Origin of the sequence: Roseibium sp. HPY-6, from assembly GCF_040530035.1 — a bacterium.
In the GTDB taxonomy this organism is placed as follows: Bacteria; Pseudomonadota; Alphaproteobacteria; order Rhizobiales; family Stappiaceae; genus Roseibium.
The window spans coordinates 1,024,253-1,081,923 of record NZ_JBEWCD010000001.1; the positions used below are offsets into that span (position 1 = coordinate 1,024,253).

Consider the following 57,671-nt stretch of genomic DNA (forward strand, 5'->3'; position numbering starts at 1 on the left):
GGCAGGGATCCAGCATTCACCGCCGCCTGCGTCTCCAATCACTGCAGGGAGGACTGGGTTCCGGTCTTGCCGCTAAGCGCAAACCGGGATGACAAGCAAAGCACGCATGCGCGAGAGAATCTCACTGTTGTCATCCCTGCGCAGGCAGGGATCCAGTAACCGCCGCCGACTGCGGACCCTATCGCCGCAGGGAGGACTGGGTCCCGGTCTTGCCGCTCCGCGCCAAACTGGGATGACAAGCAAACCCGCACACGCCCGGAAAGCCTAACTGTTGTCATCCCTGCGCAGGCAGGGATCCAGTATTCACCGACGCCTGCGGACCCTGTCACCACATGGACTGCTGGATCCTAGTCACTCCGCTCTGCAGCAGACCGGTTGGACAACACGGACTAGGTAAGCTTGGGAAAAAGGTCGTCCCAGTTGGGATTGCGCTCTTCGATCATTCGGGTTTTCCAGGCCCGCTTCCACCGCTTGATTTGCTTCTCGCGCTTGATCGCCTGTTCAATGTCTTCGTGAACTTCGTAGTAGACCAGAAGGCCCACTTTGTATTTTGCCGTAAAAGCGCAGCCGAGGCCTACCTTGTGCAGACTGACGCGGCCCAACAAATCGTTGGTCACGCCGACATAAAGCGTTCCACCCAATTTGCTTGCAAGGATGTAGACATAATATTGCTGATCCAAGTGCACAATGAACTTCCACAACTCTGAAATGAAAAAAGCACATTACCCCAACTTGCCATCCCAGCGAAATCAGAGAACCGGCAATCGCAAGTGCCCACGGACCCTATCACTTCAGAGAGTACTGGATCCCGGTCTTGACGCTAAACGTCAAACCGGGATGACAAACGCTTTGTTTGTGCGTGGGAATTCCCCAACTTGTCATCCCTGCGAAGGCAGGGATCCAGTAACCGCCGGCGCCTGCGGCCCCGGCCACCACCGGGAGTACTGGATCCCGGCCTTGACGCTGCGCGCCAAGCCGGGATGACAAGCAAACCCGCACGCGCGCGGGAAAAATTTCTCTGTTGTCATCCCTGCGGAGTCAGGGATCCAGTGATCGCCGCCGACTGCGGACCCTTTGACCGCAGGGGTTGCTGGTTCCCGGTCAGTTCGCTACGCGCCAAACCGGGAGGGCAAGGCGCACCGGCGGGGGTTTGCGTCTGGGGAGCCACTCAATCCCTCAGAAAGCAAAAATCCCGGTCTGCCAATGCATGGCAAACCGGGATTTTCGGAGGGTGTTTCAGATGAAACCGGAACCGGCTTATGCAGCTTCCTCGTCCCGCACTTCCTCAAGGAAAGTGTTGACGGCCTCGGAGAGGTGGGATGCGACCTGGCCGAGTTGTTCGGCAGAGACGCTCAGCGTTTCCGATTTCTGGCGCGTCTGATCGATGGACCCGGAAACGCCGGCGACATTGGTCGCGGCGGCCGTCGCACCGTCGGACGCGAAGGTAATGCTCTGCGTGATCTCGCTGGTGGCCGCGTTTTGCTCGTCCACCGAAACCGCGATCGTCTCACTGACGGAGCGAACCTCTTCAATCTTCTCAACGATCGAGCGGATCGCCGCGACCGATTTCTGCGTCGAAGACTGAACACCGGAGATCTGGCTTGCGATCTCGTCGGTTGCTTTTGCCGTCTGCGTGGATAACTCCTTCACCTCAGCCGCAACAACCGCAAAGCCCTTGCCCGCCTCGCCGGCACGTGCAGCCTCGATGGTGGCGTTCAAAGCGAGCAGATTTGTCTGTTCTGCAATTGCCCGGATGATCTCGACCACTTCTCCGATCTTGTCAGCCGTTTCCGCCAGGAGCGAAATGTCCTTGTCGGCTGAGACGGCCGTCTCGGCGGCGGTGGAGGAAATCTCGGTCGCAGTTGCTGCCTGCCGCGAAATCTCCCCGATCGAAGCTGACAGCTCCGCAGCCGCGGAAGCAACCGTTTGAACGTTGGTCGTTGCTTCTTCCGTTGCAGAGTTGGCTGCCCGCGCGCTTTCGTCCGCGTGAAGGGCGATCGTCACCATTTCATTGGCGTTGCTGCTGACGCCTTCGGTTTCGGCGGCCAACTGGGTCTGGATTGCAGTGACCGAGGTCTCAAAATGCCCAATTGCGTTTTCCAGCTGGGCACGGCGCTGGCGGCGCAGAACGCGGCCGGCTTCAGCCTCTTCTTCCAGTTCGTTCTGGCGGATAAGGTTGTTGCGGAAGACTTCAGATGCGCGGGCGATATCGCCAATTTCGTCCGGACGATCCGTGTCTGTGATTTCGACGTCCAGATTGCCATCCGCAAGCAGGGCGATTGAATCACGTTGACGGCTCAGCGTCTTGCTTATTGCAAACACCTGATGAATGGCCAGTGCCAGTGCCAATCCGGTCAGGGCAACAGCGACAACGGTAAGCCAGAAAATCTCAGAATTGAGCCGCACGGAATCAGCGTCGGCGGCCGCTTCTGCCCGGTGGATCAGCTCATCGGACAGGCCTTTCATGAGGTTGAGCCGCTTGGTCGCCATTGCGAACCAGACCGAGCCTTCAAGACCCTGGGAATCTTTTGTTTCGGGCAAAGCGTGGATCAGTTCCCTCCAGGCCAGAGCCTGGTCCACATCTGCTCCCTTGACCATCTCCTTCATCATTGCCTTGTGTTCAGGAAGCGCAACGGACTCAAATTCCTTCATGAAGGCCGCCTCACCGCCGTAGTGAGTCATCACCGACTTGAATGTCTTGAGGTTCACATTTCCGGTGAGATTGAATTCGTTGAGCAGCGCTGCTCCGGTCGCTCGTTCAAGGCCACCGGATTCCATGGCCTCGACGATCGTCAGATAAGGCAGCAACTCCGATGTGATTTCCTGCGAAGGGCTGGACTCCGTCGTGACGCCGATCACGTGGATCAGCTCATGCACTTCCTTGGTGTATCCCTTGATGACGTCCCCAACGGTGAACTGCTTGGCGTCAACCGCCTTACGGAAGTCCCCGGTCTTGTGGACCTCCTCAGCAACGTGCTGAAGATCGGCCAACATTTCCTCGTCGTTGAGATCAAGGTCGGCGAGATGGTCGTCGAAAGTCTTCAGTGCGGCATCCGATTTCGGGCGTTGCGCATCCAGCTTCGCCCTGATCGCCGGATCATAGTCCGATTTTATCAGGCTCACGCTCATGCCGCGTTCTTTTTGCAGCTCGTGAATGAGATTGCCGCTGTCTTCGGCGATGCGTGTCATAGGCCGCATATAGTCGTGATGCGACAATTCAACCGACTTTTCATAAACACTAAAAGTCGCGAAACCGACCACCGCAAGCATCGGCACACCAGCGAGCGCAGCGATCTGAAGCTTGATGCGCTTCATGTTGTTGTCCCCTCCAGAACGGAAAACCTTCCTGAAACTGTGACGGGGACGCATTACTTGTTACTTAACGTCAAACACCTACTTTGCAAAATACGACGCCGAAATCACAAAATGTCAAACGGTTCAATTTCAGGTGGTATAACTAATTTGTGTATTACTGTCATTTTTTACAATGTCAGTTATGCGTTCGGACAAATACTGAGACTTCCAGCTTGGTCACGCAGCCCTTAAATGGCATCAAAAACCAAATGAGGTGAGACCTGGATGAAAGCGCTCTCAATCCTGTAACTCAAGCCCCAACCAGATCAAACCAGCCATCTTCCGAAATCACCTCGATCTCAAGGTCCTGTGCCTTCTTCAGCTTCGACCCGGCGCCAGGGCCTGCCACGACGAGATCCGTCTTTTTCGACACGGAACCGGAAACCTTGGCGCCAAGACGTTCGGCCATTGCCTTCGCCTCGTCACGCGTCATACGCTCCAGCGACCCGGTAAAGACGACGGTTTTGCCGGCAACCGGAGATCCTGACGCATCCACTTTTTCCGCATCCTGAGGCGAAACTGCCCCCAAAAGCGCATCAAGCTGATCGCGATTGTGTGTTTCAGCAAAAAACTCGACAAGCGCCTCGGCAACAATGTGCCCGATCCCGTCAATGTCGTTCAGGTCCGTCCAGGCTTCTCCAGTTTCGTCATGAGCCGCTTGCATCGCGTCATAAAAGACAGACCAGGATCCGTAAGCCCTGGCCAGGAGCTTCGCGTTCCCCTCACCGACGTGTCGAATGCCAAGCGCAAAGATGAACCGATGGAGTTCAACCGACCGGCGCTGATTGATCGCATCAAACAGGTTTCTCGCAGACTGATCGCCCCACCCTTCACGATTGCGCAGTTTGGTCAGCGAGCGCGCGTCCCGTTCCTCCAGCGTGAAGATGTCGGCAGGAGCCATAACCAGGCCATCCTTATAAAAGGCGTCGACCTGCTTGTCGCCAAAGCCTTCGATATCGAAGGCATTACGGGAGACGAAGTGCTTGAGCTTTTCCGTTGCCTGCGCAGGGCAGATCAGACCGCCTGTGCAGCGCCTGACGGCATCGACACGGCCCGTTTTTTCGTTCTTCTCCCGAACGGCATGACTGCCGCAGGCCGGACAGACGGTCGGAAAGTCGAACGGTTTAGCATCGGCGGGGCGCTTGTCCAGATCGATGTCGACGATCTGCGGAATGACGTCGCCGGCGCGTTGGATTTTCACGGTGTCTCCGACCCTGAGATCCTTGCCGTCGCGGATTGGCTCACCGTCTTGTCCGATGCCCTTGATGTAATCTTCATTGTGCAGCGTTGCATTGGAAACCACCACGCCGCCGACCGTGATCGGTTCCAGCTTTGCAACCGGTGTCAGGGCGCCGGTGCGGCCGACTTGAATCTCGATATCGTTCAGAACCGTGTAGGCTTGTTCTGCCGGGAACTTGTGCGCAATAGCCCACCGCGGCGATCGCGACACAAAGCCGAGACGCTCCTGCAAATCAAGCCGGTCGACCTTGTAGACCACGCCGTCGATGTCGTAGTCGAGCCGGGCCCGATCCTCTTCTATGCCGTGATAGACGCCAAGGAGTTCCTCCACGGTTTCGCAGCGCTTCATCAGGGGATTGATCCTGAAACCCCAGGCCTCAAACAATTCGACCATCCCGGACTGGGTCTCTGAAGGCACCGCGCTCATCTCACCCCAGGCATACGCAAAGAACCTGAGCGGACGCGATGCGGTGATCTCGGACTTGAGCTGCCTTAAGGACCCTGCGGCGGCATTGCGCGGATTGGCAAAAACCTTGCCGCCATTTGCCTCCATGCGTTTGTTCAGATCCTCAAAGTCCTTGTGCGCCATATAGACTTCGCCGCGCACCTCGACAACTTCTGGAACCTCACCGATGAGCCTTTCCGGGATGTCCTTGATTGTTCTGGCATTGGCGGTGACATTCTCGCCGGTGGTCCCGTCACCCCGGGTCGCAGCGTAAACCAGTTCGCCTTGCTCATAGCGCAGGGAGAGTGACAGACCGTCGATCTTCGGCTCGGCCGTAACGGCAAGCGCTCCCATCAGCGGGTCGAACTTCAGGAACCGGCGCACGCGCCCAACAAAGTCCTGCACGTCTTCGTCATTGAAGGCATTGTCGAGCGACAGCATTGGAACGGTGTGCGCGATCTTGCCGAAACCGCTCGCTGGCGCCGCTCCCACCTGAACCGAAGGCCCATCCGCCAGTACCAAATCCGGAAAACGGCCCTCGATGGCGGAATTCCTTTTGCGCAGGGCGTCATAGACCGCGTCCGAAATCGTTGGTGCGTCTTCCTGGTGATACCGTCTGTCGTGCTCCGCAATCTCCCCGGCAAGACGGCTGAGCTCCGCCTGTGCCTGATCGGCAGACAGATCATCAACAGCGATATCCTTGATCTCCAAGCTCTCGCCCGTAGTCCCGTTCATGGCCGCCCCTATTCTGCTGCCGTCAGAAGCTTGCGGGCGGCGGCCCGCGCCTCTTCGGTAATCACGCTCCCCGCAAGCATGCGGGCAATTTCCTCGCTGCGATGATCCTCGTCGATCCTCTGGACGCGGGTTGCAACGCGATCAGGCTTGGCCGCTTCCTTGGCGATCAGGAAGTGCCCTTCCGCCCGAGCAGCCACCTGCGGTGCATGGGTTACGGTCAGAACCTGGACACTGTCTGCAAGCCGGGCCAAACGGACACCGATCGCTTCGGCGACGGCGCCCCCAACGCCGGTGTCGATTTCATCGAAGACCAGCGTCGGTGCAGAGCCCTTGTCCGCAAGGGACACCTTCAGTGCCAGCAAGAACCGGGACAGTTCGCCTCCCGAGGCAACCTTCATCATAGGACCCGGACGCGTGCCGGGATTCGTCTGGACATGAAACTCGAGCTGATCAATGCCGGAACGGCTGCGTTGTTCCGGATCGCTCGCCAGTTCGACAAGAAAACGCGCGCGTTCCAGTTTCAGATCCGGCAGCTCGACTTCGACTGCCTTTTCAAGCGCACGTGCCGCCTTGGAACGTTTGTCGGAAAGGGTCGCTGCCTTCCGGTCATAGTCAACCCGCGCCTTTGCAGCCGCCTCGGCAAGCGCTGCCAGCTTGTCTTCTCCCGCATCAAGATCGGCAAGGTCGGAGGCCATGCGTGCGCATAGCGCATTCAGCTCGTCCACTGGGACTGAGTATTTGCGGGACGCCGCTCTAAGCGCAAAGAGCCTCTCTTCAACACTTTCCAGCTCGCGCGGATCAAACTCGGTTTCACGCAGGGCGTTTTCAAGACCACTGCGGGTTTCTTCCAACTGGTCGAGCGCTTCTGCGAGCGTTCTCACGGGCTGCGCAAGCAGTTGAGGCACCTGATCCGCTTTTCGTTCCAGACGGCGCAGCAGGCTGGCTAGCTCTGGAATGGGAGACGCCGAACCGTTGAGCGTCTCGAAAGCCTCGTTGAGATCACCGGCAATTTTCTCGACTTGCATCATGTCTGTTCGCCGGGCGGCCAAACGGTCTTCTTCCTCCGGCTCGGGCTTGAGGTCAGACAGCTCTTTGACGGATGATCTCAGATAGTCTGCTTCCTGACGGGCGGTCTGAATCCGCTTTTCATGATCGATTACGGCCTTTTCCGCCGATCTGAACGCATTGTATGCAGCCGCGGTCTTCTCCGCCTGGCCCGTCAGTCCGCCAAAAACATCAATCAAAGCGCGGTGGCTGTCCGGATCGACAAGCGCCCGGTCATCATGCTGGCCATGGATCTCGACCAGCAGTCCACCTGCCTGGCGCAATAAACCAGCGCTTACCGGTTGGTCATTGACAAAGGCTCGCGTGCGGCCATCGGCTGTCTGGATCCGCCGAAGAATGACATCGCCGTCATCATCGACATCGTTTTCCTGAAGGAAGGATCGCACCGGATGATTAGCGGCAACATCGAAGACCGCCGTGACTTGCCCCTGCGCCTCGCCATGCCGGACAAGATCCGCGTCGCCGCGCGCCCCCAGAGCAAGCGAAAGCGAGTCGAGGAGGATCGACTTGCCGGCACCGGTTTCGCCGGTCAGAACCGACATGCCAGAGGAAAAATCCAGATCGAGACGGTCAATGAGTACGATGTCACGAATAGACAGCGTGACCAGCATGAAGGCGAGCTCCTCGGACTTTGTTGCGGCTCATCATATAGAAGAGCCGAGTCGTCTTTCCAGAACCCGTTAGATACTCCTGAATGCGCGGCTAATCCAGCTGCCAGAATCTTCGGAAGGCTCGTATCCGCCCTTGTTCAGAAGCGAATAGGCATCCTTGTACCATTGCGTGTCCGGATAATTGTGTCCAAGGACAGCAGCAGCGGTTTGAGATTCATTGACCACGCCAAGCGCGTAATAGGCTTCCGTCAACCGGAAAAGCGCCTCTTCAACGTGCCGGGTGGTCTGAAATTCAATGACGACGGCACGGAAGCGATTGATCGCGGCAACATAGTTCCGGCGCTTGAGGTAATAGCGGCCGACCTGCATTTCCTTGCCGGCAAGCTGATCTTCCACGATGCGCAGTTTCTCTTCAGCATCGGGAGCATACTCAGATTCCGGGAACCGCTGGATAAGTTCAGTGAACGCGCCGGCCGCTTTGCGTGTAACCGCCTGGTCACGCGTGATATCGGGCATCTGGCGATAATAGCTCTGACCGGCGAGATAGAGCATGTAAGCTGAATCTTCGTCACCGGGATAGAGCGTTACGAAGCGCCGGGCTGCCGTTACGGTTTCCGGGTATTTGCCGCGCGAATAGTTGAGGTATGCCAGGTTGACCAGCGACTTCTTGGAATATTCAGAATAGGGATAGAGCTTGTCGATCTCTTCGAACTTGGTCGTGGAGTCGCGCAGCTTGCCCTCGGCGCGGAGCGCGAGACCTTCATTGAAAAGAACTTCCGGCGGCGTGTCATTCAGCGCCAACTCATCAAGATCTTCCTTGCCGCTGCAGGCAGCAAGAAGCAGAGGGGCCGCAACGGCCGCTAACTTCAAAATGAATTTCATGCGAAAGGTCCCGCTCACATCAGAACCAGCTACAATTCCGTTCACACCTTTACTCCCGGACCGTCCCCGGTCCATGCGGCCGTACAGGTTTTCCCGGCCTATCTATTCTTTGACAGGAGTGTTTAACGGAAGTCCCCTGTCCCCGTCACGTCTTAACCGGCCATGTGACGGTTTTTTAGAGCATTTTTATGGCAACGTACCTAAATTGCAGCGAAATCCGAAGAAAACACTGTTCACCGGACACAAACGTCTGGAAATCGGCTCAGGAGACGTCCGGGCCAAAAGCGGCGGCGGCGGCAAGTCCGCCTTTGCTGACCTGACCGACCTGCCTGAAGGCCGGAGCTTCGACAATATCGAATGCATCCGGATCTTCAAACAGCTTGACAAGCACCGCGTGGTTCATCTTGTGACCGCCCTTATAGGACCGGTACATGCCCATGATCTGCAGACCTGCCAGGGCAAGATCGCCAACCGCGTCAAGTGCTTTGTGCCGTGCAAACTCGTCCGGCCAACGGGTACCTTCAGGGTTCAGAACCTTGTCCTCGGAAATGGCGACCGAATTGTCCAGGGAGGACCCGAGGGCAAATCCCATCTTCCAGAGCTGCTCAACATCCTTGACGTTGCCGAACGTGCGGGCCCGCGACAAGTCATTGCGGAAAACATCCGGTGTCATTTCCGACACGAACTGTTGCCGGCCGATCACCGGCGTGTCGAAATCGATGGTGATGTCGAACTTCGTACCCTCATGCGGGTGCAATTCGCACCACGCGCTGCCATTGTCTACGCGAACTGTTTTATTGATCTTGAGATAGCGGCGACCGCGGTCGAGCTTCTTCAGGCCGACCTGTTCGATTGCCTCGACAAAAACGGCGCTGCTGCCGTCCATTATCGGCATTTCCGGACCGTCGATTTCAACGATCACATTGTCGACACCCATGCCGAACAGGGCTGCCATGAGATGTTCGACTGTCGAAATTCCGTCTTTGGAGGGATCGCCAAGGACCGTGCAAAGTGCCGTTGCCGACACCTTGTCCCAAAGCGCGGGCACCTCGGCAGCGCTGTCCTGGTCTGTGCGTGTGAACACGACACCGACGCCTGCATCTGCAGGGACCAGCGTGATCGACGCGGGTTTTCCCGAGTGAACGCCGATCCCGGTCAGCGTTACCTGCTCGGCAAGCGTCGTCTGTCGGTCAACATGTGTGGTCATAAAACCCAGCCCTTCCGGTTTGCGACCGAAAAGCCCTTAATTTGCCCCAATGCACATACGGACTTTTAACGATCACCAGTTGGTCGCGAAGATAGTCGTGTTCCTCAGTAGAGCGAAATAAAGCTTTATTACGGTTTGTAACGATCCACAGGCGCGCAAATTATTGAATTAAAAGAGGAAATTATTACGTTAGGGAAGCAGCCCGAAACTTGCGCTCCGGGCTGCCGCGATCCGGGAAGAAGATCGCAAAACGAATCAGTTGGCCTGACGGCGCAGGAACGCCGGGATCTCCAACTGCTCGTCATCTGCGGTACTGACCGGCTTGGGCGCAGCTCGGCCGGTATCGTCCAGATTGCCTGTCGCGCCTGACGAAGATGCCCTCGGTTGCGGCGTACGTGGTGCTGGAGCCGGCTGCAGCTGCGGTGCCTTGCGGGCGACCGGAGCCTCGACTTCCTGCTCCTCTTCGTCTTCACGACGGCCAAGACCGCTGGCGAGCCTGCGCAGCAAGCCCATCGGACGGCGATCTTCATCCCCATACTCGTCAACTGCATTGTGCGCAGGCGCTGGAGCGGGAGACGGAGCCGGCTTCTGAGCAACGGGCTGCGGCTGCGCCGGGGCCTGCTGTGCAAGGATTTCACGCTGAGCGATCGGCGGGAAGTCCTCTACGCGCGGCATGCGCGGTGCCGGGCTGTGCTCTTCAGCCACCGGGGGGATGTAAGGCTGACTGACCGGAGCCTCTTCCACGACAGGCGCCGGTGCATCTTCTTCCAGATCCATCATCGGTGTTTTTTCCGCCAGCGGTGTGCTGGCCGGTTTGACCCGTTTGATCTCGACGTCAGGATCGCTTGCAACGGCGACCGGTGCCGGCTCAGGAATGGCAAGTTCCTTTTCCAGGTTGGCAACTGCTTGCGCAGCAGCACTCGCAGCACCCGGTTTTGAGGCGGCCGGAGCCGACTTTTGCGTTGCGATTTCCGCCGGGCGGGACATCACAGGAGCTTCAGTTTTCAGAGACTGTTCTGCCGGTGAGGGAAACGGAGCCGCTTCAAAGCCCGCCTCCTTGTCGATGCCGGTCGCCACGACCGAGACCCGGATGATGCCATCGAGCGTTTCATCGAAGGTCGCGCCCAGGATGATGTTGGCATCGGAATCAACTTCCTCGCGGATCCGGGTTGCTGCCTCGTCCACTTCGAACAACGTGAGATCGTTGCCGCCGGTGATCGAAATCAACAGTCCCTTGGCACCCTTCATGGAGGATTCGTCAAGCAGCGGATTGGCAATCGCCGCTTCAGCAGCCTGCTGCGCGCGTTTCTCGCCGCTTGCCTCTCCCGTTCCCATCATGGCCTTGCCCATACCGCGCATAACGGAGCGGACGTCGGCAAAGTCGAGATTGATGAGGCCTTCCTTGACCATCAGGTCGGTGATGCAGGCAACACCGGAATAAAGCACCTGGTCGGCCATGGCGAAGGCATCTGCAAACGTCGTCTGCGCATTTGCAATCCGGAACAGGTTCTGGTTCGGGATCACGATAAGCGTGTCGACATTGCGTTGCAGCTCGTCGATGCCGGAGTCGGCAATGCGCATCCGCCGCGCACCTTCGAACTGGAACGGCTTGGTGACAACACCGACGGTCAGAATGCCCTGTTCGCGCGCCGCGCGGGCAATCACAGGCGCAGCACCTGTGCCGGTACCACCGCCCATGCCGGCGGTGATGAACACCATGTGCGATCCGGACAGGTGATCGTTGATTTCGTCGATCACTTCCTCGGCTGCGGCTGAACCGACTTCCGGCTGTGAGCCGGCGCCAAGACCCTCCGTCACGGCAACGCCCATCTGGACGAGCCGGTCGGAATGGTTCATGGCCAGTGCCTGGGCATCCGTATTGGCGCAAACAAAGTCGCACCCCTGGAGGCCTGCTGTGATCATGTTATTGACGGCATTTCCGCCCGCACCGCCGACGCCGAAGACCGTAATGCGCGGTTTCAGCTCCTGAATGTCGGGCATCTTCAGGTTAATGGTCATATTATCCTCGCGACCCATTGGATCCCCCGATACGGGAGATCCGTCTTCTTCCCAAACTTCAACTGCCGCTCCCGGCAGCTCCAATTCCTGGTTGTCGTCTTCTTGGCTCATGTCGTCAGAAGCTTTCCCTGATCCACTGGCCCACACGGGCCAGGTAACCAGATTGTCCGCCCCACCCCACTCGACGGTTCTTGTGTTCGAACTGTTCGATTTGAGCGACTTGCGGATAAATCAAGAGGCCAACAGCAGCGGCAAAGGCCGGTCCTTTGGCAGCCTCGGGAAGACCGGCGACGCCTAGAGGCCGGCCAAGACGGACGTTGCGGCCCAGAATGTGACGCGCAACCTCTCCAAGACCCGTAAGCTGACTGGCGCCCCCTGTCAGAACGATCTGCTTGCCGACCCGGCCTGCAAAGCCGGATTCGGTCAGGCGATCTCTCACGAGTTCAAGGATTTCTTCCACGCGCGGACGAATGACACGTGTCAGCGCCGAGCGAGGGATTTGATTTGGCAGATCGCTGTCGCTTTCAAGCGGCGGGACCGTCAGCAGGTCGCGATCATCAGAGCTCGACGCCAGCGGCGAGCCGTAAAGTGTTTTCAAACGCTCCGCATCTTGCAAACGCGTTGCAAATGCGCGGGCAATATCGGTGGTCACATGGTTGCCACCGACCGCAATTGCATCGAGGTGAACCATATGGCCGTCAACGAACACGGAAAGTGTGGTCGTTCCGCCGCCCATATCGATGCAGGCGACACCGAGTTCAGCCTCATCGTCAACAATGGTGGAGAGGCCGCTCGCAAAGGGCGTCGCGACCATTGTTTCCACATGCAGATGACCGCGGTTGATGCAGAGTTCCAGATTGCGCACCGGCGGAACTTCCGCGGTTACCACCTGCATGTCGACACCCAGCTTGTGCCCCATCATGCCGCGCGGATCGCGGATCCCGCGGCTGCCATCAAGCGAATAGGAGATCGGCAAGGCGTGCGTTACAGCACGTCCATCGGTTACCGAGTGGCTCGAACCAGCTGACAAAACCCTCTGAATGTCCGCTTCGGACACGCTGTCGCCGGCAAGCGGCACGCCGGCGCTGTAAACTTCACTCTGCAAGCGGCCGCAGCTGATGTTTGCAATCAGGGATTCGACTGTGACACCGGCCATGCGTTCCGCGCTGTCGACCGCAAGCCGGATCGCCTGCTCCGCCGCGTCCATATCGACGACGACACCGGACTTGATCCCGCGTGAGCGCTGGTATCCGTAGCCAAGCACCTCGACTTTGTGGGACCGGCTCGACAGGACGGCGTTGTCCTCATGCGGCACAAGTTTCGCGATCAGGCAGCAGATCTTTGTCGACCCGACATCAAGGACCGACATGATCACGGACCGCCGGGTTGGCAGGGGCCGCATTCTCGGCAAATAGAGATTTTTGTCGGAACGGCTCAAGTGTCCTGCTCCGTGTTGCCGGAGCGGTTGCGTCCGCCGGTCATGATCTTGCGCTGCTCGGCCGCTTCGTCAGAAAGGCGCACCGTGACCCGGTCCGCCAGGCGCATGTCGATGGCTACGATATCGCGCGACAGCAATCCGCTGTCTTCATCCATTCCGACAAGGTCGGCAAGTGCAGCTTCGATATTCTGTTCCGGCAAGCGGATCGATATCCCGTTTTCCAGTTGTAGGTCCCAGCGCCGGTCGCTGATCAGAAACGCGGCCCGCACCCGCGGGCGCAGTTCCGGCACACTTTCAAGCGCGGTATTGATCTCGACGGCCCGGCGCTGCGCACCGTGATTGACCACAAGCAGCAGATTGGCGTAGCGCCCGTCGACATCGTCGGTGATTACGTCACCAGCTTCGTTAACGATTGAGACCAGCTCCCCACGCTGCCAGAGCGCATAGGGGATTTTCTCCTCGATCTTGATCTGCAAGGTGCTCGGATAGAGCTTCATCACGGACGCAGCTTTGACCCAGGCCATCGCGTTGAGCCGCTCGCGCGCGCCAACAGCATCAAAAAGCGCAAGCGATGTCCCCTCGTGGATTTCCAAAGCTTCGAGGATCTGAAATTCGTTGATCTCGCGTTGCCCGGAAAGCTTCACAGCTTCAATGCCGAACCCCGCAGCAGACAGCAGGGCATCGGAGACAATCCGGCCATGACCGCCTATGACTATTCCATAACCAATTGTTAAGGTTAAGAAACCAAGCGCAGCAGCAGAACCGGTCCACCGCGGCAGGTCGGCAAGCCGCCCGGCCGACCGCCATACGGGCTGCCGGTGCAAACGCGACACACCCCGTCCGCGCGGGGCCAGTTCAGCCTCCAGCGGGGTCATCACGTCCCTTTTCCATTTGCGACCTAGCGACAGCAACTCGCGTCCTCAACCATCCAACTGACCAGATCCTTGAAACTCATCCCCTTATGGGCCGCCATTTCCGGCACAAGAGAGGTGGGCGTCATGCCTGGTTGCGTGTTCACTTCAAGGCAAATCAGTTCTCCGGTCCCGTCTTCGCGTTCATCGAATCGGAAATCGGCCCGGGAAACACCTCGGCATCCCAAAGCCTGATGCGCCTTAACCGCTAGTGTCTCTATGGTTTGGTAAACAATCGGTGAAATTTTTGCAGGAAGAATGTGTTTTGAACCGCCTTCAACATATTTTGCATCATAATCGTAGAAGCTGTGGCCCATCGGCACGATGTCGATCACCCCGAGCGCCTTGTCATCCATGACAGCGCAGGTGAGCTCCCGGCCGTCGATAAACTTTTCGCACATCAAGACATCGGGATAAGGCCAGTCTGCCCTGCTCAGCTCTTGCGGCGGAAACTCTTGATCTTCCTTGACAATCAGGACACCGAAGCTCGACCCTTCATTGATCGGTTTCAGAACATACGGCGGCTCCATGGGGTGCTCGCGCTGGATGTTATGGCGATTCACAATAATGTCATGGGTGACCGGGATTCCGGCTGCCTGCATCACTGCCTTGGCCTTGATCTTGTGCATCGCAAGGCTTGAAGCCATCACTCCGGAGTGGGTGTAGGGAATATTAAGAAATTCTAAAATTCCCTGTACGCAGCCGTCTTCGCCGAAGGGGCCATGCAAGGCATTGAAGGCGACATCCGGCTTCAGTTTTTGAAGAACGGCGGAAATGTTCCGGTCCACATCCACCCGGGTGACCTTATAGCCGGCCTCTTCAAGGGCATCCGCGCATTCGCGGCCGCTTGTCAGGCTGACGGGACGCTCGTTGACCCAACCGCCCATGAGGACGGCAACGTGTTTCTTGGCCATTTACGCGGCCTCCCCTTCCTGTCCCAGAAACGGCTCAACCGTTCCGGTCTCGCCGAAACGCCCAAGCCGTTTGATTTCCCATTCCAGACGAATACCGCTGTGCTTCAGAACACGCGCACGCACCGTTTCCCCGAGCAGCTCCAAATCGTGACCCGTTGCCGATCCGGTGTTGATCATAAAGTTGCAGTGCATTTCGGACATCTGGGCGCCGCCGACGGTCAGGCCCCTGCATCCCGCCGCATCGACTTCCCTCCAGGCAGAGCTGCCGGGTGGGTTCTTGAAGGTCGAACCTCCGGTCTTTTCCCGGATTGGCTGAGCCTTTTCCCTGTGTGCGACAACATCTGCCATTTCCTGCCGAATTGACGCTTCGTCCTGCCGGATGCCTTCAAAAACAGCTCCGGTAAAAATCAGATCACGCGAGGCCGACGAGTGACGGTACGCGTATCCCATGTCGCTGTTGCTCAGAAAATGTCTCTCGCCATGCCGGTCCAGGGCTGTCAGCTCGACCATGCGCTCGCGGGTTTCCGTTCCGTGCGCCCCCGCGTTCATACGCAAGGCGCCACCCAAGCCTCCGGGAATGCCGGTGTAGAAGGCAAAACCGCCTAGCCCTGCCTTCGCCGCCGCTTCGGCGAGCCGCTTGTCCGGAACCGCGGCACCGGCCTTGAGGCGGTTTTCACCAACTTGTTCTATAGCACCAAAACCTTTTGCGCTGAGACGGATGACAACCCCTTCCAGCCCACCATCGCGAACCAGGAGGTTGGAACCAAGTCCGACTGGCAGGATGGGAACATGAGCAGGCAGTTTCCTCAGAAAGGCCGCAAGATCGTCCTCGTCGGCCGGCTGGAACAGCAGCTGCGCCGGTCCACCGGTTCGAAACCAGGTCACCGCTGACAAGGGCTGATTGGCGGTCAGCTTGCCGCGAGTTCCTTCTAAGAGGTCCGGATATTCAGCGAGAAGGTCGGGATAAATCATGACTTCCCGCCTTCACAGCGCTTCAAGCTGTTTTGGCAGGGCATAGGCCCACTGCGTGATGTTGCCGGCACCAAGACAAATGACGAAATCACCCGGCTGCGCGATGTCCTTGATCAGGCCCGGCAGTTCTTCCGGACTGTCTATGGACAGAACTTGCCGGTGGCCTCGGGTTTTCATACCCGAAACCAGATCGGTGTGGCTTGCACCCTCGATGGGTTGTTCACCGGCTGCGTAAACCGGAGCGATAATGACCGTGTCGGCATCGTTGAAACAGTTGGAAAAGTCATCGAAAAGACTGTGAAGACGCGTATACCTATGAGGCTGCATGATTGCGATGACATTGCCTTGCGTCGACTCGCGCGCGGCGTGAAGGACCGCCTTGATTTCCACCGGATGATGGCCGTAGTCGTCGAATATCTGCACACCGTCTACAGTCCCGGTGTGCGTGAAGCGGCGCTTTACGCCTCCGAACGCGGAAATGCCTTTTTTCACGTCTTCCGGTCCGACACCCAGCTGCGAGGCAATGGCAATCGCGGCCGTGGCATTGGAAACATTGTGCAGCCCGGGCATGGGCAAAACCAGATCTTTCAGTTCCACGACTTCTTCTGTACGCCGGTCGCGAATGGCAACCGAAAACGTGGACGTGCCGCCATCCATGGAGACATCGGTGAAGCGAACGTCGGCCTGCGGGTTGGTGCCGTAGGTCACAACGCGCCGGTCCTCGATCGTCCCGACCATGGTCTGAACCTCGGGATGATCGAGACACATGACAGCGAATCCATAAAACGGAACGTTTTCGACAAATTGCCGGAAGGCTGCCTTGACGCCATCAAAGTCACCGTAGTGATCGAGATGCTCCGGATCGATATTCGTAACGATGGCAATGTCCGCCGGAAGCTTGACGAAGGTCCCGTCGCTTTCATCCGCCTCTACGACCATCCAGTCCCCGCCGCCCATGCGGGCATTGGTTCCGTAGGCATTGATTATGCCGCCGTTGATGACAGTCGGATCGAGGTTGCCGGCATCAAGCAAGGCAGCGACCATGGATGTGGTTGTTGTCTTCCCGTGCGTTCCGCCGACAGCAATCGCCTGCTTGAATCGCATCAGCTCGGCCAGCATCTCGGCCCTGCGCACGACAGGGATTAGTTTTTCCCGTGCAGCAACGAGTTCAGGATTATCCTTCTTGATAGCAGACGACACGACGAGAACTTCCGCCTCGCCCAGGTTTTCCGGCGCATGACCGACAGCAACCGGGATACCATGTGACCGGAGACGTTGAACGTTGGCATTTTCAGCCATGTCCGATCCCTGGACCTGATAGCCAAGGGTCTTCAGCACTTCTGCAATGCCGCTCATGCCGATACCCCCAATTCCGACGAAATGGACCGGTCCTATGTCCTGCGGCATTTTCATGGCCGTTCTCCTTGTTGTGCAGCGACCTTTTCAACCAGGTCGGCGAGACGTTTGACCGCGTCCGGCTTAGCGACGCTGCGTGCGTTTTCGGCAGCCGTAACCAGCTGCTCCGGCGCGTTCATGAGGCGAATGAGTTCTTCTGCAAGCCTCTGCGGATCGAGCTCTGACTGCCGGATCGGCCAGGCTCCGCCCGCCGCTTCCAAGACCTTTGCATTGGCGGCCTGATCCTGATCGATAGCGCCAGGCAGAGGAACGAGAATCGACGGGCGGCCAAGAACGCTGAGTTCACTGACCGACGATGCGCCCGAACGGCAGAGGACAAGATGAGACGCAGCGATGCGCTGCGGCATGTCCTGAAAGAACGGTGCGCACTCGGCGTCAACATCAAGGCTCTCATAGACCTTTTGAACGCGCTCAATGTCTTCCGGCCTGCACTGCTGAACGATCTTCAGCCGGCTCCGTACGTCCGCAGGCAAATGTTCAACCGCAGGCGGAACAAGATCGGAGAAGAATCGTGCACCCTGCGACCCGCCGAATACCAGCAACGTAAACGCGCCACCTTCGAGCGGTGCAGAATAAGCTTGCCCTGCGGCTTCCAGAACGGCGTCGCGGACAGGGTTGCCGGTTTCCACCACCTTGGCAGAAAGCTCTGCCGGAAAATTGCCAACCGGAACGCTGGTTGCAATGGCATTGACACCCTTTGCCAGCAACTTGTTGGCCCGGCCCATGACACCGTTTGCTTCATGCAAGATGGAGGGTGTGCCGGTCAGGCGCGCTGCATACATGGGCGGAAAGGTCGGATACCCACCGAACCCCACAACAACGGCCGGTTTCAGGGTCCTGATAACGGACCGGGCCTGAAGGGTGCCGCGCAACAGACTGAAAAGCGTCTTGGCAATTGAAACCGGATTGCGCCCGCGAATGGTTTCGGAGGAAATGATGTGGACGTTCCGGGCCGGAAAAATGGTCCCGTATTTGTCGGCACGTTCGTCGGTCGCCAGCTCAACGATCCAGCCACGCCTGCCGAGTTCACTCGCAAGCGCCTGTGCCGGGAACAGGTGACCGCCGGTTCCGCCGGCCGTAAGGAGTACAGTTTTGCTCATGGTTTCCGGCAATACGCCTTACATCAACGAAGAGGGGGACAACCGGCTCACGGTCACGACTTCCGATCTGGATGGCTGCGGCCTTCTGCGCGTTAACGCCAAAATAGCACCAGCCGTCATTGCCGAGGACAAGAGGGAAGATCCACCATAGGAAATAAAGGGAAGGGTCATGCCTTTTGAGGGTATCAAATGAAGGTTCACGGCAAGATTGATTGTTGCCTGCAGTCCGAACAGAACCACAAGTCCCGCTGTCGCCAGACGGCTGAAAGCATCCTGGTCCCGGCCTGCGTGGCTGAGGCCGCGCAGGACAACGAACGCAAACACCGCCACCACGAGCAAGCAGACGACAACGCCGAACTCTTCTCCAACGACCGCGAAAATGAAGTCGGCATGACTGTCCGGCAAAACCTGTTTCACAGTCCCCTCACCCGGGCCGCGCCCAAACCAGCCACCGGCAAGAAATGAATCCATCGCCGTATCAACCTGGAATGTGTCGCCTGAACTCGGATCCAGAAACCTGTCCACACGATTGGTCACATGGGGCAGAAAGGCATAGGCCGCGAAAAGGCCGATTACGCCGACAAGCCCAAGCGCCACAATGATAAACCAGGAAATCCCATTCAGGAAAAACAGTCCCGCCCAGACAAGACCGAGCAGCATGGTCTGGCCAAAGTCGGGCTGAGCAATCAACAACGCAGCACATACGGCAAAGAGTACGAAGGCGAATAAAACGCCGGGAACTTCGCGGCGACGGCCACTTTCAGACAACAGAAAGGCAACCAGTATCACGAACGCAGGTTTCAAGAACTCCGATGCCTGAAGCGAAACACCCGCAATATAGATCCACCGGCGGGCGCCCTTCGTCTCAAATCCCATGAAGAGAGTTGCCACCAGCAGGACAACCGAGACACTGAAGACAACGAGCGCCGCTCTTCGAACCATTCGTGGTGTCATCAATGACCCGGCCAGCATGATCACCAGCGCGGGCACCAGGAACATGGCCTGCCGCTTGACGAAGTAAAAGGTATCAACGCCAATTCGCTCAGCGACTGGAGGGCTTGCAGCGAAGGCAAAAACGACCCCTGAAAGCAGCAGCAGCCCGAACGCTGCCAGCAGATAGTGGTCGACTGTCCAGAGCCATTCGGCGAAACGGCTTCGATCAGCGCGCGATACCATTACGCCACCTCCTGAGTGTTTCCGGTTTCAGGCAAGGCACGTACTGCGTCCACAAAGGCCGCGCCCCTCAATTCAAAGTTCGGATACTGGTCGAAACTTGCACAGGCGGGAGACAATAGGATCGCGATTTCCTGCGCTCCGTCCTCCGCCGCTTCCGCTGCAGCGTCAATCACCGCCTGGGGCAATGTCCCGCTGATCTTGAAAGGAACCCGGCCTTCAAGCGTTTTGGCAAACTCTTCGGCAGCCTCACCGATCAGGAATGTCTTGGCGATTTTCGGGAAGTGTTCGTCCAGTGAGGAGATACCGCCTGCCTTGGCCCGGCCACCTGCAATCCAATAGATATGGTCGAAGCTGGATAGAGCCCGCGCGGCTGCGTCCGCATTGGTCGCTTTGGAATCGTTGACGAAAAGCACCCTGCCACGCTTTGCGACGACTTCCATGCGGTGATGCAGCCCGGGGAAGGTTTTCATCGCCTCCGCAATTCGTTCGCCGGGAATCTCAAGTGCCCGAAGCGCGGCAAAGGCAGCGGCAGCATTCTGGCCGTTGTGGTCACCGCGCAAGCTGTCGGTACCACCGAGAAGCGCAACAACCGACTGACTGCCGTTATGGGCTTCTATCAGATAGCCCAGATGCGCATAGATACCTTCAGTGAGTTCCCGCTCTCCGGCGATACGGCACACCGGCTTGTGCGCCAGTTCAAGCCGGTCGGCGATAAGGGAGGAAAGGCGGTCGTCAACACCGATCACGGCCAATTTCGACCCGGCAACGAGCCGTTCCTTGATCGCCGCATAGTTTTCCATTGTACCGTGACGATCGAGATGGTCGGGTGACAGGTTCATGTGAATGCCGATGCTCGGGTCCAGCGTCGGGGCCAGGTCGATCTGATAGGACGAACATTCAATGACGTAGTGCCGGCCGGGCTGTGGAGGCTCCAGGTCTAGGATCGGTGTGCCGATGTTCCCGCCCATCTGCACATCGAGACCGGCCTCCGTCAACAAGTGGGCAACAAGAGCGGTTGTTGTCGACTTTCCATTCGTGCCTGTAATCGCAATGAACGGTGCTGCAAGACACTGCTTGCGCCGCTCCCGGCAAAAGAGTTCGACGTCGCCGATGACTTCGACGGACGCCTCCCGTGCAAGATCGACGGTCCAGTGCGGAACAGGGTTTGTCAACGGCACCCCCGGCGACAGAACCAGTGCGGCAATCTCGCTCCAGTCGAGCGAGCGCAGGTCCTGCGTCTCAAGGCCTTCCGATGTCGCTTGCTGGACGCGTTTTTCATTGTCGTCGTGGCAAACAACGTCCGCGCCACCCGCTTTCAAGGCACGGGCGGTCGACAGGCCGGATCCCCCGAGCCCAAACAATGCGACCTTCTTGCCCTGAAATGTGGTGACTGGAATCATGGGTCCTACCTCAGCTTCAGCGTTGCAAGGCCGAGAAGGGCGAGAACAACCGCAATGATCCAGAAGCGGATCACGACCTGGCTTTCCGTCCAGCCCATGATCTCAAAATGATGGTGTATAGGTGCCATTCGGAACACCCTTTTGCCCGTCAGCTTGAACGAGATCACCTGAACGATGACGGACACCGCTTCCAGAACGAACAATCCGCCGATGATCGCCAGGACAATCTCGTGTTTGGTGGCAACGGCAATTGCACCAATCATGCCGCCGAGCGCCAGCGAACCGGTGTCGCCCATGAAAATGGCCGCAGGTGGAGCGTTGAACCAGAGAAAGCCGAGACCAGCGCCAATCACCGCGCCGCAAATGACGGCCAGTTCACCGGTACCGGACACGTGATGAATCTGAAGGTAGTTCGCAAAGACCGCGTTGCCCGACAGATAAGCGATGAGCCCGAACGAGGCGCAGGCAATCATCACCGGCACAATGGCAAGGCCGTCGAGCCCGTCGGTCAGGTTCACGGCATTGCCGGCCCCGACCATCACAAAGGCTGCAAACGGAATGAAAATAAGACCGAGGTTGAGTGTAAAGTCCTTGAGGAAGGGGAATGTGATGGCTTCCGAAAACTCTGACGTATCAAGAACCGTAACGGCAAACGCAGCCGCCGCCGCGATCAGAAACTCCAGACCGAGCCGCGCCTTGCCGCCAAAGCCCTTGTGGGAGGACTTCGTCACCTTCAGGTAATCGTCGTAAAAACCGATGACACCGAACCCAAGCGTCACGCCGATGACAACCCACACATAGGGATTGGACAGGTCCGACCACAAAAGGGCAGCAACCAGCGCACCCGACAGGATCATGAGACCGCCCATCGTGGGCGTGCCCTTTTTCGTAAGGAGATGGCTTTCAGGACCATCGGCGCGGATCGGTTGGCCGTGCCCCTGACGAATTCTCAGGCTCGAAATGATCTTGGGCCCGAACAAAAAAACGAAAAACAGCGCCGTCATAATGGCGCCGCCGGTTCGGAAGGTAATGTACCTGAACACGTTCAGTGCCGAAATCTGATCCGCGAATTGCCCCAAAAAATAAAACATCAGCTATCCCTTATGCCGCCGCGGTGTCATCCGCGGGCGGGTATTCCTTTTTCAAGGCCGTTACCAGCGGGCCCATGCGAGTTCCGAGCGATCCCTTGATCATAACGACATCGCCGGGACGGACGTCCTTCAAAATGACGTCTTCCAGATCTTTTGCATCTTCGCAGTAATGCGCGCGGAGCTCATGCGGCAGCTGGTCCCAGAGCGCATGCATGTGCGGTCCGGCGCAATAAACAGCATCGATTTGAGCTTCAAGGATCGGCGTCAGCAAATCAGCGTGCAGTCGATCAGCATCAGCGCCAAGCTCACGCATGTCGCCAATGACGGCAATGCGCCGCGCTGGCCGTGCTATCGGGACGGCGCCTAAAACGGCAATGGCTGCACGCATCGATGCCGGGTTTGCATTGTAACTCTCGTCTATCAGACTGAGTTCACCGCCCTGTAGCATCAGCTGACTGACTTCACCGCGTCCCTTTGGCGCCCGCATTCCATCCAGTACCAGTCCGGCTTTCGCGAGATCCGCCCCAACGTCTGCAACAGCAGTCAGGACAGCAAGGCTGTTCTTGACCAGGTGTTTGCCCGGCGCTCCGATTTTGTAGGTGATTTCAGTCCCGAGAATGGTGGCGTCTACGCTGGAGCCACCGGCAAAGCTGATCACATTTTCAGTGTGGCTGTCGGCGCTCTGATCCTCGCCGAAGGTCTGCACCACAGACACACCCGCGGTGGCGGCAAGGAAACGCAAGAGGTCGAACTGGCGGTTGTCCTTGTTCAGGATGGCAATGCCGCCCGGTTCAAGGCCATCAAAGATTTCCGCCTTGGCCTGGGCTATTTTCTCTACGGAGTCGAAGAACTCCAGGTGAACGGCCTGAACAGTCGTAATGATTGCGACATGCGGCCTGACCATCTTGACCAGAGGCGTGATCTCTCCGGCATGGTTCATACCGATCTCGAACACGCCATAGTCTGTATCGGCCGGCATGCGGGCAAGTGTCAGCGGCACGCCCCAATGATTGTTGAACGAGGCGACCGAAGCATGCACTTTTCCGGACTGTTCCAGCGTCAGCCGCAGCGCTTCCTTGGTTCCCGTTTTTCCAACGGAACCCGTGACTGCAATAACCCTGGCGTGCGTTCGGGCGCGTGCTGCAATACCGATACACCGCAAGGCCTCCAACGGATCGGGAACAACGACATATCTGCCGTCTTCGGGCAAATCCACCAGCCTGCTTTCTGCGACAAGCGCCAACGACGCACCCGCTTCCAGCGCCGCTGAGACATAGTCGTGACCGTCGAGCCGGTCTCCCTTGATAGCGACAAATGCATCGCCGGGTTCAAGCGACCTGCTGTCGATCGAAATACCTGTGATCTCAGCGCCGGCGTCACCCTTGATGCCGCCGCCTGCAGCTTCCACGAAGGCATCCAGTTTCCAGAGTGGGTCGCTCATGTGTCTCCTACAAGGCTGATGGCGCTTTGCACGGCGTCATGATCGGAAAAGGGAATCACTGTCTCGCCAACAATCTGGCCGGTTTCGTGGCCTTTTCCGGCTACACACAGAATATCGCCGGCACCAAGGTGCCTTACACCTTCGGTGATTGCATCATGGCGGTCGGCAATTTCGATCGCTTCGGGTGCACCTGACATAACGGCTTTACGGATGGCTGCCGGGTCTTCCGATCGCGGGTTGTCGTCGGTCACGATCACCAGATCGGCGTGGCGCGCAGCAGCTTCCCCCATCAGGGTGCGTTTTCCAGGGTCCCGGTCACCGCCTGCCCCAACCACGACCGAGAGTTTCCCAGTCGCGTAGGGCTTGAGCGCCGCCAGAGCGTTGTCGAGCGCATCGGGTTTGTGCGCGTAGTCGACAAACACCAGACCACCCGATGCGGTTTTCCCGGCGAGCTCGAGACGTCCTGGCGCACCTTTCAGGTTTTCGAGCGACCTGAGCACCAGCCCCATATCGGTCCCGGCAACAATTGCCAGACCGGCCGCAACGAGCGCGTTGGAAACCTGAAAGCGCCCGATCAGGGGGAGCGTGATCTTGTATTCGCCGCGTTTTGTCAGCAGCGTCAATTCCTGTCCGCTACCGTGCGTCTGCATACCGGTAAGCTTCAGACCTTCACCGGTCTCTCCGACTGTGAAGACCGGCAATCCGCGACGCTCCGCAACCTCAAGAACCCGGTCAGCGTATTTTTCCGCCGGATCGACAACAACGGTCCCGCCATCAGGCAGCAGATCTTCAAAAAGGCGCAGCTTCGCGCGCAAATAGTCTTCTATCGTCGGGTGATAATCCATATGGTCGCGGCCAAGATTGGTGAAGGCGGCAGCCGTCAGCCGCACACCATCCAGCCGGAACTGGTCGAGCCCGTGCGAAGAGGCCTCCATCGCCGCATGGTTTATGCCTTCCCGCTCCAGTTCGGCGAGTTCCTTATGGAGAGCAACAGGATCGGGTGTTGTCAGACCACCATAGCTTGTCCCGTCGGGTTTGACTGTTCCGAGTGTACCAAGACTTGCAGCGGGATGCCCTGCCGCCTGAAAAATCTGCCGGACAAAATGGGCAACGGAGGTTTTGCCGGCTGTCCCGGTGACGGCGACGATTACATCTGGCTGCCGGCCATAGAACCTGGCTGCCATTTTCGCGAACACCTGACGCGGTTCGTCTGCAGAAACAATGACAGCACTTTCGGGGAGACTGGCCCGTAGCTCGCCGAGCGCCTCATCGGCACACAGGACGCAGGCCGCTCCGGCCGCGACCGCATCCGGTGCGAAACGCGTGCCGTCGACGGTCGCTCCCTTGAAGGCCGCGAAAAGAAATCCGGGCTCCACCTTCCGGCTGTCTGCCGTCAGGCCGAATATTTTCAGTTCCTTTGCCGGATCCGGCACCGGAATGCCGCCAGCCAAGTATTCAAGATCCATCTCACCTGATCGTTCAATGTGTGCGTCGTCTTTTTTGAAAGCCAGAGACCGGTAAACGGCTGCGACCCCGCCGGCGCTCTTGGCTCTCACTGTGTCTCCTTAATAGGAAATCTCGATTGGTTCATCCCCCTTGCCGAACCGGGGCATCACGCCGAGCATCGGCGCAGAGCGCCTGACAATCGCCCCAACCGTCGGCGCGGCGTTCAAGCCTGCCGTCGCACCGATACCCTGTCGCTCAGGTTTTGGTTCATCGATGACCACCAGAACCACATATCTCGGATCATCCATCGGAAAGGCTGACAGGAAGGAATTGCGGCGTTTGTTGTTGACGTAACGCCCGTTTTCAATCTTTTCCGCAGTGCCAGTCTTACCGCCGACCGTGTAGCCCGGCACGTCCGCACGACGCCCGGATCCGGACAGCACATTCAACCGGAACAGGTACCGCATCATACGGCTTACGTCCGGCGATATAACTTGTTTTCCAACAGCTTGCGCTTCGTCTTCGGAGCGCGGCATGAAGGTTGGCGGCAGAAGCGTCCCGCCGTTGACGACTGCAGCGGCGGCAACAGCCGTCTGCATCGGTGTCACGGACAATCCGTGCCCGAACGAGATGGTCATGGCGGCAAGTTCATTCCATTTCGGCGGCAGCAGCGGTGCCGCATTTTCCGGCAGCTCGGTCTTCAGCCGGTTGGTCAGATGCAGCCTTTCCAGGAACTCCTTCTGACGGGCAACACCTGTTGCCAACATCATTTTTGCCGTACCGATATTGGAAGAATAGATGAAGATTTCGGGGACGGACAAAATGCGGTTTTTCCCGTGGAAATCCGTGATCGTCCGCCCTGCAGCGCGAATCGGCCGGGTCGCATCGAAGCTGTCGTTTATGGAGACCGAACCGGAATCCAGTGCCATTGCGGTGGTGAAGGCCTTGAACACCGACCCCATCTCGAAGACGCCGCCGGTTGCCCGGTTCAAACGGTCACGCTCCAGAGCCTGAGACCTGTCATTGGGATCGTAGTCCGGCAAAGAAGACATGGCGACAACCTCACCGGTCTTCGCATCCAGAACGATCCCCGCCGCGGCAATCGCCCGGTAACGCTCCATCGCCTTGACCAACTCATCGCGCACGACGTGCTGAACGCGAAGGTCGACTGACAGCCTGACCGGCTCCATCGATCTCCCTGAGGCAAAGCCGAGTGATTGCAGGTCTCCAAGCCATTCGTCGTCGATGTACTTTTCGATGCCGGCAAGACCCTGATTGTCGACATTCACCGAGCCGACAATGTGACCGGCCGTTGGGCCACCGGGATAAAACCGCTGGTTTTCCGAAAGAAAGCCTATACCGGGAAGTCCGAGATTGTGGATCTGGTCGGCCTTCTGGGGCGTCATTTCACGCTTCAGCCAGACAAATCCCGCGCCGCTTTCCAAACGTCGCCTTACCAGCTTCTCGTCCAGTTCCGGCAAAACGCGGATCAATCCCTCGACCGCCTCGTCAACGTCCAGAATACGGCGCGGCTCAGCGTAGAGCGAGGCGGTCTTGATATCGGTCGCCAGGATTTCACCGTTACGGTCGATCAAATCGGGACGGGAAGCGGAAACAGAATCCTGAGCGGAAATCCAGGCACGCGACGGCGCTTCTTCCATCTGCGCCAGAAGCACCAGACGACCGCCAATCGCCGCATAGACGCATGCAAAAGCCAACATGGCCACATAGACGCGTGACTTCACGGCACTTGAGGATATCGATCCACGCACAACGCGGGGATTGGTGCGCTTTACCTGTAGAAAACTTGCCGGCTCGCTTACAATGGTCATTCGTCAGCCCCTCACCGGATTGAAGCCGATGAGCCGGCATAGCCGCCCATCTGGTTGGAGCCACCAATCGGCTCGAGCATAACAGGACGCGCCGGGAGATCCTTCGGGGCCACGATCTGCTTTACGTCCAGCGCTTCGAGCTGCAGATAATCGTTGTAGCGTTCGACGAGACCCTGAAGCCGGTCCGGCTTGTTCAGAAGGCTCCATTCCGCCTTGAGATGCCGGATCGCGTTTCTCTCCTCGTCGATCTGACGTTGCAAATCGGCAACCTTTTCTGCCGACTTTGTTGCAGCCAGTTTCATGTCGTAAACGGTCGCCGCACCGATCACGACTGCGAGAATGAACAAGATGTTCAGCGTTCGCACCATCTTCAGCCCCCCAACCCATGAAACTCTGCAAGGCGGGGTACGCCTGCAGCATGGATATCCAATTCGCGAACCGGCGCTTGCGTGCGCCGCCCTGCCCTCAGCTTTGCCGACCGCGCACGCGGATTTGCTCCTGTTTCGTGCGCCGTTGCTTCAACTGCCTTGCGTGTCAGCAATTCAAATGTTGCCGGCGGCACCTCTTCTTCGGGCATATGCCGGGATCCGCCGCCCCTTGTCCGCGTTCTGTCCTGAAAGAACCTCTTCACGATGCGGTCTTCCAGAGAATGAAAGCTGACGAGAACGAGACGACCACCGGGTCTCAAAATCCGCTCAGCGGCTCCCAAAGCCTTTGCCGCCTGATGCAATTCACCATTCACGTAGATCCTGAGCGCCTGAAATGTTCGGGTCGCCGGATGGATCTGCGCTTTTTTCGGAGAACGGCCAAGCACCCTTTCAATCAGCTCCGCAAGTTCCAGCGTGCGTGAAAACGGTTTTTCCTTGCGCGCCTTGTCGATTGCATGCGCGACAGATGTTGCGCGCTTCTCCTCGCCAAGGAGCCCGATAATTCTGATCAGATCGCGGACCGGCAGGTCGTTGACGACATCTGCCGCTGACGGTCCCGCCTGCTCCATGCGCATGTCGAGGGGCCCGTCTCGAAGAAAGGAAAAGCCTCGTTCGGCTTCGTCGAGCTGCATGGAGGAAACGCCGAGATCGAGGACAACACCGTCGACTTCTTCAAAGCCCAGCGCGCGCGCATGCTGCTCCAGATCGGCGAACTGCCCTGAAGCCAACATCAGGCTCCCTCCAGCATCCTCGACGATCGACTGCCCCGCGGCGATGGCATCGGGATCGCGATCGATGCCGATGACCCGAGCGCCGAGCGCAAGAATGGCGCGGGAATAGCCGCCGGCACCAAAAGTGCCGTCAATGATGACATTGTCTGCTTTCGGATCCAGCCACTCAAGAACCTCACTGAGGAGAACCGGCACGTGACGCTCGGGTCCGCCTGCGGCAGAAGCTGCATCCCTGTCGCCAAGCGCCGTCATGCCGGCTCTCCTTGTGAAGGTGCGGGGGCATTCCCCGACAGCATCGCAAGCGCACGCCTTTGGGCCTCAGCACGGTACTCACGAAACTTTTCCGGCTCCCAGATCTGAAACTTGTAGTTCATGCCGACAAAGGTCACCTGGTCGCTGATGCCGGTATGATCGCGGATCATGTCGGAAATGGTCATACGGCCATCTCCGTCGATTTTCGGGTTCTCGCTCGCGCCAAACAGGGCGACGGCAAGCGCATCATGATCCGGCGACAGCTTTGCAAATGCTTCTGAACGTTTGTTGATCTCGGCCAGCAACTCATTGCCGCCAGCGTCAACGGCATCGCAATGCGCGGAAGTGATGCAGTAAAGACCCTCAAAGCCGTCTCTCGCCAAGACCGACCGAAAGGGTGCCGGGATCGACACGCGACCCTTGGCATCGAGCCGGTTGGTAAAATGAGAAACAAAGCCGGACATCAATCCCCTTCAGACGGGCGCCCTCCCGTCGAAATCCCCAAAACACCCTTAAGAAGAAACGGCCAATGCGCGGCCAAGGACATGCAATTTGCAATTTTCGGCTCAAACCGAGCCGCGAATTCGATGTCCCAGACCCGGCTAAAATGGGTCCGCACTCCCCTTTCTGGGTATCTATGGGATACCATGGGAAAACATGGGCAGTCAATGGAATCTCATGGATTCCAGCTCGATTTGATCGCTCACGACCCCGTCGGTCGAGGTTAGTCGGAACATGCTTAATGAAGCCTTGACAGAATGAGAGAATCGGATTCGCAGGAATACGGAGGTTTTGGCTGCGAGGCATCCGCAACCCGGCAAATACTGCCTAACCACTTGGTCTTTCAAATGACCTGTGGAGAACAAAAAACGCCGCGCTGAGGCGCGGCGGTCTTCGTTTGAAATCAGTTCGTATCGCTCAGATGAGCTGATCGGCAGCGCCCAGACTTTCCAGTTGTTCAGTGACGCCACCGGCTTCGGAAATGACCGAATTCCAGTTTGCAGCAGTCAGATTAGCGATCGAGAGATCTTCTGCCTGGATGCCCTCAAGCACATATGTGTGACCGCCATTGTTGTTCACCGAGATCTTCAGGTCGTTGCCGACTTCCTCAATCGCGACATCGGATGCCGACAAGCTGCTGAAATTGATGACATCCTCAGCCGGATTGAAGGCTTTTACGGCAAATTGCCGACCCCAATCCCAGGTCACGAGCAACGTATCTGCGCCCTGCGCGAAGACGATTTCCTCGCCAGCAGGAACCGGATCACTTGGCGCATCCGGCTCGTCGGGTATCTCAGGCCCAACCGGATCAGATACCGCGCCAACCCCTTCCCTCGTCTGATGCCCGTCCGTCGTCTCCCCTGGAGGCGCATCGGGTGTCAGCAAGTCAGACCGTGAAACCAGCGTTACATCGTTCTGGTCAAACCCAAACGGTGCCTCGAGATTGTCTTCCATGACCTGATCGTGGTGAAACTCAACATTGCCCGGGACAAGGTCTGCTTTCGCGACACCGCTAAACACAAAACTCTGCCCGCTCGGAAGAGAACTGATCACCATACCTTCAGGTGTATCTTCGACGCTCAACCGTTCCCGCGTTCCGAAATAAAGAAAGCTGATTTTCTGCGTTGCCGGATCAAACCCGTCAATCACTTCAGAGACACCGTACTCATGCGACCTGAGATAGACCGTATCTGCATCTCTTGGGCCGACATTGGTCACCCAGGACAAGATGCCGCCGATATCCTGCCGCAGGTGTTCGTTGCCGACGATGCCGAAGTTTTCCATCGACAATTCGGCAAGATGGACGCCCTGCAGAATTTGCATGTCGGGACCCCACGGATTGTCGATCACCGGCTCGCCATTCGGCGTCATCGTCAGGATGAGCCCATGAACCGATGCATTGCCGAAGTCGATCTCATCTGCAGCCGGGTTGAAACCGACAATGTCGTCCGCACCGAAATCAGCCGCCCATTTGACCCCGCCCTGGTCGCTCACACCGGTCGGCACCGGTGGATTGGACCCGTCCGTGTCATAGACAACACTGAAGCCGCCAGTGTCCGGAGTGACTACCGATTGCCCCAGCAGACTGGCAACTTCGTTGAGCGCAGACTCTTCGGCAACCATGAAATTGTTCATCGTCAGATCTGACGCATCAACACCCACAAGCAACGTCTCGCTCGCGATCTCTCCGGTAGGTGTCAGCACGCGGATGGTCAATCCGTCCGCGGTATCCGCGATCGTTTCCGGATAGTCGGCAAATTCCAGCCGCTCGGCAATCACACCGGCTTCAAGATGGATCATGTCAGTCGCCGGATCGAAGTCGTCAATCACACGTGATGGACTGTTCGGCATGATCATGATCATTTGAGGCTGATCCGGTGTTCCCGGAACGTCAGGGTCGACGGGATCGACCGGATCCACGGGCCCCGACGGTAAGGTTCCAACCTGGCTCAGGATTTCCTGACCGGTCACTTCGCTCATGATCGTGAAGTTCGACGGCGCCAGGTCGCTCAAAGACAAGCCGGCAAGCGTGAGCGTCTGATTGTTGGCGGCCATTGTGAAGACGACGTTGCCGCCATCTTCAGATACATCGATTGCATCCGGGCTAAACCAGTCGATGAAGATCGTGTCGCTCGCGGGATCAAAATCGGTGACAGCCCGGTCTGTCCCCCATGCCCACGTGACGACAATGGTTGCCGTGGCGGCTGTGACGCCGGCAGTTCCGTTCCAGTTGCCCGGTGCTGCCGGAAGAACCGGCGTATCGGGCACATCGGGAGTGTCCGGTGTGTCTGGTGTGTCTGGTGTGTCTGGTGTGTCCGGCTCATCAGGCGCGTCAGGCGTATCCGGCTCATCAGGCACGTCCGGTTCGCCGGGGGTATCAGGCGTTCCTGGTCCATCACTGAAAAGCGCCAATATCTCTTCTGCCGCCGACGCGTCGAGGATCGTAAAGTTCGCCACGCTGAGGTCGCTCAGCTGAATACCGCCCAGCGTTGTTGTCTGGTTGTTCGCCGGAACCGAGAAGACAACCCCCGCGGCTGTCTCGGAGACTTCGAGATCCGCGGCACCAATCCAGTCAATGAAGATCGTGTCTGTGGCGGGATCAAACCCGTTTACCACGTCATCCTGCCCCCACGTCCAGGTGATCACGACATCGGCGTCAGATTCAGTGACACCGGCGCCGCCAGTGCCGCCATCTGAACCCGGGTCGCCTGTCACCGGCGTTCCTCCAGACGTGCCGAGACCCTCGTCGCCGGTCAGCCGTTCCTCGTAAAATGCGATCATCTGCTCGATCGAAGGCGAGGAAAACCCGCCGAATTGATCAATGTACTGCAGGATCGACGTACCGTATTCGTCCGTGCTGACAGCTCCGCCTTGCAGCAGGGACGCAGTGCCCCACGCGCCACGCAAATGCGCGGCAGCAAGTATTCCGGTCAGTGTCAGTTCAACCGTGACTGTCTCGCCGTTTTGGGTGTAGCTCGCTGTCTGGCCGATGAAATCGCTCAGTGACTGCCCACTGTTACCGAGCTGGTTCTCCAGAACCTGCAAATTGTAGCCAAACGCTTCCTGGATCGCGACGTTCTGAGCGTCTTTCGTGGTGAAATCTTCCAGCGAATTCACACCGTTCTTGCCAGTCCAAGAGCCGTCCCAGCTGTTGGTCGATGCGCCGTTGCCGTAAAAGACGTCATCATCGTAATAACCAAGATCAATCAACAACGCCTCGCCGAACTGAAAACCGACAAACCCGAGCGAGTTCATCGAGCGGTAAGCCATTGCCTCCCACTCAGTATCGGTCAGCTGCGACCAGCTGCTGTATTGCGGAAAGTGTGTCCCGACCGCGCCGCCTGCCCATTGGTCGAGTTGCCAATCCTGAATGACGCCAGCTTCGTAGCGATCCCTGTCCCATCCGGACTCAAATGCCAGCAGCGCTGCCAAAAAGTCTTCGAAGGTCCCTTCCATATCTTTCCCACCTGTATTGATAATCCCGAATCAAGGTTAGGAAGGAACAACGATAGCAACATGGACAAAACATTAAATGTTCGTGACGATAAAAAGACCCGTTAGACACAATTTAATCATAATTAAACTCAGCTAGATTTTGCGAATACGTAAAACACTTGAGATTAAAATTTCTTCCATATTTTATTGAGAAATTCGAAGCGAGTTGTATTTTGCAGAAAGTACGCCTGTAAAAACAACTTAGTCAAACAGACCCGATCGCAAGGTTGTTCGTGGCGGCTCTCCAAAACGTGCCTTGTAGGCAAGAGAGAACCGCCCCGCATGCCGGTGTCCGGATCTTTCGGCGACTTCTGCGACCGAGAGATTGCTGCCTTCGGACAACAACAGGTGCCTTGCGAAATCCAAACGAACATCCTGCAGCTTTTCCATTGGGCTGCACCCAAGTTCCCGCTTGAACAGGATCTGCAGATTGCGGGGTGTCGTCCCGGCATACGCACAGATGTCGAGAAGACTAAGACCCTGATCAAACCGTTCGTTGATCAGGTGCAGCGCTCGTTTCAGGATCGCGGGCGCAGCCCCCGTTGGCACGTCCGCGAAAAAATGAGACACCGTGCTTGGCTGCACCTCAAGCAATGATGAGACCAGAGCCTCTTCCAAATGCCGCTGCCGCAAGTGCCTTGGCTCCGCGAAAGCTTCCCCGGTTTCGGCCGCACCAAACACGCCGCGCAGGCATTTTGTCCACGTGGCGATTGGCGCATCTTTCAAATTGAGGCCGGGTAGAAATCGAACGGTGTTGATCTCGACACCTGTCATCCGGGCAGCAATTTCGAAGATGTAGGACTTCTCGATCTGCAGCAACACCTGCTCGCATCCGGCATACCAGCGCATCTTGGTGTTCCGGTCCGGATTCAGAATCACACCCATTGATGTGGTCGACCAGACAGATCGCGTGCCGTTTCGGACCTCGGCTGCACCTGCTACCGGTATCTGGATCAGAAAGAAGTCCGACAATTCTCCGGGATCGATGGTTACATCGGCACAATAACGAATGTAGTTCAGGGAAAGTCGGTTGCCGTCGACCCTGTTTTGGCAGGCGTCGAAGCGATCCCCTGAAGACATTCGGTCCAGCCGGTGGCTGCAAAAGTTGCGTGCAACAATCTCCCGCGCTTCGTCGACGTCAGACGTTTCAAAGCACCGGAAATCACGCAACGGAGGTCTGGGCGCGGCATTGAGCATGTCAAAATCATGCCGCCAGCAGGCAATTCGTTCAAGCAAATGCGGGCGTATTCGCTACATATCGCTGCTGTAGGTCAGAATTTTTCGCAATCTGGATAAAACGATCCGGGGGGCGCCGTTTAGCATTTTCCTGCCAACACATTGCAAAATGGAGGGGAACAAAATGCAAAGCGGACCTGGCATCACACCCACGGACTCGGGCTTGGACAGCGTCAGCTGGAACGTTGTCGGGCAGACCTATACGCCCAAGGTCCATAGTGCCAATGCCTTCATCTGGCACGCCGTCGTTCCGGCCGAAACGTTTGTGCCACCGCATATCCACCCGACGCAGGACGAATGGATCGTCATGCTGGATGGAGAATTGCAGATTGAAATGGGCGGCGAGACGCATATGGCAAAGGCCGGCGACACGGTGCGCATGCCGATGGGCGAGGCGCATGGCATCTTCAACCGGTCCGGCAAGACTGCAACCTGTGTCTTTGGCGTCGCGCCGGCACGCAAGCTTTTCGACCTCTTTGGTGCCCTCAACTGAGTTACCGATCCGCAGGAGCTGGTCAGATTGTCCGCTCTGCACGAGGTCGACTTCCTCCCGCCGCCGGATCAGGCTTGAGCAGGTCCGCGAGCTATAGGAGGAAACCGAGATGACGAAACGCAAAAACGTCGCAATCATCGGCGGCGGTGTGAGCGGTCTTGCCGCGGCAAAGGCCTTCGATGAACGCGGTCACCGGGTGTTCGGCTTTGAGCGAAGTCATGATTTTGGCGGTGTTTGGGAGCTGTCCCGATCCTATCCCGGCGTACAGACACAGTCGCCGAAGGATCTATATCGGTACACCGATCTTGCCATGCCCGACGACTATCCCGAATGGCCGAAGGGACCACAGGTTCACGCTTATCTTCATGCCTATGCGAACAAGCACAAACTGGCGAGACTGTTTCAACTGAATACGAATGTCCTTGCCATGGATCGCAGAAAGGACGGTCAGCCCGGTTGGACGCTCACGCTCAAGGCCGGCGGTGCGCCACGGACTCAGGACTTTGATTTTGTCGCCGTTTGCACCGGACAGTTCTCCGACAAGAACATCCTTACGCACCCCGGGCAGGAAGTGTTCGAAACCGGAGGGGGAAAGGTCATTCACAGTTCGGAATACACAGATCCGGCAGCGGTGAATGGCAAGAACGTCGTCGTGTTGGGCGGATCGAAATCCGCGACCGACATAGCCGTCAATGCCGCTGCCAACGGGGCAAAGTCAGTCACGCTGGTTTATCGGGAACCCGTCTGGCGTGTGCCGTACTTTGTCGGTGGCATCAATTTCAAACGGCTGCTTTACATGCGCGCGCAGGAAGATCAGTTCAACGGCTGGGGACGATCGCCCCTCGGCAAAGCCCTCTTTACCGCCTTCAAGCCTCTGATCTGGGCCAACTTCCGCGGCCTCGAAACCTTGCTCAAACTTCAACTCGGCCTGAAAAAATGGGACATGGTGCCAGACGGACCGATCGAAAAAGACGCCTCCTGTTCACTCCCCATAGTCACCCCCGGCCTCTTCGAAGGCTTCAAGGACGGAACAATCAAACCTGTCAGAGGGACATTTGACCGATATGAAGAGGACCATGTCGTCCTGACAAATGGCGAGAAAGTGCCCTGCGACCTGTCGATCCTCGCGGTTGGCTGGAAACTCGGCGTTCCCTATCTCGCACAGGAATACCAGGACAAACTCATAGAGCCTGACGGTCAGTACCGCGTCTACCGGCTGGCGGTGAACCCGGATCTGCCTGACATGGGATTTGTCGGCTTCAACTCCAGTTTCTGCACGGTCCTGTCGGCGGAGATGATCGCGAACTGGCTCGTTCGATATGCCGATGGCAAGCTGGCGAACCAGCCTACCGAAACTGAGATGACCAAGAACATCGAGGAAATGCTTGAGTGGCGCCGCAATGAACGTCCCGCCGCCAAGGTTTATGGAGGCCTGTGTTCTGCTCCCTTCCATTTCCGCCATTTCGATGAGTTGCTGTCGGATATGGGGGCTGCCAAGACAAAACGGTCAAACCCGCTCGCCGAGCAGTTTTCCTATCCAAACGCTGACGCCTACGGCGCGTTTCTGGCCAGCGCACCGCAATACGCAGCGGAATGAGAAAGTAATGCCAGCCGGCCTGTAAGCCGGGTTCTGTATGGCCCGCCTATGCGGACGCGACAGCCATTCATCTGGGACACCTGTTGCCAGGGGCCTCTCGCAACCAACCCGGACAACTGGCCTGGAAACCGGCCTGGCCTGGAATTGCTTCCGGGCCGCGTTGTCCCTATTCGGTCTTGCTCCCGGTGGGGTTTACCGTGCCGCCGCTGTTGCCAGAGGCGCGGTGGGCTCTTACCCCACCCTTTCACCCTTACCCCGGCGCGCCGGGGCGGTTTGCTTTCTGTGGCACTTTCCCTGAGGTCGCCCTCGCCGGGTGTTACCCGGCACCGTGTTTCCATGGAGCCCGGACTTTCCTCCCCCGCGGCCTTTCGGCACGTGCGGCAGCGGCTGTCCGACCGACTGGCGCTAGCGGACTTAAGTGGCTTTCCACTGGAGGTCAAGCAAATGCAAAGGCAAAACAAGAACTTCTTGCTTGTATGCCAACTCTCACAGCGAACCAAGTCAAAGTGCAACTTGTTTGCTGCTTCATTTTCAAACGGGTCTGACTTCGAAGGTGGCAAGGCGTCATCTCGTGACGCGCCGTTCGGATGTTTCTGGAGCAAGTGTCCCTGAGCTTCTCATTCACGTTTGATTGAACACTCTCAAAAGCCCCGGAATTCCGGGAATTCAGAACTCGATTTAATTTTTGACTATCCAGTACAGAATACCCACATAGCGGTTGCCGGTGAACGGCGCAGTTGGCGCCTGGCGCTTAAACAGGAGATTCAAATGACCGACTTCACGCTTCATACCCAGGAAACCGCACCTGACGATAGCCGCCCGCTTCTGGACAACTCCCTGAAAGCCTTCGGCATGATCCCGAACCTCCACGCCGTTATGGCGGAGTCCCCGCAACATCTGGAAGCCTACCAGAAGCTTCACGAGCTCTTTCAGCAGACCAGCCTATCTGTTGCCGAGCAAACCGTTGTCTGGATGACGATCAACGTTGAGCACGGTTGCCACTATTGTGTCCCGGCGCATACAGCGATCGCCCATATGCAAAAGGTCAATGAAGGCGTTATCGAAAGCCTAAGAAATGCTGCGCCGCTTGAAGACGACAAACTGGAGGCTCTGCGCCAGTTTACGCTGAAAGTAGTCCGCCAGCGCGGTGTTGTTTCCGACGCGGACGTAGATGCGTTTCTTGCAGCAGGCTACACGAAACGCCAAGTCCTCGACATCGTTCTTGGCCTCGCGCAGAAAGTCATGTCAAATTATGTAAACCACCTGGCAGACACGCCGGTTGACGCGCCTTTCCAGAAGTTCGACTGGAAACCGTCAGCTGCCGCTGCAGAGTAAGCACGCCAGGCTCTGGCGACCAGGTCGCCAGAGCCTCTTGCAGATGAGGGAAGATGGCAGGACGGCCAAAATCATTTGACATGGACAAGGCTGTAGACGCGTTCGTTGATGTCTTTTGGACGAAGGGCTACCTCGGAACTTCGGTGGATGACCTGCAAGACGCAGCAGGGATCAAACGCGGCAGTTTTTATGCCGCCTTCGGATGCAAGGACGATGTATTTGAACTTGTTCTGGAAAAATACTGGCGGGAAGCGACGGAACTCGGTCTACGCTCACTCGAGACGGAAAGAGACCCGCTGAAAGCCGTCGCACAACTGATCCGCCATGTCGGCATGTTCATGACGCAGAACACGCCGCGCGGCTGTCTCCTGCTCACGTCTTCGTCTTCTTTGAAATTCAGCGAGTCGGGTCATGACGCCCTTGCGGTGCGAGGACGCATGAAAAGATTGGAAACTCGCATATTCGACACGCTGACCCGGCAGGACTCCGATATGGGGCCGGAACGTGCGCATTCGATCAGCGCGTTTACGCTGTCCTGCCTGCTCGGGCTCAATGCGCTGGCACGCAACGGGCAGAACCGGGAAAAAATTCTCGCGGCAGCGGATTATTCGGCGAAATGCGTTGAGGCTGGCCTGAGCTGAACGCCTGCCCCTGTTCACGCGTTAAGGGCGCACCTGAGTAGAAATACGTCTTCGCACAATCTTCATTTTTCATAAGGCAATTCAGAGGTTAACGTCACAAGGACCGAATGAATTGCAGGGACGCTCTCATGAAACAGGCGATCAAGGCAGGAGATGCCGCCGAGCTCATTCCGGATGGCTCGACACTGCTCATTGGCGGCTTCATGGGCGTTGGCTCGCCTCATCGGCTGATCGATGCCATTGTGGAACGCGGGGCAAGAAATCTGACGGTTGTCGCAAACGACACCGCGATGCCCGGCAAGGGTATCGGCAAGCTCATTACCGCCGGATGCCTTTCCAAGGTGATCGCCTCTCATATTGGCCTCAACCCCGAAACCCAGCAGAAAATGATCTCGGGCGAAATAAATGTCGACCTGGTGCCACAAGGAACGCTCGTGGAAAGAATACGGGCTGCGGGCGTCGGACTTGGCGGCATCCTGACACCAACCGGTCTGGGTACACTGGTTGAAGAAGGCAAGCAGATTGTGACGGTCAATGACCAGCGCTTTTTGCTTGAGGAACCGATCCATGGCGACTTTGCCCTGATCGCAGCCCATCAGGCGGACTACGTGGGCAATCTTGAATATTCTCTGACCGCCCACAATTTCAATCCGATCATGGCTCTGGCCGGTAAGACCGTCATTGCGGAACCGCACACCATTGTACCTATCGGAGTGATTTCGCCCGACAGCGTGAAAACACCCGGCGTTCTGGTCGATCACCTTCTGGAGAGACAGCCCGATGGAAGCTAAGGAAATCATTGCACGCCGTGTTGCCCAGGAAATAAAGCCCGACACGCTGGTCAACCTCGGTATCGGGTTGCCCTCGATGGTCGCCAATTATCTGCCAAAGGAAGTTCACGTCTTTTTCCAGGCTGAAAACGGGGTCATCGGCTTAGGTGCCCGACCGCCGGAAGGCATGGAAGATCCGGATCTGACAGACGCCGGCGGCGGTTTCGTCACCGCAGTTCCAGGCGCTGCATCGATCGATAGCGCCATGAGCTTCGGTCTGATCCGCGGTGGACACCTCGACATGACGGTCCTGGGCGGATTGCAGGTCGATGAGCGCGGCTATCTCGCAAACTGGATGGTGCCGGGCAAAATGGTGCCCGGAATGGGAGGGGCGATGGACCTTGTCGCCGGTGCACGCCATGTGATCGTTGCGATGGTTCACACCGCAAAGGGCAAACCGAAGATCCTGCATGAGTGCAGCTTGCCTCTGACAGCCCAGCGCAGGGTGAGCCTTGTTGTGACGGAAATGGCAGTCATTGAGCCAACCGCTGACGGGCTTTTGCTGAAAGAAACCGGACCGGATACCACGGTCGACGAAATCCTTTCGGCCACGGAAGCTAATCTGATTGTGCGCGGCGATGTGCCCAAAATGCGCCTTTGATCATGCAGGCGGCGTGAAGCCACCCTCATCAAGCAGTGTCCCCAGGCGCTCCACACCCTCGCTTATCTGTTCGGCGCTCGCATCGGCAAACCCGATAATCAGCCCGGAACGGCCGGCTTCCATTTGATAACAGTTGCTCAAGGGAGAAACGGCAAATCCGTGTTTCTGCATCGCAACTGCGAGCGCAATATCGTTAACCGGTTCTCGAAACAATGCTGCCACCTGAACGTTTCCACTCGGAGGCTCTACTTCGATGCGATTGTCGAGCCGCTCCATGAGCGTTCGGACAAGCAGAGTGCCGCGCTCTTCGTAAACTCTCCGGATGTGTTTAATGTGTTTCTGGTATGCGCCGCTGTCCATGAAACTGGCCAGCGCGAGCTGAACCTGCACGCTGGCTGCACACCCCATGTTGCGCATGAGTTGCTCCAAAGGCTCAATCAATTTCGACGGAACGACGCAGTAGGCCAGGCGAAGCCCCGGCATCAGGCTCTTTGAAAACGTGCCGAGATAAATGACCTGGCCTTCATCCGCGAGGCCGTAAAGCGCGGCGACGGGTCGGCCGGAAAAAAGAAATTCGCTGTCATAGTCATCTTCAAGGATGACGGCACCGCTTGCACTTGTGACTTCCAGAAGCGACAAACGGCGCCGCAGCGGCATCCTGTTTCCCAGTGGATACTGATGTGACGGTGTCACGTAAATGAGTTTCGGAGGCTGGCAGGACACTGGCATGCGTTCAGCATCCGCACCGAAGTGATCAACCGGGAGCGGCCGAACATTCAAGCCGGCCACTTCAAATGCGGTGCGGGCGCCCAGGTAGCCCGGCTCCTCCAACCACGCGTCATCGCCTGGTTCGGAAAGGGCCAGGGACAAAAGCGACAGGCTGGCCTGCATCGAGCTGGTGACAAGGACCTGCTCCGGTTGACACCGAACACCGCGTTCGGCGGCAACATGCCGGGCGAGTTCCGCCCTTAGCGCGGGAACACCTGAATAATTCTGATATTGAAGATCGGGACTTCGTTCCATCCGGGCGGCACGGCGCAGACACCTCGCCCATTCTTCATAGGGAAAGCTGTCCAATGCCGGCGCGCCTGGCTGAAGCGCGCCCTGCCCGTATGCCCATCCTTCGCCGCGCACATTTTGCGACATCCGCTCACCGCGCTTGGACAGGCTCAGGGAACCGGAAGGTGACCCAAGCGTCGCAAGGCTCCCTTCCGGCGGCAGATCTTCGGTCACCCGCGGCGCAGCGCCCGCCTTGACGGAAATGATACCTTCGGCTTGCAGGAGATCATAAGCGGCATTCACCGTGTTTCGCGCCACGCTGAGGGACGCCGCGAGCCGCCGCGTGGACGGGAGTCTGGTCCCGGACGTGAGAAGTCCTGCCCGGACCGCAGCGCGGAAACCGCGATAAATCTGTTCAGCGAGCGGAATTTGCTCCGAACGGTCCAGCGTAAGGACACCTTCCGGAATAACTGGTTCTTTCATTTTTTAAAAACCGGATCTTTCATAAGTCCAGTTTATCGGAGAAACCGGTCGGGACAAGTCTTACTTTATTGGAGAATCCAATGTCGACACTGGAAAAGCGTCAGACTGCAGACAAGCCGGGTTACGCCAAGATCCGCCAGATGAACAGGGGAAGTTACGACCGCGCGCTTGCCTATGAGATCCTGGATTCAGGTATGGTCGCCCATTGCGGTTTCATCCACGAAGACCGGCCTATGGTGATTCCGATGGCCTATGCCCGGATCGACGACCGTCTTTATATCCACGGCGCAAGCACCACTCGGATCGTCAAGGATAATGCAAACGGCGTTCCAGCCAGCCTGACCGTCACGCTTCTTGACGGCCTGGTGGTTGCCCGTTCGGCCTTCCACCATTCGATGAATTACCGCTGTGTGATTGTGCACGGTACTGCGCGCCTTGTCGAAGACCACGATGAACAGATCGAAGCACTCGCGGCGATAACAGATCATCTGCTGCCAGGCCGCTGGGACGAGTGCCGGGACATGATACCAAAGGAACACAAGGCAACAGGCGTTCTTGTGCTGGATATTGAGCACGCGAGCACAAAGGTGAGAACCGGTGGACCGGTAGACGACAAAATGGATCTGGGAACAGATCTTTGGGCCGGTGTTGTACCGATCACGACGGCGTTGGGCCAGCCGTTCAACGCCTATGACGTTCCTGACGAGACCCCGGTACCGGAGTCTGTCCCAGCCGCCAGACGGAAATTTGCCTGAGAAACGGTCAACTCAAACAAAACCCCGCTGTCAAAGCAGCGGGGTTTTACTTCTCATCCTAAATCCGGCTGACCTGCATACCGGACGATATGTGACCGCCATGTCACGCAATCAGCTGGATGCCATGATCCGCTTGACCTTGCTACAGTAGCGACGGCTCACGGGATTCATGCGCTTGGCATAGTGACCGGCGTTATAGCGCAAGATCGTACCGCAGAGATCGCCATTGGCTTTCTGGTGAGCACCCGCCAGGTACTTCATGCCCCATTCGATGTTGGTTTCGGGATCATAGAGTGCCTTGGTGGAGCCGCGGTAACCGATCCCGCGTGCCGTAGCAGGCTTGATCTGCATCAGACCGACTTCGCCTGCGCGCCCGCGCGCCCTCGGGTTGAAGTTACTTTCAATTTCAACAACGGCCTTGGCGATCTGTACCGGAACCCCGTGCCTTGCTGCCGCCTTGCGGATCAATCTGGCAAATTCGGCCTGTTTCGCCGGTGACTTCCGGGCCTGAACGGTTTTCGACGACGACTGCGCCTTCGATTTGGCAGCTTGCTTGGTTTTCGCGTTGACGCTCGCCTTGGCCGCCGTCTTTTTCTTTTTGGAAGCGGTTGATTTGGCTGTCTTGCCCGGCGTTTTTTCCGTCTTTGGCTCTATGACGTGCAAAATGGGGTCAGAGCCTGAACCGACCTGCTCTCTCGACGCGAGAGCCTCTGAGTCCTTTTTCACCTTGTCCGGATCAATGACGTGCAGAATTGGATCTGCACCCGAGCTCGCCGCCATCGCGATCGGTGCGACGGATGATGTTGCGAAGGCGAAAAGACAAAGCGCCCCAGTGAGTTTTGTAAATGACCGTAACATTCGTCCAGCCCTTTTGGTTTTCGTTGCGGTTGAAATCGGGGCGGAGAAATGCAGGACGGGTGAGACGAAATTTAGCGCAGTCCAATCACGTTTTATTTCAAATTATAACAGCAATTTACCGATAATTCGGGCCTGAATCTGTCGGTTCTGACGCTTTGTGACAAAACGGCGTCCGATTTTCGGCAAATTCCCGACAATCGCAAGAACATATGTGACGCAGTGCAAAAAGAGAGCCCCAATAATGCTGCGCCGCAAAAGAGCAAAACAAGCCTCAAAGTCGGCTTCGGCAAGCTCTAGACGGAAAATGAAGGGAGTTTGCGCAAGAGGGAATTGAGCGTTTCAATCGTCGAGTGATCTGCGACCCCATCGACCTTGTCCTGCCTGAAATGTCGCTGAAATGCCGTGACCACGTGTTTCGTCTTCGTATCGAAAACACCGTTGATGTCGATATCGTAGCCGTAAAGACCAAGCATGGATTGCAGCGCTTCCACCGGTTGCCCAGTGTCGCCTTCCTGCATAAGCAGTCCGGCAACGATCGGATGCGGCTCGACATAAAGACCGACGCCCGCTGCAGAAAGATCATCCCATGGAAACAGTTCGCCCGGATCCTCCTTGCGGTCCGGCGCAATGTCGGAATGTGCAAGCACCATCCACGGCAGAATATTGTGGCGCTGGCAGATGTCGTGCAGCAACGGCACCAATGCTTCGATCTGTGCGTCCGGAAAGGCCCTGTACCCGAATTCATGACCCGGGTTGACAATTTCCACTCCTATGGAGCGGGAATTGATGTCTTTCTCGCCTTTCCAGAAGCTGCGCCCGGCGTGCCATGCCCGTCTGACTTCGGGTACGCACTGCAAAATGGCACCATCTTCGTGAACCAGATAGTGTGCTGAGACCTCCGTTCGGGGATCGCACAATCTCTGTACGGCGTCTTCGGCGGACTTCATTCCCGTGTAATGAAGTACAAGCATGTCAATGGGCGCGCCTTGAGACCTTTCACCATGGTTCGGTGAGGGATGGACAGTCGCCTTTACGCTCGTGTCAGTTGCAACACTCATATGCCTCTTTCCGCACAGATCTTGGCCCAGGCATTATTAAGCGCCGCCAGCCGGTCGTTCGCGATCCGCACGAACTCTTCCGGCACGCCCCGTGCAATGAGCCGGTCAGGATGCGTTTCCTGAACTTCGCGCCGGTACTGAGCTTTCAAATCCGCGTCGCTCGCCTCTGGTCCCAATCCGAGCACTTCGTAGGGATTGCCATCGTTTCGCACATGTCTTGCAAGGACTTTGGAAAATTCCCGCTCGTCCAGTCCGAATAACGCCGCCACCCTCGAAAGATAACCAATTTCACTTTCGTGAACGACCCCGTCAGCTTTCGCGATGTGGAATAAACCGTCGAGGATATCGAGCAAGGTCTTGCGATCATAAGGGAAGAGATCGGCAAGTTTCTTGGCATAGACTTCAAACCCCGCGACGTCTTCCTGAGCCAGATTGAATAGCCTGGAAACGTTGCGCTCTTCGTTGGGCGGAACTTCGAAAAGTTCACGGAATGCAATGATCTCGTCAGTCGTGACAACACCGTCGGCCTTGGCCATCTTGGCTGACAGAGCAATCATCGCCACGGTAAAACCGACGCTTCTTGTCCCCTCCGGCCGTGCCAGAACGAGTTGGACAAGCCTGTCGACCACGTGCGCGCCACCCGTTCCGATCGCGCTGACAATGCTGCCGATACTGCTCCAGACGCTCAATAACAGCTCCTGCTGTGGCCAAAACCCGTTTCGATCCGCCTCCAGGTTTCAACGCGAATCGATGTTTCCAAAGACTCTTATCGGCAGTCACTACTTTTGACTAGAACCGGCCTTCCAGGAAACGCACATTCCTGAAATTACGTTCGATTTTTACTCAGCGGAACGTCAGTTACAAATGCCTCGCACAATTTCCCGATATTCATGATGGTTAAAGGATTTCTGCTTAGGATTGTATGACACGTGTTTGAAGAACGGTACCGAGCCGGATGGCGATCCCACTCGTAAGAAGCAACATTGTCATATTCTTCATTTCGATGACGCTGGTTCTGATACTTGCGCTCGGCGTCTACGTGAGCAATCGCCTGCTGACGCATTGGCTGCTGGTAGGCGCTCTCGAACAGGACTACGTTCATCAGCAAGCCAGTATCCAGGACATATTGAAATCCTACGCGGTTCCAATGGTCAAAGAGCCAGCGAGCGAACTCCAGGGGCTGCGCTTGTCACTTCCGCTGACAACTGATGCGGGTCCTGCCGTCTCACCAAAACTGATGGCTGAACTTCACACTGTCCTGAAGCATCAGTATGCGGATTCCACGATCCTCGATACAGCCGTTGTATTCCCGCCACAGGCTGTTGAGCAGGACCCAAGCCTGCCGGACTTCGCGAAAATCAACTGGCTTTCGACAAAAAGGCTTTCTTCCGTAAGAGCGTTGAACCAAGCCTGGGCCGCGTTCAATTCGAACGCGACTTTGTCTGTCATACCCGACATGACCTGGTTTGGCGCTTTCGGTTCGACGGCCGTTGTCGTTTACAATCCGGGAACATCGCAGGCCCTTGCGCCCAGCGTCGTTTTGCTCGTAACGCAGTCGGAAATTCTGGAAAGCCTGTCGGGGCTGATTTGGTCAATCAGTGCATCGATCAGCGTGCTGTGCCTGATATCGTTTGCTTTTGCTGCAATCCTGCTTTGGCTGAGATTCTATGATCAGGTTCGCACCAACAGCAATATTCAATATCTCGCCCACCACGACACGTTGACAGGTCTGCCAAATCGCGCTGTTTTCAATGCGCGTTTGGCTGAAGCCCTTCGTCATGCACAGGCGAAGGCATCAAATGTCGGCGTAATGCTGATCGACGTCGACAAATTCAAGGAAATCAACGATACACACGGCCACGGCATTGGTGATGTCTTCCTGCAGATCGTCGGTGAACGCCTGCAGACCGTCTTTCACAAACACCTGGTAGCACGCCTGTCTGGCGATGAATTCGCAGTCCTGCTCACTTCCGTTTCAGATCCGGCGCGCATGACGCGCCTTGCAACCGACATGATTGCTGCCACCGCGGCCCCGTGCATCATTGATGGAAGAGAAATCAAATTGTCGCTCTCCATCGGGCTTGCGCGCGCAACGGACGGGTCGTGGCGCGTTTCAAGGCTTTTACATTGCGCTGATCTTGCACTTTACAACGCCAAGCACAGCGGACGTTCGACGTTCTCGTGGTACACGCCCGGCCTCGACGCAGAGGCACAGAAACGCAAAGAAGTTGAAAACGGGTTGGTCAAAGCTCTCAAGCTGGACCAGTTCAAACTCGTTTATCAGCCGCAATATACCCTTCGCGACGGAACTTTGCGCGGCTACGAGGCGCTTGTGCGCTGGGAACATCCTGCCAAGGGTGAAATCAGGCCCGATCTCTTCATTCCGATCGCCGAAGACTGCGGCCTGATCGATGACATCGGGACGTGGGTTTTGAACAACGCCTGCCGTGAGGCAATGCTCTGGGAAGATCAGAGCCGCCGCGTGGCCGTCAACGTTTCGGCCGCCCAGTTCGTCGCGGGCGAGACGCAAAAACGGGTTGCCCAGGCCCTTCAGAACTCTGGCCTGGACCCAAGCCGTCTTGAGATCGAGATTACCGAAAGTCTTCTGATTTCAAACACCGAAGCCGTGATTGAAACCCTGCGGCAAATCCATGAAATGGGTGTGTCGATCGCAATGGACGATTTCGGCACGGGATACTCTTCACTCAGCTATCTCAGCCTTTTCCCGTTTGACAAAATCAAGATCGACCAGACTTTTGTACAAAATCTCGGCAAGGATACCAGTACGGACGCAATCGTAACGTCTATTGTGGGGCTCGGCCGCTCGTTGAACGTGACGATCACCGCGGAAGGGGTCGAAACGGAAGAGCAGGCCGTGCTTCTGAGTGCTGCAGGTTGCGACCTCGTGCAAGGCTTCATGTTCGGCAAGCCGGACACCGTTGAACGGCATGAGGCCGACTACCCCGTCTTTCCGCATAACTCGTCGGGCGGTTTCTGGTTCCCGCAAAAACGCGAACAGGGAAAGCTGAAGCCCAAGATCAAGCTTTCACCAAAGCTTGCGCAAGTGGCCTCATTGTCGGCAGCGGAAGCAACGGCGGTAGAAAAAAGCGATAGCGTTACCGGTTGACCGACCGTTTGGTTACGCATCGCCAAAGGCGGCGTTTATCAAGCAAAAAGATCATCACGCAACTGCATCTTGAGCTGCCAAAGCGGCGGCATTTTGCTTCTCGCGTGCCGACTTCCGCTCCGAGTAACGATCAACCAGGTAATCCGAGCGGCCTCGTATCATCAGCGTGAACTTCATCAGCTCTTCAACGACGTCGACGACACGGTCATAGAGCGGTGAAGGTTTCATTCTGCCCTCATCGTCAAACTCCAGATAGGCTTTGGGCACCGAGGACTGGTTCGGGATCGTCACCATGCGCATCCATCGCCCAAGGATCCGCATTTGGTTGACCGCATTGAAGGATTGCGAGCCTCCGGAAACCTGCATCAAGGCCAGGGTCTTGCCCTGTGTTGGCCGGATTGCGCCGGTGCTTAAAGGTATCCAGTCGATTTGCGACTTCATGACACCTGTCATCGCACCGTGACGTTCGGGTGAGCACCATACCTGGGCTTCCGACCAGGCGCAGAGGTCTCGCAGTTCAGCAACCTTGGGATGGCTTGTGTCGGCATCGTCGGGCAACGGCAAGCCGGCTGGATTGAACACCCGCGTTTCCGCGCCGAATGTCTTGAGTAACCGCTCAGCCTCGAGCGCCAAAAAGCGGCTGTAGGACCGCTCCCGCAACGATCCGTAGAGCAGCAATATGCGCGGCGCGTGAGTGATGGGCTCGGCAGCAGCCAATTGCGTTTCGGAAACGTTCGAATAGTCTTCACCGGAAACATTCGGAAGATCAGAAAGAAGCCTTTCAGTATCAGTCATTCGATGCCCCGGACGTCACCACCTCGCCATCTTCTTTTTTGAATGAACCAATATCCGCCGGCAACAGATCCATCACCTTTTCAGAGGGCCGGCAAAGACGGACACCCTTGTCGCTGACAACGATCGGCCGATTGATCAGGATCGGATGCTCCATCATAAAATCGATCAGTTGATCGTCCGTCCATTTGTCTTCGCCAAGCTCAAGTTCGTCATATGGCGTGCCTTTCTTGCGCAGCAGATCACGGACAGAAATACCCATGAGTGCAATCAGCTCCACCAGCTTGTCCCGGCTGGGCGGTGTTTTCAGATATTCGATAACTTCGGGCTCGACGCCGGCTTCGCGGATCATTGCAAGCGTGTTTCGGGACGTGCCGCATTTCGGGTTGTGGTAAATCGTGATGGTCATAACTTTCCCAGGATTTCAGGGCTTTGGTTGGGTGTTTGTGTCTCTTTCGGGAAACCCGCAAATAGCAGGATTGTTGCCGCAACAATCCTCCATCAGGAAAGTCAGCAGAGTGTTCATTTGCCCGAAATCGACTGCATACCGGATATGCCTGCCTTCCCTTTGGGCCGTCAGCAACCCGGCGCGCTCCAAGGTGGTCAGATGAAAGGACATCCGTGTCGGCTGGACGCTCAGTTTGTCCGCGATCACACCTGATGGCAGGCCGAGCGGCCCATGGCTTACGAGAAGCCGGAAGGCTGCAAGCCGGTCCTCCTGCGCGAGCGCTCCCAAGGCAGAGACTGCAGTTTCCTGTTTCATATTTCGATACTACAAGAATTTTTGTAGTTTGCAACGCACAAAAGACTGTTCAAGCGTCCAAAAACCTACATTGCGGCCGCCGCACGTGCAGCCTGATCGTAATTTCCTGAGACCAGTCTCAATGTGGCCGCAAGGCGCGAAAGTTCCGTTTCATCGAGCCCCAGAGCCTTCATTGGCTCAACCAGCAAGGCTTCGCGCAAATGCTTGTATTCCAGACAGGCCTTTTCACCCGAACCCGTAATTTCCGCGGTTCTTTCCTTGCCCCGGCGCCCGGACTTGATGAGCCCGGCCTTCTCCAGCTTTTTCAAAGCGTAAGTCACTGTGTGGGTGTCTTCGATGTTCAGAACCAGGCAAATATCTGAAAGCGTTTTCGCCCGGTCCCTGTGGTTGACCGAATGCAAGACAAGCACATCCAGCGGCCCTAGTCCCTCAGATCCGCTCGCCGCCATACAGCGCACCATCCAGCGGTGATAGGCGTTGACCATCATCGTAACGGCAAACTCTATTTCCGAAAGGGCCGGCATTGCGCCGGAGGCAAGATGTGCGGCCGATACGACGGGGCCGATCCCGGCCTTGGCATCTGAGGTGGTTTTAGGGGGGGCTTTCTCACTCAAGCGTTTCGCCTCGAACTAGGTATCATCGAAACTCATCAATCACTTAGCAATGAACAGATTAACCTCGACCACGTCAAAGATGTTCTTCCATCAAGCGCCTGGATTGTCTAGCGTTCACTGCCTCGAAAATTTGAAGGACAAGCTGGCGTGCAGCGCGCAGAAAAACACTATCTGACAGAAAATGCCACTGCCATCCTGCTCACGCTTGTTTTGTTGATAGCAGCTGTCGTGCGCTTTTACGATCTCGATCGAACGAGCCTTTGGTATGACGAAGCTGCTTCCTGGAGCCAGTCCAATGGCACCCTCACCGAGTTGCTAACGCTGGTGGCCTCTGACAATTATCCACCTCTGCACAACATTGTCTTGTGGTTGACAATACCCGTTATTGGAGACAGTGAAACGGCTCTCAGATTGCCGTCTGCAGCGCTCGGTCTGATTGCTGTCGGGCTCGTTTATCTTGTCGGCAAGCTTCTACAAGGGCGGGAGACCGGGCTACTCGCGGCAGCCTTGCTTGCCGTTTCACCGCTCCACATTTGGTATTCTACGGAAGCCCGCATGTATGCGCTGCTTGCAGCTTGTGGCCTTGCGTTCCTGCTGGCCACCTTGAAAGTGCTGCAAAGGCCTTCCCGACGCTGGTTCGCCGCGCTCGTTTTCACCGGGGCTGGCTTTCTTTACAGTCACATTTATGCACTGTTTGGATTTGCAAGCGTCGGCGCAGTTTGTGGGATCGTGGCGCTGGTTGAGGTTCACAAGACACGAAAGCCGTTCACGTCCAACGCGTTTGTCGCATCGCTCGCGATGGGGGGCAGTGTCGTATTGTTTTTGCCCTGGCTTTATCTTCTTTTTCAGCGCGCCCGATCGGTCGCAGACGAAGGCTTCTGGATTGCCTATCCGAACCTTCAGTTCCTTGAAACACTCGTTTTCAGCCTGTCGGGGTCAATTGTATTGTTCTGGCTGCTCGCCGGCCTTGGTTTGCTAGGGGCTGCGCTCTCATTCTTCAAACCGATTTCAGAGCAGCTCAACCCGGCGTTAAACAAGCAAGCGGTTCTCGTGTGCTTTGCCTACACCCTTGGGCCGCCGCTGCTCGCCTATCTGTATTCCATCTTGCTCCAACCGATCCTGTTCGACCGGTATCTGATCGCAGCCTGGCCAGGATTAATCGTCCTTGCTGCTATGGGCGCAACTCGCCTCGCCCCGCGGACCGCATCCATCGCACTGATTGGTGCCGCCGTCTATCTGACATATCCGCAATTGAGCTTTACGCTGACCAACAAGATCCGGCCTGAATGGCGCACAATCACAACTTTCTTCAAGGAAAACCGTGCGCCCGGGGACAGATTACTTCTCTACAAAGGCTTTTCAGCCCCTGTCTTATCTTACTATTTGCGCGGCAAGGGCGGGTTCGAGGCGGTGGAAGACGTCGAAGAACTAAGCGTGCTCACAAAAACAGAGCGTTCCGGAAAGACGTGGCTGTTGCTGGTTCACAGCAACGAAGAAGAAACAGCCGCAGCCAAAGCGCTGTTTTTCGATGGAGAAAACGAGACTGCCGCACAGGTGTTCGGCTGGGGAGCAAGTGGTCTGACACTCCTGAATTCTGGCGAAGTGCAACAAAACTGGCGCTAAAACATCGTTTGCATTGTTGCTCCGAAGGACGGTGGATCCTGCAAGAGGCGGGTGAACTGAATTTTTTCATCGACAATTTATCGATAAAATGTCAATGTTGAATCAGGAAACGCGCCAGGCATGGCTCGCGTCCAATGAATTCGCTCATTTTGCGGCTGAAGAGGGGATAGACATGACGTCCAAGTGGGATTTTTGGATCGACCGTGGCGGTACATTCACGGACATCGTCGGGCGCGCTCCCGATGGCACGCTCCATCCACACAAGGTGCTGTCGGAAAACCCGGAAGCGTATCGGGATGCTGCCATTCAGGGGATACGTGAAATCCTTGGCGTCGAGCGCGGCGAGCCTATTCCGTCGGAAAAAATTGCGACAGTGAAGATGGGAACGACTGTTGCGACCAATGCGCTGCTGGAACGCAAAGGCGAGCGTACGGCGCTGTTCATCACCAGGGGATTTCGGGACGCACTGGAAATAGGTTATCAGGCGCGCCCGAAAATTTTCGCCAAGGAAATCATAAAGCCGGAGCTTCTCTACGAAAGTGTTCATGAAATTCCGGAACGTGTCCGGGCCGACGGTACCGTAGAGATTGCCTTTAAGGAGGCCGATGCACGCGGCATGATGCAAGCTGCATGGGACGATGGTGTTCGCTCCATCGCAATCGTGCTGATGCACTCTTATGCCTATCCGGCGCACGAACAGACGCTGAAGACAATCGCGGAAGATATCGGGTTCCCGCAGATTTCGGTGTCCCACGAGGTTTCGCCGCTTATGAAGCTCGTCGGACGCGGTGACACCACAATCGTCGACGCTTACCTTTCGCCAATACTTCGCCGCTATGTCGACCAGGTTCAAGAGGAACTGGGTGCAGGCCCGAGGCTGATGTTCATGCAATCTTCAGGTGGATTGACGGCCGCCGACCTGTTTCAGGGCAAGGATGCGATCCTCTCCGGTCCGGCCGGTGGTGTCGTTGGAGCCGTGGAAACGTCCCGCATGGCAGGGTTCGAAAAGATCATCGGCTTCGACATGGGCGGAACCTCGACCGATGTGTGCCACTTCGACGGTGAGTATGAACGCGCGTTCGAGACAGAAGTTGCCGGTGTACGCATGCGGGCGCCAATGATGATGATCCACACGGTTGCGGCCGGCGGTGGCTCGATCCTTCACTACACGGACGGCCGCTTCCAGGCCGGACCCGACTCGGCTGGCGCCAATCCCGGACCGGCCTGCTACCGGCGCGGCGGTCCGCTTACCGTCACCGATGCCAATCTGATGACCGGCAAGCTCGCGCCGGAGTTCTTCCCGAAAATCTTCGGCCCGAACCAGGACCAGCCACTTGATGGCGACGTCGTCCGACAGAAATTTGCGGACCTCGCCGAGGAAATAGGCGACGGCCGCTCCCCGGAAGAAGTTGCAGACGGGTTCTTGAAGATCGCGGTCGAGAACATGGCGAATGCGATCAAGAAGATTTCGGTGCAGCGCGGTTATGACGTGACCGAATACGCTCTGACCTGTTTTGGCGGTGCCGGGGGCCAGACCGGATGCCGCGTTGCTGACAGTCTCGGCATGAAAACCGTAATTCTACACCCGTTCTCAGGCATTTTGTCGGCATACGGCATGGGACTTGCCGATATTCGGGCAGACAGACAGCAGGCCGTCGTCAAGGTATTGAACGAGGCCCTGATGCCGGAACTCCATGCGCTTAAGGATCAACTGGCGGCAGTCACCGAGGCAGAGCTCCAACAGCAGAAAATCGCGTCTGATGAGCGCAGGACAGTTGCCACTGCGCATTTGCGCTATGACGGCACAGATACGCCCTTGCCGGTCCACCTCGACAGCGTTGAGGTCATGCGGGCCATGTTTGAAGATGCTCACAAGAAACAGTTTGGCTTTGCATACGACAACAAACCAATAGTCGTTGAAGCGCTTGAAGTGGAAACCGCAGGCGGAGGTGCCGGCCTTGTTGAGCCGGATCTTGATCTCTTCACGGAAAATGCATTGGCTGCCACCACGACCCGGATTTATTCGGAAGGAACGTGGCACGACGCTGACATCTACAAGAGAGAAACACTGAAGCCTGGCATGAAGGTGAGCGGCCCTGCGGTGATCATTGAGTCTCACGCCACTATCGCCGTGGAAGACGGCTGGCAAGCGGAAATCAACGCAAAGGACCACGTCATCCTTAGGAGGGTCGTACCGCTAAAACGCGCTGGCGCGATCGGCACTCACGCGGACCCTGTCATGCTGGAAGTGTTCAACAATCTGTTCATGTCCATCGCGGAACAGATGGGTGTCACACTGCAGAACACCGCCTACTCGGTCAACATCAAGGAACGTCTCGACTTTTCCTGTGCGGTGTTTGACGCAAATGGCGCTCTGGTTGCCAACGCTCCCCATATGCCCGTCCACCTTGGATCGATGGACAGGTCGGTGGAAACGATCATCAAACTCAACATGGGGAAGATCAAACCGGGCGACGTCTTCGCACTGAACGCGCCCTATAACGGCGGCACCCATTTGCCAGATATCACCGTTGTCTCGCCGGTCTTCGATGACGAGGGCAAAGACATTCTCTTCTGGTCGGCATCGCGCGGTCACCACGCTGATGTCGGTGGATCTGCACCCGGTTCGATGACGCCACGCGCCACTAATGTGGATGAGGAAGGTGTGCTCTTTGACAACTTCAAAATTGTTGACGAGGGCCGGTTCTGTGAACAGGAACTGATCGAGCTTTTGACCGATCATCCCTACCCTGCGCGGAACCCGCATCAGAATGTTGCCGATCTGTCCGCACAGATTGCCGCCAATGAAAAGGGCATCCAGGAACTGAGAAAGATGGTAGCGCATTTCGGGCTCGAAGTGGTGCAGGCCTATATGGGTCACGTTCAGGACAACGCCGAAGAAAGCGTTCGCCGCGTCATAGAAGCGCTTAAGGATTCCGAATACGCCTACCCGACGGATCAAGGCTCGACCATCAAAGTCAAGATCACCGTCGACAAGACCAAACGCGAAGCCACGGTAGACTTTACGGGCACGTCCCCAGTCCAGCAGAACAACTTCAATGCGCCGGAGCCGGTTACCCGGGCTGCGATCCTGTATTGTTTCCGGGTTATGGTCGACGGCGACATACCCATGAACGCGGGCTGCCTGAAACCCATTCACATCGTGATACCCGACGATTGCATGCTTAGGCCTTCGTATCCAGCTGCGGTCGTTGCCGGCAACGTTGAAACATCACAGCACGTTACGAACGCGGTTTTCGCCGCCCTTGGCGCAATGGCGAACGCCCAGGGGACAATGAACAACCTCACGTTCGGAAACGACACCTATCAATATTATGAAACAATCTGCTCCGGCTCGCCCGCAGGACCCGGCTTCAACGGGACTGACGGTGTCCACACGCACATGACGAATTCCCGCCTTACCGATCCGGAAGTTCTGGAATTCCGTTTTCCAGTCCTGTTAGAGGACTTTCACATCAGGAAGAATTCTGGCGGTATAGGGAAGTGGTCGGCAGGTGATGGCACCAAACGAACGGTCAGGTTCCTGGAGAAAATGGATTGCGCGATCCTCTCATCGCACCGGACGCTCAATCCCAAAGGTCTGGCTGGCGGCAGCAACGGAGAACTCGGCCGCACGGAAGTGCGCCGCTTGGACGGGTCTGTGGAAGTTCTGAGTGGGTGCGATCAAACCGTTCTTGAACCTGGAGAAGCCGTCACGGTCGTGACTCCAACGGCAGGTGGTTGGCGAGCACCTTAAGACGCTCCCTGAACCCGAATTTGCCTCAAACCTTGACCGGCACAATTGGCCGGTCAAGGTGTCGCCTTGCCTCAGCTGGAGAGGATTTCACCCGACAATCTGCAATAGAGACCCGGTATGGACTGGTGAGCCGCAGGCAGGAGAGTGATTGCGACCTGTTGCTGGACCGCTTGTTTCAATCCCTTCCGGGAACCATGGGCCAACACTATTGCTCCCGCGGCCACTAAAGACTGAACCTGCGATCTCGAAAGTGTTAGCCCCGCTGCCAACAGCCTATCCAGCCGGACAGAAACACCGGACGGATTTTTGATTGTGAGGTGTGCAGACCCGCATTCCAAGCCTCGATGAGCGAGAACCCGTTTTTCAATTATGAAATCTGGGTTGCCACCCAAGACCGCGCCAGCCGATTTGTCTGGGGGAACAAAGGCCACTTCACGTGCGAGCGTCGCATCGTTTTCTTGCAGCGACAAAAGAAGCGGCTGTGAGATGCTGCCAGTCGCCTGCCTTTGCAAAAAAGCCCTGTTCCAGCGCCTGCCGCAAGCCAGACACGCATAGATAAGCCAGGCATCCAACCGGTTTCCATTCGCGTTCAAACGAAATTTGCCGGTCGACGCAAAAGCCTGGATCGAGCCGCAGCGACCGCAAGGACGCAAAAGATGAGGAGTTTCGGCAATCAGAACCGTCCATTCAAATTGAAAGTGAGATGACATTCCGTCGGTCTTCCTGTGAAAGGAAGTCCGTCAACGGGCAATCGGGATGCATGAGCAGCAGAAGCCGGCAGCATTCAGTCTGGCTTTTTGAGATAGCTAAGATGTCGGGCGTATCGGAAGTGCAATACGGTAAGGCCAAGCCACACCGGTCCCGATCCGCCTCATGACGAACAAATCAAACACGCACTAAAGCGCGAAGCGGATACGCAGACCGGTCAGAGTGTAGGCAAAGCAAAAATCCAGTTCAAAACGGTGGAGTTATGTAACCGATCGTCTCATTCGATACAAGGCAACTTGGTATTTTGTGATCCAAAATGTCCGTCTTCGATCACTGTGCGCGGGCTTCCTGAGCGAGTTCAACGAGGATAGGGCGAAGTTGTCGAGGATCGGCCAGGGCTTGCGAGAACCAAAGACGCTCAGTTCGGTCTCCAGCGACAAGGTCCAGGCCCTCTGGGTCCAGCCCTGCAAGGCGCCAGTTCGCGGTGCCAGCCTTGCATAGGACTTCGGCGTAGAGTTTTACGGCGTCGCCATGATCTTCATTCATGTGGGCAACGGCGCCACCTTCCATTTCGAGCCACCCGTCCCCGTCGCCCAAATCCGTCAGAAGATCTGAGCGCTGTAATGCGAAAGCCTTGCCGAAGCCTCCATTGAGGCTCGCGCGCTCAAGTTCGAGCCTGAAAAATGCGAAGTCGCCGAAGTCAACATAGAGCTCGGCTTTCGGGTGGCGTGCGAGATAGCGTCGTCTCAAGCGGTGATGCGTATCGCTTTCCCTTGAAATCTGATTGGCCTTGCAAAAGAGAGTTGTTCTTGGATGCGCCAGCGGATCTCCCTTACCAGGCTCTCCAACAAGCAGAGAACACGCAGGTGACTCAAGAATTGCCGAAGTGTGACCTGACAGCGTGCTCGTCAAAATCAACGGCGTCCCGTCAAGATCCGTGGCCAGCGCGACGCGGCTGGCAAGCGGATGGCCGGAGCCTGCTTCAATGGCAGCAAGTGCGCCAAAACGCGCCGTTCGGATCAGGTTTTTCGCCATCCGGCGTGCTTCGTCATCCGTCGGACGAATGACGGATTTAGGCTCCTGGCCATTTTGGTCCTGCGTGCTCACGCTGATCTCCTGCTTTGGAAGCCGATGCCTCCCTCCGGTGCAAGAAACACCACAGTGCAAACCTGAACGCAAGATGAACGGCCACATCAGAACCGGTTCAGGGCCACCGTGCGATTGTCTCACTATCAGCTACGGCGCCGAACGAGAAGGCGCAGGCACTTGGAGAAAGATCGATGAAAAACGTGAGCAAACGCCTGATTGCCGTCGCCTTGTCCGGCGCCTTGTTGGTACCGACAATTGCAACCGCCGAGGCCGGCCCGAAACGCGGCTGGCAAGGCCATCACGGCGTCCACCATCACCATTACCACAAGCGCCAGAGAAAGAATGACAATGTCGGCGCAGCTGTCGCAGCAGGCGTTATCGGACTTGCAGCCGGCGCCATCCTGTTAGGAGCGACAAACAGGCCGTCATATGCCGGACCGCCGCCGCCACCTGCATCCTACTATCCGCCTGCACCTTACCCGGGACAGGTACATGGAGCGGTTGGCTATCAGCCCTGGAGCCCGGCCTGGTATCAGTACTGTTCTTCGAAATACCGGTCCTTTAACCCGTCGACCGGCACCTACACCACCTATCGGGGCGAGCAGCGTTTCTGCCAGTAACTTTCCGAGTTCGCCCCGCACCTTCGGGCAGCAGGCAACCCGTCAGCCGAACTGACTTTCCGCCTGCTGCCGTTTTTTCACGGATCGTGCGCCCTCCCGGCCAACACATTGACAGCCGCGACCTGAGTTGCGTTTTGATGCGCAATGCTTCGCATCCCGCTTCATTTTCTCATTTTTCTAGCTTTGACCATACTCACGCAGATCGGCGGTTTGGCCTGGCTCATTTCCCTGCTGGCAAAACGACGGCTGCTGACTTTCTTGTTTGTATACGGGGTTCTGACAGCCGGAACTGTTTTTGTTGCGCCGTTCTTCGGAAGAGTGGCCCTGAATTGCTGGTCTAGCGACGCTTTCAGACTGCAATCGAGCCTCTACTGCGTTCTCAATCGGAATTACGTTTCACGCGCGATGCGCGACGTTACGACAGACCTTTCCACGCATATTGCCACACGATTTCCGGGCACTGTCACCCTTGGACTGGATGGCAACTTTCCATTTTTCGATGGATTTCCGCTGTTGCCGCATTTGTCACACGACGATGGGAACAAACTGGACCTGGCCTTCTATTACTCCGACGAAAATGGATATCTGCCAGGCAAAACCGCGTCACCAATAGGCTATTTCGATTTTGAGGATGGCTTTGAATCTTGCCCGCAGAAACAGTGGTCAATGCGATGGAATTTTTCTTGGCTTCAATCGTTTTGGCCGGACTATCAACTGGAACGGCAACGAACAAAAGCCGCAGTTACCTGGCTGGCGAGTGATCCACGCGTTGAGAAAATTTTCCTTGAACCCCACCTCCGGGAGTCTCTTGATGTCAGATTTGGAAAAGTCCGATTTCAGGGATGCTTTGCAGCGCGTCACGACGACCACATCCACTTTCAAGTTCACTGACAAATCAGGTACGTGCAGGTCTTGCCATGACATCCAATGTCCAGGTGCAGATGTGATTTGTGAAACTCATCGCCTTCCGGGCTGAGAACGGTTGTAAACCGTTTGCAGGCGCTCTTGTGAAGCGCTTTAAGGAAGCGGCCCGGCTTCGTTTTCTGGCCCCAGTCCTTTTCAATCGAAACACTGGTACCGTCCTGCATATGAAAATGGGAAATGTCGACTGCCTTGCCCAGCGCATGCTCGGACAGTTTGCCGCCTGGCTGATTGTTACGGCGGCGGCACTGGTAGCCGGGTCCGGATCTTACGGTCTCAAGTCCACCATCGAAGTGCTTTTCTGCCAATGGCATCACGTCTTGCCGCAGCCATGCGGTGTAAACTTGCGCGAACTCACATGAAACGGTAACTGCGTTTTTGAACTGAACAGACTTTTCGTTCCATGCAACGCCTGTAAGTTTAACAGGGGCTTCAATGCCACAACCAGCATCACCAGAGTGTTCGCCGCGAATTGCGGGAATGGTAGTGAATTCAGTTTCTCCAAGAACGCAAGAATCCGGATGTGCCGTCACAAGCGCATCGGATTTTGGTTTTTTCGCCTTCTCGGGTTTTGGAGCAGGTAATTTCGTTTTTTCGCTGTTCGAGCTGTTAGACGCTGCAAGCGGTTTTGGCGTTGGCAATGGGGCCGCTGCTTCGGAAGACGCTGCAA

46 protein-coding genes, 1 other RNA gene and 1 pseudogene (1 of these 48 cut by a window edge) are annotated in these 57,671 nt (G+C 57.0%); 12 read left to right on the forward strand and 36 right to left on the reverse strand.

Annotated features, from left to right (window positions below; genetic code table 11):
• Positions 1–389 precede the first annotated feature (389 nt).
• The 24 genes from ABVF61_RS04905 to ABVF61_RS05020 form a co-directional block, all read right to left on the reverse strand.
• A complete protein-coding gene (locus ABVF61_RS04905; RefSeq protein WP_353992404.1) occupies positions 390–686 on the reverse strand; it encodes a GIY-YIG nuclease family protein in 297 nt (98 codons plus the stop codon).
• A gap of 571 nt (positions 687–1,257) precedes the next feature.
• On the reverse strand, positions 1,258–3,315 hold the full coding sequence (locus tag ABVF61_RS04910; RefSeq protein WP_353992405.1) for a methyl-accepting chemotaxis protein: 2,058 nt from the start codon (positions 3,313–3,315) through the stop codon (positions 1,258–1,260).
• 289 nt (positions 3,316–3,604) lie between these two features.
• On the reverse strand, positions 3,605–5,773 hold the full coding sequence (gene ligA, locus ABVF61_RS04915; RefSeq protein ID WP_353992406.1) for an NAD-dependent DNA ligase LigA: 2,169 nt from the start codon (positions 5,771–5,773) through the stop codon (positions 3,605–3,607).
• Positions 5,774–5,781: 8 nt separating this feature from the next.
• On the reverse strand, positions 5,782–7,449 hold the full coding sequence (gene recN, locus ABVF61_RS04920; RefSeq protein ID WP_353992407.1) for a DNA repair protein RecN: 1,668 nt from the start codon (positions 7,447–7,449) through the stop codon (positions 5,782–5,784).
• Positions 7,450–7,518: 69 nt separating this feature from the next.
• Entirely contained in the window at positions 7,519–8,331 is an 813-nt protein-coding gene (locus tag ABVF61_RS04925; RefSeq protein WP_353992408.1) for an outer membrane protein assembly factor BamD, read from the reverse strand.
• 262 nt (positions 8,332–8,593) lie between these two features.
• Positions 8,594–9,538 carry a UDP-3-O-acyl-N-acetylglucosamine deacetylase gene (gene lpxC, locus ABVF61_RS04930; RefSeq protein ID WP_353992409.1) on the reverse strand — a complete coding sequence of 315 codons (945 nt, stop codon included), beginning with the start codon at positions 9,536–9,538 and terminating at the stop codon, positions 8,594–8,596.
• A gap of 255 nt (positions 9,539–9,793) precedes the next feature.
• A complete protein-coding gene (gene ftsZ, locus ABVF61_RS04935) occupies positions 9,794–11,557 on the reverse strand; it encodes a cell division protein FtsZ (RefSeq protein ID WP_353993668.1) in 1,764 nt (587 codons plus the stop codon).
• 115 nt (positions 11,558–11,672) lie between these two features.
• Positions 11,673–12,959, reverse strand: a complete 1,287-nt coding sequence (gene ftsA / locus ABVF61_RS04940; protein WP_353993669.1) for a cell division protein FtsA — start codon at positions 12,957–12,959, stop codon at positions 11,673–11,675.
• Positions 12,960–12,991: 32 nt separating this feature from the next.
• Entirely contained in the window at positions 12,992–13,870 is an 879-nt protein-coding gene (locus ABVF61_RS04945) for a cell division protein FtsQ/DivIB (RefSeq protein ID WP_353993670.1), read from the reverse strand.
• A gap of 23 nt (positions 13,871–13,893) precedes the next feature.
• Positions 13,894–14,820, reverse strand: coding sequence for a D-alanine--D-alanine ligase (locus ABVF61_RS04950; RefSeq protein ID WP_353992410.1), 927 nt, complete (start codon positions 14,818–14,820; stop codon positions 13,894–13,896).
• The gene (gene murB / locus ABVF61_RS04955; protein WP_353992411.1) at positions 14,821–15,792 is read right to left on the reverse strand and encodes a UDP-N-acetylmuramate dehydrogenase; all 972 of its coding nucleotides are present in this window, start codon (positions 15,790–15,792) and stop codon (positions 14,821–14,823) included.
• 12 nt (positions 15,793–15,804) lie between these two features.
• Positions 15,805–17,205, reverse strand: a complete 1,401-nt coding sequence (murC, locus tag ABVF61_RS04960) for a UDP-N-acetylmuramate--L-alanine ligase (protein ID WP_353992412.1) — start codon at positions 17,203–17,205, stop codon at positions 15,805–15,807.
• The gene (murG, locus tag ABVF61_RS04965; RefSeq protein WP_353992413.1) at positions 17,202–18,308 is read right to left on the reverse strand and encodes an undecaprenyldiphospho-muramoylpentapeptide beta-N-acetylglucosaminyltransferase; all 1,107 of its coding nucleotides are present in this window, start codon (positions 18,306–18,308) and stop codon (positions 17,202–17,204) included. The genes murC and murG overlap by 4 nt, the downstream gene beginning before the upstream one ends.
• A gap of 18 nt (positions 18,309–18,326) precedes the next feature.
• A complete protein-coding gene (locus ABVF61_RS04970; protein ID WP_353992414.1) occupies positions 18,327–19,484 on the reverse strand; it encodes an FtsW/RodA/SpoVE family cell cycle protein in 1,158 nt (385 codons plus the stop codon).
• The gene (murD, locus tag ABVF61_RS04975; RefSeq protein ID WP_353992415.1) at positions 19,484–20,884 is read right to left on the reverse strand and encodes a UDP-N-acetylmuramoyl-L-alanine--D-glutamate ligase; all 1,401 of its coding nucleotides are present in this window, start codon (positions 20,882–20,884) and stop codon (positions 19,484–19,486) included. The genes ABVF61_RS04970 and murD overlap by 1 nt, the downstream gene beginning before the upstream one ends.
• A 5-nt stretch (positions 20,885–20,889) precedes the next feature.
• Positions 20,890–21,975, reverse strand: coding sequence for a phospho-N-acetylmuramoyl-pentapeptide-transferase (gene mraY / locus ABVF61_RS04980; protein ID WP_299473517.1), 1,086 nt, complete (start codon positions 21,973–21,975; stop codon positions 20,890–20,892).
• Positions 21,976–21,985: 10 nt separating this feature from the next.
• Positions 21,986–23,416, reverse strand: a complete 1,431-nt coding sequence (locus ABVF61_RS04985) for a UDP-N-acetylmuramoylalanyl-D-glutamyl-2,6-diaminopimelate--D-alanyl-D-alanine ligase (RefSeq protein ID WP_353992416.1) — start codon at positions 23,414–23,416, stop codon at positions 21,986–21,988.
• The gene (locus tag ABVF61_RS04990) at positions 23,413–24,882 is read right to left on the reverse strand and encodes a UDP-N-acetylmuramoyl-L-alanyl-D-glutamate--2,6-diaminopimelate ligase (protein ID WP_502949946.1); all 1,470 of its coding nucleotides are present in this window, start codon (positions 24,880–24,882) and stop codon (positions 23,413–23,415) included. Before ABVF61_RS04990 ends, ABVF61_RS04985 begins: the two co-directional genes overlap by 4 nt.
• Positions 24,883–24,981: 99 nt before the next feature.
• Positions 24,982–26,694, reverse strand: coding sequence for a peptidoglycan D,D-transpeptidase FtsI family protein (locus tag ABVF61_RS04995; protein ID WP_353992418.1), 1,713 nt, complete (start codon positions 26,692–26,694; stop codon positions 24,982–24,984).
• A gap of 11 nt (positions 26,695–26,705) precedes the next feature.
• Entirely contained in the window at positions 26,706–27,062 is a 357-nt protein-coding gene (ftsL, locus tag ABVF61_RS05000) for a cell division protein FtsL (RefSeq protein WP_353992419.1), read from the reverse strand.
• 2 nt (positions 27,063–27,064) lie between these two features.
• Positions 27,065–28,105 carry a 16S rRNA (cytosine(1402)-N(4))-methyltransferase RsmH gene (rsmH, locus tag ABVF61_RS05005; RefSeq protein WP_353992420.1) on the reverse strand — a complete coding sequence of 347 codons (1,041 nt, stop codon included), beginning with the start codon at positions 28,103–28,105 and terminating at the stop codon, positions 27,065–27,067.
• A complete protein-coding gene (locus ABVF61_RS05010; protein ID WP_353992421.1) occupies positions 28,102–28,569 on the reverse strand; it encodes a division/cell wall cluster transcriptional repressor MraZ in 468 nt (155 codons plus the stop codon). Before ABVF61_RS05010 ends, rsmH begins: the two co-directional genes overlap by 4 nt.
• A 454-nt stretch (positions 28,570–29,023) precedes the next feature.
• A complete protein-coding gene (locus ABVF61_RS05015) occupies positions 29,024–32,062 on the reverse strand; it encodes a hypothetical protein (protein WP_353992422.1) in 3,039 nt (1,012 codons plus the stop codon).
• A 240-nt stretch (positions 32,063–32,302) separates the two neighbouring features.
• Positions 32,303–33,298: an AraC-like ligand-binding domain-containing protein gene (locus ABVF61_RS05020; RefSeq protein WP_353992423.1), complete on the reverse strand. Its 996-nt coding sequence runs from the start codon at positions 33,296–33,298 to the stop codon at positions 32,303–32,305.
• A gap of 163 nt (positions 33,299–33,461) precedes the next feature.
• Between ABVF61_RS05020 and ABVF61_RS05025 the strand changes: the two are divergent.
• Both ABVF61_RS05025 and ABVF61_RS05030 read left to right on the forward strand, forming a co-directional pair.
• Positions 33,462–33,908 (forward strand): annotated as a pseudogene (locus tag ABVF61_RS05025) (cupin domain-containing protein).
• Between the two features lie 31 nt (positions 33,909–33,939).
• Complete coding sequence (locus ABVF61_RS05030) at positions 33,940–35,427, forward strand: flavin-containing monooxygenase (protein ID WP_353992424.1); 1,488 nt, start codon at positions 33,940–33,942, stop codon at positions 35,425–35,427.
• A 6-nt stretch (positions 35,428–35,433) separates the two neighbouring features.
• Here the strand turns inward: ABVF61_RS05030 and rnpB are convergent.
• An RNA gene (gene rnpB, locus ABVF61_RS05035) (RNase P RNA component class A) lies at positions 35,434–35,830 on the reverse strand.
• A gap of 365 nt (positions 35,831–36,195) precedes the next feature.
• Here rnpB and ABVF61_RS05040 point away from each other — a divergent pair.
• The 4 genes from ABVF61_RS05040 (at position 36,196) to ABVF61_RS05055 (ending at position 38,834) form a co-directional block, all read left to right on the forward strand.
• On the forward strand, positions 36,196–36,762 hold the full coding sequence (locus ABVF61_RS05040) for a carboxymuconolactone decarboxylase family protein (protein ID WP_353992425.1): 567 nt from the start codon (positions 36,196–36,198) through the stop codon (positions 36,760–36,762).
• Between the two features lie 53 nt (positions 36,763–36,815).
• Positions 36,816–37,403, forward strand: coding sequence for a TetR/AcrR family transcriptional regulator (locus ABVF61_RS05045; protein ID WP_353992426.1), 588 nt, complete (start codon positions 36,816–36,818; stop codon positions 37,401–37,403).
• 128 nt (positions 37,404–37,531) lie between these two features.
• Positions 37,532–38,194: a CoA transferase subunit A gene (locus ABVF61_RS05050; RefSeq protein ID WP_353992427.1), complete on the forward strand. Its 663-nt coding sequence runs from the start codon at positions 37,532–37,534 to the stop codon at positions 38,192–38,194.
• Complete coding sequence (locus tag ABVF61_RS05055; RefSeq protein WP_353992428.1) at positions 38,184–38,834, forward strand: 3-oxoacid CoA-transferase subunit B; 651 nt, start codon at positions 38,184–38,186, stop codon at positions 38,832–38,834. Before ABVF61_RS05050 ends, ABVF61_RS05055 begins: the two co-directional genes overlap by 11 nt.
• Here the strand turns inward: ABVF61_RS05055 and pdxR are convergent, their stop codons facing one another.
• Positions 38,835–40,316 carry a MocR-like pyridoxine biosynthesis transcription factor PdxR gene (gene pdxR / locus ABVF61_RS05060; protein WP_353992429.1) on the reverse strand — a complete coding sequence of 494 codons (1,482 nt, stop codon included), beginning with the start codon at positions 40,314–40,316 and terminating at the stop codon, positions 38,835–38,837.
• 80 nt (positions 40,317–40,396) lie between these two features.
• Here pdxR and ABVF61_RS05065 point away from each other — a divergent pair, with 80 nt between their 5' ends.
• Positions 40,397–41,071: a pyridoxamine 5'-phosphate oxidase family protein gene (locus ABVF61_RS05065; RefSeq protein ID WP_353992430.1), complete on the forward strand. Its 675-nt coding sequence runs from the start codon at positions 40,397–40,399 to the stop codon at positions 41,069–41,071.
• Between the two features lie 111 nt (positions 41,072–41,182).
• On the opposite strand, the gene ABVF61_RS05070 is transcribed toward ABVF61_RS05065, so the two are convergent.
• From ABVF61_RS05070 to ABVF61_RS05080, 3 genes are all read right to left on the reverse strand, one after another.
• Positions 41,183–41,737, reverse strand: coding sequence for a lytic transglycosylase domain-containing protein (locus tag ABVF61_RS05070; RefSeq protein WP_353993671.1), 555 nt, complete (start codon positions 41,735–41,737; stop codon positions 41,183–41,185).
• Positions 41,738–42,222: 485 nt separating this feature from the next.
• Positions 42,223–42,987, reverse strand: coding sequence for a peptidoglycan recognition protein family protein (locus ABVF61_RS05075; RefSeq protein WP_353992431.1), 765 nt, complete (start codon positions 42,985–42,987; stop codon positions 42,223–42,225).
• The gene (locus tag ABVF61_RS05080; protein ID WP_353992432.1) at positions 42,984–43,676 is read right to left on the reverse strand and encodes a TerB family tellurite resistance protein; all 693 of its coding nucleotides are present in this window, start codon (positions 43,674–43,676) and stop codon (positions 42,984–42,986) included. Before ABVF61_RS05080 ends, ABVF61_RS05075 begins: the two co-directional genes overlap by 4 nt.
• A 266-nt stretch (positions 43,677–43,942) precedes the next feature.
• Here ABVF61_RS05080 and ABVF61_RS05085 point away from each other — a divergent pair, with 266 nt between their 5' ends.
• On the forward strand, positions 43,943–46,114 hold the full coding sequence (locus tag ABVF61_RS05085) for a putative bifunctional diguanylate cyclase/phosphodiesterase (protein ID WP_353992433.1): 2,172 nt from the start codon (positions 43,943–43,945) through the stop codon (positions 46,112–46,114).
• A gap of 54 nt (positions 46,115–46,168) precedes the next feature.
• On the opposite strand, the gene arsH is transcribed toward ABVF61_RS05085, so the two are convergent.
• From arsH to ABVF61_RS05105, 4 genes are all read right to left on the reverse strand, one after another.
• Positions 46,169–46,909: an arsenical resistance protein ArsH gene (arsH, locus tag ABVF61_RS05090; protein WP_353992434.1), complete on the reverse strand. Its 741-nt coding sequence runs from the start codon at positions 46,907–46,909 to the stop codon at positions 46,169–46,171.
• The gene (gene arsC, locus ABVF61_RS05095; RefSeq protein WP_353992435.1) at positions 46,902–47,315 is read right to left on the reverse strand and encodes an arsenate reductase (glutaredoxin); all 414 of its coding nucleotides are present in this window, start codon (positions 47,313–47,315) and stop codon (positions 46,902–46,904) included. Before arsC ends, arsH begins: the two co-directional genes overlap by 8 nt.
• Before the next feature lie 15 nt (positions 47,316–47,330).
• A complete protein-coding gene (locus ABVF61_RS05100; protein ID WP_353992436.1) occupies positions 47,331–47,669 on the reverse strand; it encodes an ArsR/SmtB family transcription factor in 339 nt (112 codons plus the stop codon).
• Between the two features lie 65 nt (positions 47,670–47,734).
• Positions 47,735–48,193, reverse strand: coding sequence for a winged helix DNA-binding protein (locus tag ABVF61_RS05105; RefSeq protein ID WP_353993672.1), 459 nt, complete (start codon positions 48,191–48,193; stop codon positions 47,735–47,737).
• 237 nt (positions 48,194–48,430) lie between these two features.
• Here ABVF61_RS05105 and ABVF61_RS05110 point away from each other — a divergent pair, with 237 nt between their 5' ends.
• Together ABVF61_RS05110 and ABVF61_RS05115 are read left to right on the forward strand one after the other, a co-directional pair.
• The gene (locus ABVF61_RS05110; protein WP_353992437.1) at positions 48,431–49,906 is read left to right on the forward strand and encodes a glycosyltransferase family 39 protein; all 1,476 of its coding nucleotides are present in this window, start codon (positions 48,431–48,433) and stop codon (positions 49,904–49,906) included.
• Between the two features lie 172 nt (positions 49,907–50,078).
• Positions 50,079–53,663, forward strand: coding sequence for a hydantoinase B/oxoprolinase family protein (locus tag ABVF61_RS05115; RefSeq protein ID WP_353993673.1), 3,585 nt, complete (start codon positions 50,079–50,081; stop codon positions 53,661–53,663).
• Between the two features lie 71 nt (positions 53,664–53,734).
• On the opposite strand, the gene ABVF61_RS05120 is transcribed toward ABVF61_RS05115, so the two are convergent.
• Both ABVF61_RS05120 and ABVF61_RS05125 read right to left on the reverse strand, forming a co-directional pair.
• The gene (locus tag ABVF61_RS05120; protein ID WP_353992438.1) at positions 53,735–54,373 is read right to left on the reverse strand and encodes a DUF1062 domain-containing protein; all 639 of its coding nucleotides are present in this window, start codon (positions 54,371–54,373) and stop codon (positions 53,735–53,737) included.
• Between the two features lie 328 nt (positions 54,374–54,701).
• Positions 54,702–55,478 (reverse strand): HugZ family pyridoxamine 5'-phosphate oxidase, encoded by a 777-nt coding sequence (locus ABVF61_RS05125; RefSeq protein WP_353992439.1) that lies wholly within the window; start codon positions 55,476–55,478, stop codon positions 54,702–54,704.
• Between the two features lie 173 nt (positions 55,479–55,651).
• Between ABVF61_RS05125 and ABVF61_RS05130 the strand changes: the two genes are divergently transcribed.
• Together ABVF61_RS05130 and ABVF61_RS05135 are read left to right on the forward strand one after the other, a co-directional pair.
• Positions 55,652–56,080, forward strand: a complete 429-nt coding sequence (locus tag ABVF61_RS05130) for a BA14K family protein (RefSeq protein ID WP_353992440.1) — start codon at positions 55,652–55,654, stop codon at positions 56,078–56,080.
• Positions 56,081–56,485: 405 nt separating this feature from the next.
• Positions 56,486–56,971 carry a hypothetical protein gene (locus ABVF61_RS05135; protein WP_353992441.1) on the forward strand — a complete coding sequence of 162 codons (486 nt, stop codon included), beginning with the start codon at positions 56,486–56,488 and terminating at the stop codon, positions 56,969–56,971.
• Here the strand turns inward: ABVF61_RS05135 and ABVF61_RS05140 are convergent.
• Positions 56,965–57,671, reverse strand: the 3' portion of a protein-coding gene (locus ABVF61_RS05140; RefSeq protein WP_353992442.1) for an extensin-like domain-containing protein. Its footprint extends 52 nt past the window's final position; only the last 707 of its 759 coding nucleotides appear in the window; its start codon lies off the right edge, out of view; the stop codon is at positions 56,965–56,967. The two genes, ABVF61_RS05135 and ABVF61_RS05140, sit on opposite strands and share 7 nt — an antisense overlap.

What these genes read in the sequence shown, in the direction of transcription:
- ABVF61_RS04910 (WP_353992405.1), bottom strand. Translation starts at nt 3,315, where the DNA reads ATGAAGCGCATCAAGCTTCAGATCGCTGCGCTCGCTGGTGTGCCGATG.
- ligA (WP_353992406.1), bottom strand. Translation starts at nt 5,773, where the DNA reads ATGAACGGGACTACGGGCGAGAGCTTGGAGATCAAGGATATCGCTGTT.
- recN (WP_353992407.1), bottom strand. Translation starts at nt 7,449, where the DNA reads ATGCTGGTCACGCTGTCTATTCGTGACATCGTACTCATTGACCGTCTC.
- ABVF61_RS04925 (WP_353992408.1), bottom strand. Translation starts at nt 8,331, where the DNA reads ATGAAATTCATTTTGAAGTTAGCGGCCGTTGCGGCCCCTCTGCTTCTT.
- lpxC (WP_353992409.1), bottom strand. Translation starts at nt 9,538, where the DNA reads ATGACCACACATGTTGACCGACAGACGACGCTTGCCGAGCAGGTAACG.
- ftsZ (WP_353993668.1), bottom strand. Translation starts at nt 11,557, where the DNA reads ATGACCATTAACCTGAAGATGCCCGACATTCAGGAGCTGAAACCGCGC.
- ftsA (WP_353993669.1), bottom strand. Translation starts at nt 12,959, where the DNA reads ATGCGGCCCCTGCCAACCCGGCGGTCCGTGATCATGTCGGTCCTTGAT.
- ABVF61_RS04945 (WP_353993670.1), bottom strand. Translation starts at nt 13,870, where the DNA reads ATGACCCCGCTGGAGGCTGAACTGGCCCCGCGCGGACGGGGTGTGTCG.
- ABVF61_RS04950 (WP_353992410.1), bottom strand. Translation starts at nt 14,820, where the DNA reads ATGGCCAAGAAACACGTTGCCGTCCTCATGGGCGGTTGGGTCAACGAG.
- murB (WP_353992411.1), bottom strand. Translation starts at nt 15,792, where the DNA reads ATGATTTATCCCGACCTTCTCGCTGAATATCCGGACCTCTTAGAAGGA.
- murC (WP_353992412.1), bottom strand. Translation starts at nt 17,205, where the DNA reads ATGAAAATGCCGCAGGACATAGGACCGGTCCATTTCGTCGGAATTGGG.
- murG (WP_353992413.1), bottom strand. Translation starts at nt 18,308, where the DNA reads ATGAGCAAAACTGTACTCCTTACGGCCGGCGGAACCGGCGGTCACCTG.
- ABVF61_RS04970 (WP_353992414.1), bottom strand. Translation starts at nt 19,484, where the DNA reads ATGGTATCGCGCGCTGATCGAAGCCGTTTCGCCGAATGGCTCTGGACA.
- murD (WP_353992415.1), bottom strand. Translation starts at nt 20,884, where the DNA reads ATGATTCCAGTCACCACATTTCAGGGCAAGAAGGTCGCATTGTTTGGG.
- mraY (WP_299473517.1), bottom strand. Translation starts at nt 21,975, where the DNA reads ATGTTTTATTTTTTGGGGCAATTCGCGGATCAGATTTCGGCACTGAAC.
- ABVF61_RS04985 (WP_353992416.1), bottom strand. Translation starts at nt 23,416, where the DNA reads ATGAGCGACCCACTCTGGAAACTGGATGCCTTCGTGGAAGCTGCAGGC.
- ABVF61_RS04990 (WP_502949946.1), bottom strand. Translation starts at nt 24,882, where the DNA reads ATGGATCTTGAATACTTGGCTGGCGGCATTCCGGTGCCGGATCCGGCA.
- ABVF61_RS04995 (WP_353992418.1), bottom strand. Translation starts at nt 26,694, where the DNA reads ATGACCATTGTAAGCGAGCCGGCAAGTTTTCTACAGGTAAAGCGCACC.
- ftsL (WP_353992419.1), bottom strand. Translation starts at nt 27,062, where the DNA reads ATGGTGCGAACGCTGAACATCTTGTTCATTCTCGCAGTCGTGATCGGT.
- rsmH (WP_353992420.1), bottom strand. Translation starts at nt 28,105, where the DNA reads ATGACGGCGCTTGGCGACAGGGATGCAGCTTCTGCCGCAGGCGGACCC.
- ABVF61_RS05010 (WP_353992421.1), bottom strand. Translation starts at nt 28,569, where the DNA reads ATGTCCGGCTTTGTTTCTCATTTTACCAACCGGCTCGATGCCAAGGGT.
- ABVF61_RS05015 (WP_353992422.1), bottom strand. Translation starts at nt 32,062, where the DNA reads ATGGAAGGGACCTTCGAAGACTTTTTGGCAGCGCTGCTGGCATTTGAG.
- ABVF61_RS05020 (WP_353992423.1), bottom strand. Translation starts at nt 33,298, where the DNA reads ATGCTCAATGCCGCGCCCAGACCTCCGTTGCGTGATTTCCGGTGCTTT.
- ABVF61_RS05030 (WP_353992424.1), top strand. Translation starts at nt 33,940, where the DNA reads ATGACGAAACGCAAAAACGTCGCAATCATCGGCGGCGGTGTGAGCGGT.
- ABVF61_RS05040 (WP_353992425.1), top strand. Translation starts at nt 36,196, where the DNA reads ATGACCGACTTCACGCTTCATACCCAGGAAACCGCACCTGACGATAGC.
- ABVF61_RS05045 (WP_353992426.1), top strand. Translation starts at nt 36,816, where the DNA reads ATGGCAGGACGGCCAAAATCATTTGACATGGACAAGGCTGTAGACGCG.
- ABVF61_RS05050 (WP_353992427.1), top strand. Translation starts at nt 37,532, where the DNA reads ATGAAACAGGCGATCAAGGCAGGAGATGCCGCCGAGCTCATTCCGGAT.
- ABVF61_RS05055 (WP_353992428.1), top strand. Translation starts at nt 38,184, where the DNA reads ATGGAAGCTAAGGAAATCATTGCACGCCGTGTTGCCCAGGAAATAAAG.
- pdxR (WP_353992429.1), bottom strand. Translation starts at nt 40,316, where the DNA reads ATGAAAGAACCAGTTATTCCGGAAGGTGTCCTTACGCTGGACCGTTCG.
- ABVF61_RS05065 (WP_353992430.1), top strand. Translation starts at nt 40,397, where the DNA reads ATGTCGACACTGGAAAAGCGTCAGACTGCAGACAAGCCGGGTTACGCC.
- ABVF61_RS05075 (WP_353992431.1), bottom strand. Translation starts at nt 42,987, where the DNA reads ATGAGTGTTGCAACTGACACGAGCGTAAAGGCGACTGTCCATCCCTCA.
- ABVF61_RS05085 (WP_353992433.1), top strand. Translation starts at nt 43,943, where the DNA reads ATGGCGATCCCACTCGTAAGAAGCAACATTGTCATATTCTTCATTTCG.
- arsH (WP_353992434.1), bottom strand. Translation starts at nt 46,909, where the DNA reads ATGACTGATACTGAAAGGCTTCTTTCTGATCTTCCGAATGTTTCCGGT.
- arsC (WP_353992435.1), bottom strand. Translation starts at nt 47,315, where the DNA reads ATGACCATCACGATTTACCACAACCCGAAATGCGGCACGTCCCGAAAC.
- ABVF61_RS05100 (WP_353992436.1), bottom strand. Translation starts at nt 47,669, where the DNA reads ATGAAACAGGAAACTGCAGTCTCTGCCTTGGGAGCGCTCGCGCAGGAG.
- ABVF61_RS05105 (WP_353993672.1), bottom strand. Translation starts at nt 48,193, where the DNA reads ATGCCGGCCCTTTCGGAAATAGAGTTTGCCGTTACGATGATGGTCAAC.
- ABVF61_RS05115 (WP_353993673.1), top strand. Translation starts at nt 50,079, where the DNA reads ATGACGTCCAAGTGGGATTTTTGGATCGACCGTGGCGGTACATTCACG.
- ABVF61_RS05120 (WP_353992438.1), bottom strand. Translation starts at nt 54,373, where the DNA reads ATGTCATCTCACTTTCAATTTGAATGGACGGTTCTGATTGCCGAAACT.
- ABVF61_RS05130 (WP_353992440.1), top strand. Translation starts at nt 55,652, where the DNA reads ATGAAAAACGTGAGCAAACGCCTGATTGCCGTCGCCTTGTCCGGCGCC.
- ABVF61_RS05135 (WP_353992441.1), top strand. Translation starts at nt 56,486, where the DNA reads ATGCGCGACGTTACGACAGACCTTTCCACGCATATTGCCACACGATTT.